General features: G+C 41.8%; 52 protein-coding genes, 1 tRNA gene and 2 pseudogenes (1 of these 55 running past the window's edge). 32 read left to right on the forward strand and 23 right to left on the reverse strand.

Annotation, left to right across the window (positions count from 1 at the left end):
* Nucleotides 1-14: 14 nt before the first annotated feature.
* Complete coding sequence (locus tag RJ01_RS08075; RefSeq protein WP_034170684.1) at nt 15-1,055, reverse strand: IS481 family transposase; 1,041 nt, start codon at nt 1,053-1,055, stop codon at nt 15-17.
* Nucleotides 1,056-1,150: 95 nt separating this feature from the next.
* Between RJ01_RS08075 and RJ01_RS08080 the strand changes: the two are divergent.
* Nucleotides 1,151-3,256, forward strand: a pseudogene (locus tag RJ01_RS08080) (type I restriction endonuclease subunit R); the annotation flags it as partial.
* Between the two features lie 362 nt (nt 3,257-3,618).
* Here RJ01_RS08080 and RJ01_RS08085 read toward each other — a convergent pair.
* A tRNA-Ile gene (locus tag RJ01_RS08085) sits at nt 3,619-3,695 on the reverse strand.
* A gap of 797 nt (nt 3,696-4,492) precedes the next feature.
* On the opposite strand from RJ01_RS08085, the gene RJ01_RS08090 reads away from it, so the two are divergent.
* Both RJ01_RS08090 and RJ01_RS08095 read left to right on the forward strand, forming a co-directional pair.
* Nucleotides 4,493-5,047 (forward strand): 1-acyl-sn-glycerol-3-phosphate acyltransferase, encoded by a 555-nt coding sequence (locus tag RJ01_RS08090; RefSeq protein WP_004784088.1) that lies wholly within the window; start codon nt 4,493-4,495, stop codon nt 5,045-5,047.
* A 243-nt stretch (nt 5,048-5,290) separates the two neighbouring features.
* The gene (locus tag RJ01_RS08095) at nt 5,291-6,040 is read left to right on the forward strand and encodes a YebC/PmpR family DNA-binding transcriptional regulator (protein ID WP_004784089.1); all 750 of its coding nucleotides are present in this window, start codon (nt 5,291-5,293) and stop codon (nt 6,038-6,040) included.
* A 67-nt stretch (nt 6,041-6,107) separates the two neighbouring features.
* Here the strand turns inward: RJ01_RS08095 and RJ01_RS08100 are convergent, their stop codons facing one another.
* Nucleotides 6,108-6,578 (reverse strand): Lrp/AsnC family transcriptional regulator, encoded by a 471-nt coding sequence (locus tag RJ01_RS08100; RefSeq protein WP_034170685.1) that lies wholly within the window; start codon nt 6,576-6,578, stop codon nt 6,108-6,110.
* A gap of 452 nt (nt 6,579-7,030) precedes the next feature.
* Between RJ01_RS08100 and RJ01_RS16110 the strand changes: the two genes are divergently transcribed.
* Both RJ01_RS16110 and RJ01_RS16115 read left to right on the forward strand, forming a co-directional pair.
* On the forward strand, nt 7,031-7,978 hold the full coding sequence (locus RJ01_RS16110) for a hypothetical protein (RefSeq protein ID WP_152606027.1): 948 nt from the start codon (nt 7,031-7,033) through the stop codon (nt 7,976-7,978).
* The gene (locus tag RJ01_RS16115; protein ID WP_227504410.1) at nt 7,975-8,616 is read left to right on the forward strand and encodes a hypothetical protein; all 642 of its coding nucleotides are present in this window, start codon (nt 7,975-7,977) and stop codon (nt 8,614-8,616) included. The genes RJ01_RS16110 and RJ01_RS16115 overlap by 4 nt, the downstream gene beginning before the upstream one ends.
* Nucleotides 8,617-8,672: 56 nt before the next feature.
* On the opposite strand, the gene RJ01_RS08115 is transcribed toward RJ01_RS16115, so the two are convergent.
* Nucleotides 8,673-9,437 carry a glutathione S-transferase family protein gene (locus RJ01_RS08115; RefSeq protein WP_034170687.1) on the reverse strand — a complete coding sequence of 255 codons (765 nt, stop codon included), beginning with the start codon at nt 9,435-9,437 and terminating at the stop codon, nt 8,673-8,675.
* Nucleotides 9,438-9,818: 381 nt separating this feature from the next.
* Between RJ01_RS08115 and RJ01_RS08120 the strand changes: the two genes are divergently transcribed.
* From RJ01_RS08120 to RJ01_RS08155, 8 genes are all read left to right on the forward strand, one after another.
* Nucleotides 9,819-11,021 carry an SfnB family sulfur acquisition oxidoreductase gene (locus tag RJ01_RS08120; RefSeq protein WP_034170688.1) on the forward strand — a complete coding sequence of 401 codons (1,203 nt, stop codon included), beginning with the start codon at nt 9,819-9,821 and terminating at the stop codon, nt 11,019-11,021.
* A gap of 11 nt (nt 11,022-11,032) precedes the next feature.
* Nucleotides 11,033-12,256 (forward strand): SfnB family sulfur acquisition oxidoreductase, encoded by a 1,224-nt coding sequence (locus tag RJ01_RS08125; RefSeq protein ID WP_034170689.1) that lies wholly within the window; start codon nt 11,033-11,035, stop codon nt 12,254-12,256.
* On the forward strand, nt 12,256-13,680 hold the full coding sequence (locus RJ01_RS08130; protein ID WP_034170690.1) for an LLM class flavin-dependent oxidoreductase: 1,425 nt from the start codon (nt 12,256-12,258) through the stop codon (nt 13,678-13,680). Before RJ01_RS08125 ends, RJ01_RS08130 begins: the two co-directional genes overlap by 1 nt.
* Before the next feature lie 19 nt (nt 13,681-13,699).
* Nucleotides 13,700-14,530: a MetQ/NlpA family ABC transporter substrate-binding protein gene (locus RJ01_RS08135; RefSeq protein WP_034170691.1), complete on the forward strand. Its 831-nt coding sequence runs from the start codon at nt 13,700-13,702 to the stop codon at nt 14,528-14,530.
* A gap of 10 nt (nt 14,531-14,540) precedes the next feature.
* Complete coding sequence (locus tag RJ01_RS08140) at nt 14,541-15,611, forward strand: methionine ABC transporter ATP-binding protein (protein WP_034170692.1); 1,071 nt, start codon at nt 14,541-14,543, stop codon at nt 15,609-15,611.
* Complete coding sequence (locus RJ01_RS08145; RefSeq protein WP_034170693.1) at nt 15,592-16,251, forward strand: methionine ABC transporter permease; 660 nt, start codon at nt 15,592-15,594, stop codon at nt 16,249-16,251. Before RJ01_RS08140 ends, RJ01_RS08145 begins: the two co-directional genes overlap by 20 nt.
* A gap of 111 nt (nt 16,252-16,362) precedes the next feature.
* Complete coding sequence (ychF, locus tag RJ01_RS08150; protein WP_034170694.1) at nt 16,363-17,454, forward strand: redox-regulated ATPase YchF; 1,092 nt, start codon at nt 16,363-16,365, stop codon at nt 17,452-17,454.
* A gap of 215 nt (nt 17,455-17,669) precedes the next feature.
* Complete coding sequence (locus RJ01_RS08155; protein ID WP_034170695.1) at nt 17,670-18,284, forward strand: superoxide dismutase; 615 nt, start codon at nt 17,670-17,672, stop codon at nt 18,282-18,284.
* A 529-nt stretch (nt 18,285-18,813) separates the two neighbouring features.
* Here RJ01_RS08155 and RJ01_RS08160 read toward each other — a convergent pair.
* Nucleotides 18,814-19,308, reverse strand: a complete 495-nt coding sequence (locus tag RJ01_RS08160) for a hypothetical protein (protein WP_005236368.1) — start codon at nt 19,306-19,308, stop codon at nt 18,814-18,816.
* A 128-nt stretch (nt 19,309-19,436) separates the two neighbouring features.
* On the opposite strand from RJ01_RS08160, the gene RJ01_RS08165 reads away from it, so the two are divergent.
* The 5 genes from RJ01_RS08165 (at nt 19,437) to dapC (ending at nt 26,460) form a co-directional block, all read left to right on the forward strand.
* The gene (locus RJ01_RS08165; RefSeq protein ID WP_171248461.1) at nt 19,437-20,165 is read left to right on the forward strand and encodes an AzlC family ABC transporter permease; all 729 of its coding nucleotides are present in this window, start codon (nt 19,437-19,439) and stop codon (nt 20,163-20,165) included.
* On the forward strand, nt 20,162-20,509 hold the full coding sequence (ygaH, locus tag RJ01_RS08170) for an L-valine transporter subunit YgaH (protein ID WP_034170697.1): 348 nt from the start codon (nt 20,162-20,164) through the stop codon (nt 20,507-20,509). Before RJ01_RS08165 ends, ygaH begins: the two co-directional genes overlap by 4 nt.
* A gap of 854 nt (nt 20,510-21,363) precedes the next feature.
* Nucleotides 21,364-22,578, forward strand: coding sequence for a formate-dependent phosphoribosylglycinamide formyltransferase (gene purT, locus RJ01_RS08180; RefSeq protein ID WP_171248462.1), 1,215 nt, complete (start codon nt 21,364-21,366; stop codon nt 22,576-22,578).
* A gap of 23 nt (nt 22,579-22,601) precedes the next feature.
* On the forward strand, nt 22,602-25,268 hold the full coding sequence (glnD, locus tag RJ01_RS08185; protein ID WP_005236380.1) for a [protein-PII] uridylyltransferase: 2,667 nt from the start codon (nt 22,602-22,604) through the stop codon (nt 25,266-25,268).
* A gap of 22 nt (nt 25,269-25,290) precedes the next feature.
* Nucleotides 25,291-26,460: a succinyldiaminopimelate transaminase gene (dapC, locus tag RJ01_RS08190; RefSeq protein ID WP_034170699.1), complete on the forward strand. Its 1,170-nt coding sequence runs from the start codon at nt 25,291-25,293 to the stop codon at nt 26,458-26,460.
* A 131-nt stretch (nt 26,461-26,591) separates the two neighbouring features.
* On the opposite strand, the gene RJ01_RS08195 is transcribed toward dapC, so the two are convergent.
* Together RJ01_RS08195 and msrB are read right to left on the reverse strand one after the other, a co-directional pair.
* The gene (locus tag RJ01_RS08195; RefSeq protein WP_004784130.1) at nt 26,592-27,068 is read right to left on the reverse strand and encodes a glutathione peroxidase; all 477 of its coding nucleotides are present in this window, start codon (nt 27,066-27,068) and stop codon (nt 26,592-26,594) included.
* Complete coding sequence (gene msrB / locus RJ01_RS08200; protein WP_004784131.1) at nt 27,065-27,484, reverse strand: peptide-methionine (R)-S-oxide reductase MsrB; 420 nt, start codon at nt 27,482-27,484, stop codon at nt 27,065-27,067. The genes RJ01_RS08195 and msrB overlap by 4 nt, the downstream gene beginning before the upstream one ends.
* 152 nt (nt 27,485-27,636) lie before the next feature.
* Here msrB and RJ01_RS08205 point away from each other — a divergent pair, with 152 nt between their 5' ends.
* On the forward strand, nt 27,637-28,872 hold the full coding sequence (locus RJ01_RS08205) for a pyridoxal phosphate-dependent aminotransferase (protein WP_004784132.1): 1,236 nt from the start codon (nt 27,637-27,639) through the stop codon (nt 28,870-28,872).
* A gap of 208 nt (nt 28,873-29,080) precedes the next feature.
* Nucleotides 29,081-30,292, forward strand: a complete 1,212-nt coding sequence (locus tag RJ01_RS08210; RefSeq protein WP_034170700.1) for a YbfB/YjiJ family MFS transporter — start codon at nt 29,081-29,083, stop codon at nt 30,290-30,292.
* Nucleotides 30,293-30,362: 70 nt separating this feature from the next.
* On the opposite strand, the gene RJ01_RS16535 is transcribed toward RJ01_RS08210, so the two are convergent.
* From RJ01_RS16535 to RJ01_RS16735, 4 genes are all read right to left on the reverse strand, one after another.
* A complete protein-coding gene (locus tag RJ01_RS16535) occupies nt 30,363-31,079 on the reverse strand; it encodes an SGNH hydrolase domain-containing protein (RefSeq protein WP_264673485.1) in 717 nt (238 codons plus the stop codon).
* Between the two features lie 19 nt (nt 31,080-31,098).
* Nucleotides 31,099-32,352 (reverse strand): acyltransferase, encoded by a 1,254-nt coding sequence (locus RJ01_RS16540; RefSeq protein WP_004784135.1) that lies wholly within the window; start codon nt 32,350-32,352, stop codon nt 31,099-31,101.
* An 88-nt stretch (nt 32,353-32,440) separates the two neighbouring features.
* On the reverse strand, nt 32,441-32,992 hold the full coding sequence (locus RJ01_RS08220) for a M23 family metallopeptidase (protein ID WP_034170701.1): 552 nt from the start codon (nt 32,990-32,992) through the stop codon (nt 32,441-32,443).
* A 172-nt stretch (nt 32,993-33,164) separates the two neighbouring features.
* Nucleotides 33,165-33,293: a hypothetical protein gene (locus RJ01_RS16735; RefSeq protein WP_004784138.1), complete on the reverse strand. Its 129-nt coding sequence runs from the start codon at nt 33,291-33,293 to the stop codon at nt 33,165-33,167.
* Nucleotides 33,294-34,103: 810 nt separating this feature from the next.
* Between RJ01_RS16735 and RJ01_RS16375 the strand changes: the two genes are divergently transcribed.
* Complete coding sequence (locus RJ01_RS16375) at nt 34,104-34,268, forward strand: hypothetical protein (RefSeq protein ID WP_162835333.1); 165 nt, start codon at nt 34,104-34,106, stop codon at nt 34,266-34,268.
* A 678-nt stretch (nt 34,269-34,946) separates the two neighbouring features.
* Here the strand turns inward: RJ01_RS16375 and RJ01_RS08225 are convergent.
* Both RJ01_RS08225 and RJ01_RS16850 read right to left on the reverse strand, forming a co-directional pair.
* Nucleotides 34,947-35,132, reverse strand: coding sequence for a hypothetical protein (locus tag RJ01_RS08225; protein WP_034170702.1), 186 nt, complete (start codon nt 35,130-35,132; stop codon nt 34,947-34,949).
* 248 nt (nt 35,133-35,380) lie between these two features.
* A complete protein-coding gene (locus RJ01_RS16850) occupies nt 35,381-35,521 on the reverse strand; it encodes a hypothetical protein (RefSeq protein ID WP_005236401.1) in 141 nt (46 codons plus the stop codon).
* A gap of 479 nt (nt 35,522-36,000) precedes the next feature.
* Here RJ01_RS16850 and RJ01_RS08230 point away from each other — a divergent pair, with 479 nt between their 5' ends.
* The gene (locus RJ01_RS08230; protein ID WP_005236402.1) at nt 36,001-36,783 is read left to right on the forward strand and encodes an rRNA large subunit pseudouridine synthase E; all 783 of its coding nucleotides are present in this window, start codon (nt 36,001-36,003) and stop codon (nt 36,781-36,783) included.
* Nucleotides 36,784-36,791: 8 nt separating this feature from the next.
* On the opposite strand, the pseudogene RJ01_RS15815 reads toward RJ01_RS08230, so the two are convergent.
* Nucleotides 36,792-38,149, reverse strand: a pseudogene (locus RJ01_RS15815) (heavy metal sensor histidine kinase).
* Nucleotides 38,146-38,817 carry a heavy metal response regulator transcription factor gene (locus RJ01_RS08245; RefSeq protein ID WP_034170703.1) on the reverse strand — a complete coding sequence of 224 codons (672 nt, stop codon included), beginning with the start codon at nt 38,815-38,817 and terminating at the stop codon, nt 38,146-38,148. Before RJ01_RS08245 ends, RJ01_RS15815 begins: the two are co-directional and overlap by 4 nt.
* Before the next feature lie 174 nt (nt 38,818-38,991).
* Here RJ01_RS08245 and RJ01_RS08250 point away from each other — a divergent pair, with 174 nt between their 5' ends.
* From RJ01_RS08250 to paaI, 3 genes are all read left to right on the forward strand, one after another.
* Nucleotides 38,992-39,435: a heme-binding protein gene (locus RJ01_RS08250; RefSeq protein WP_227504411.1), complete on the forward strand. Its 444-nt coding sequence runs from the start codon at nt 38,992-38,994 to the stop codon at nt 39,433-39,435.
* Nucleotides 39,436-39,466: 31 nt separating this feature from the next.
* On the forward strand, nt 39,467-39,865 hold the full coding sequence (uraH, locus tag RJ01_RS08255) for a hydroxyisourate hydrolase (protein ID WP_034170705.1): 399 nt from the start codon (nt 39,467-39,469) through the stop codon (nt 39,863-39,865).
* A gap of 169 nt (nt 39,866-40,034) precedes the next feature.
* A complete protein-coding gene (paaI, locus tag RJ01_RS08260; RefSeq protein WP_004784165.1) occupies nt 40,035-40,427 on the forward strand; it encodes a hydroxyphenylacetyl-CoA thioesterase PaaI in 393 nt (130 codons plus the stop codon).
* 66 nt (nt 40,428-40,493) lie between these two features.
* Here the strand turns inward: paaI and RJ01_RS08265 are convergent, their stop codons facing one another.
* A complete protein-coding gene (locus RJ01_RS08265; protein ID WP_034170706.1) occupies nt 40,494-42,197 on the reverse strand; it encodes a M61 family metallopeptidase in 1,704 nt (567 codons plus the stop codon).
* A 175-nt stretch (nt 42,198-42,372) separates the two neighbouring features.
* Between RJ01_RS08265 and RJ01_RS08270 the strand changes: the two genes are divergently transcribed.
* The 3 genes from RJ01_RS08270 (at nt 42,373) to slyD (ending at nt 45,805) form a co-directional block, all read left to right on the forward strand.
* Nucleotides 42,373-43,686 (forward strand): D-alanyl-D-alanine carboxypeptidase PBP6B, encoded by a 1,314-nt coding sequence (locus tag RJ01_RS08270; protein WP_034170707.1) that lies wholly within the window; start codon nt 42,373-42,375, stop codon nt 43,684-43,686.
* A gap of 213 nt (nt 43,687-43,899) precedes the next feature.
* Nucleotides 43,900-45,186, forward strand: a complete 1,287-nt coding sequence (locus tag RJ01_RS08275) for an NAD(P)/FAD-dependent oxidoreductase (RefSeq protein ID WP_034170708.1) — start codon at nt 43,900-43,902, stop codon at nt 45,184-45,186.
* A gap of 136 nt (nt 45,187-45,322) precedes the next feature.
* On the forward strand, nt 45,323-45,805 hold the full coding sequence (slyD, locus tag RJ01_RS08280; RefSeq protein WP_004784172.1) for a peptidylprolyl isomerase: 483 nt from the start codon (nt 45,323-45,325) through the stop codon (nt 45,803-45,805).
* A 140-nt stretch (nt 45,806-45,945) separates the two neighbouring features.
* On the opposite strand, the gene RJ01_RS08285 is transcribed toward slyD, so the two are convergent.
* The 5 genes from RJ01_RS08285 to RJ01_RS08305 form a co-directional block, all read right to left on the reverse strand.
* Entirely contained in the window at nt 45,946-46,719 is a 774-nt protein-coding gene (locus RJ01_RS08285) for a M48 family metallopeptidase (RefSeq protein ID WP_005236423.1), read from the reverse strand.
* Between the two features lie 112 nt (nt 46,720-46,831).
* A complete protein-coding gene (locus RJ01_RS08290; protein ID WP_004784177.1) occupies nt 46,832-47,140 on the reverse strand; it encodes a hypothetical protein in 309 nt (102 codons plus the stop codon).
* A 93-nt stretch (nt 47,141-47,233) separates the two neighbouring features.
* On the reverse strand, nt 47,234-48,019 hold the full coding sequence (locus tag RJ01_RS08295) for a M48 family metallopeptidase (protein WP_034170709.1): 786 nt from the start codon (nt 48,017-48,019) through the stop codon (nt 47,234-47,236).
* Nucleotides 48,020-48,149: 130 nt separating this feature from the next.
* The gene (locus RJ01_RS08300; protein WP_004784184.1) at nt 48,150-49,469 is read right to left on the reverse strand and encodes an adenylosuccinate synthase; all 1,320 of its coding nucleotides are present in this window, start codon (nt 49,467-49,469) and stop codon (nt 48,150-48,152) included.
* A 79-nt stretch (nt 49,470-49,548) separates the two neighbouring features.
* Nucleotides 49,549-50,715 (reverse strand): ATP phosphoribosyltransferase regulatory subunit, encoded by a 1,167-nt coding sequence (locus RJ01_RS08305; RefSeq protein WP_034170710.1) that lies wholly within the window; start codon nt 50,713-50,715, stop codon nt 49,549-49,551.
* A 473-nt stretch (nt 50,716-51,188) separates the two neighbouring features.
* On the opposite strand from RJ01_RS08305, the gene RJ01_RS08310 reads away from it, so the two are divergent.
* Both RJ01_RS08310 and RJ01_RS08315 read left to right on the forward strand, forming a co-directional pair.
* Nucleotides 51,189-51,800: an AzlC family ABC transporter permease gene (locus RJ01_RS08310; RefSeq protein ID WP_034170711.1), complete on the forward strand. Its 612-nt coding sequence runs from the start codon at nt 51,189-51,191 to the stop codon at nt 51,798-51,800.
* Complete coding sequence (locus RJ01_RS08315; protein WP_034170712.1) at nt 51,797-52,096, forward strand: AzlD family protein; 300 nt, start codon at nt 51,797-51,799, stop codon at nt 52,094-52,096. Before RJ01_RS08310 ends, RJ01_RS08315 begins: the two co-directional genes overlap by 4 nt.
* A 36-nt stretch (nt 52,097-52,132) precedes the next feature.
* Here RJ01_RS08315 and RJ01_RS08320 read toward each other — a convergent pair whose 3' ends face one another.
* Both RJ01_RS08320 and RJ01_RS08325 read right to left on the reverse strand, forming a co-directional pair.
* Nucleotides 52,133-52,429 (reverse strand): hypothetical protein, encoded by a 297-nt coding sequence (locus RJ01_RS08320; protein WP_005236433.1) that lies wholly within the window; start codon nt 52,427-52,429, stop codon nt 52,133-52,135.
* Between the two features lie 179 nt (nt 52,430-52,608).
* Complete coding sequence (locus RJ01_RS08325; RefSeq protein WP_034170713.1) at nt 52,609-53,637, reverse strand: type I glyceraldehyde-3-phosphate dehydrogenase; 1,029 nt, start codon at nt 53,635-53,637, stop codon at nt 52,609-52,611.
* 409 nt (nt 53,638-54,046) lie between these two features.
* Between RJ01_RS08325 and alaS the strand changes: the two genes are divergently transcribed.
* Together alaS and RJ01_RS08340 are read left to right on the forward strand one after the other, a co-directional pair.
* Nucleotides 54,047-56,740: an alanine--tRNA ligase gene (alaS, locus tag RJ01_RS08335; protein WP_171248460.1), complete on the forward strand. Its 2,694-nt coding sequence runs from the start codon at nt 54,047-54,049 to the stop codon at nt 56,738-56,740.
* Between the two features lie 64 nt (nt 56,741-56,804).
* Nucleotides 56,805-57,671: the 5' portion of an aspartate kinase gene (locus RJ01_RS08340; RefSeq protein WP_004784201.1), read on the forward strand. It continues 414 nt past the right edge of the window; 867 of the gene's 1,281 nt are visible here — the first part of the coding sequence; it begins with the start codon at nt 56,805-56,807; its stop codon lies beyond the right edge, outside the window.

Here is a 57,671-nt window from a genome sequence, read left to right on the forward strand (position 1 = left end):
TTGTGCCTGTCAGGTTAAATTTGAGCTAAATTCTTCTCAGCCCAAATTCTTTTTCCATCAAGTAAAGTTTCAAATGGAGTACGACCACAGCACATTTTTCCTTGATGAGTCCGTTCAGTATTATAGAATTTTAGCCAATCGTCTAGATCAATCTGCAATTCTTCCAATGAGCTATAAAGCTTCTTTCTGAATGTAATTTGATAGAACTCCTGTAATATCGTCTTATGGAAACGTTCACAGATTCCATTTGTTTGTGGTGAGGCAGCTTTAGTCTTCGTATGATCAATGTCATTGACGGCTAAATACAACTCATAGTCATGTTGTTCCACCTTACCGCAGTACTCAGTACCTCTGTCTGTAAGAATGCGAAGCATTGGTAAATCCTGAGATTGGTAGAAAGGCAATACGCGATCATTCAGCAAATCCGCCGCTGTAATCGGTGTTTTAGTCGTGTATAGCTTGCAATGAATGACCTTGCTATAAGTGTCGATAAAAGTTTGTTGGTAGATCCGTCCGACACCTTTGAGATTCCCGACATAAAAGGTATCTTGCGCACCTAAATAGCCTGGATGAGCTGTTTCAATTTCACCACATGCCACATCATCTTCACGCTTACGTTCAAGAGCAGCAATCTGATGATCATTTAGTTCGATACCATCCTGTGCCACTTTGGCTTCAAGTGCTTTTAAACGCTTCTTAAAGTTCTCCAAATCATGGCGCAGCCAAATAGAGCGAACACCACTCCCTGAAACAAATACACCTTTCTTGCGTAATTCGTTACTGGTACGATGCTGACCATAAGCTGGGTATTGAATTGCGAAATCAATAACTGCCTGTTCTATAGCATCATCTACACGATTTTTTAGATTTGGTACTCGACGGGACTTATTGATTAATGCATCAATATCACCGGACTGCACTAACTCCTGATAGCGATAGAAAGTATCTCTAGATACACCCATCACTTTGCATGCTCTAAAAACATTCTGAAGTTCTTCGGCTAAATTGAGTAAGCCTACTTTGTGTTTAATGATTTGATTGTTAGTATGCAACATAAGAAAGTTACCTTTGTTTGATTAAGATTTCGACACCTTTATCAAAACGGGTAACTTTCTCTTTTTCAAGAAGAATGTACGATCAAGTCTGAACTAATACAGATCAGAATGGTTATATCTGGCACACCACAGGTTCAGGCAAAACTTTGACTTCATTCAAAGCTAGTCAGATTATCATGAAAATACCTGATGTTGAGAAAGTGCTGTTTGTAGTAGACCGCAATGACTTGGATACGCAGACGTCAAGGGAATTCAACGCATTCAAAGCCGAGAGTGTCGACAGTACCGATAGTACGCACACCTTGGTTAAACAACTTGATCAACGCCATGACAAATTGATTGTCACCACCATTCAGAAGCTCAACCGAGCCATCAGTAATGATGGCTATGCAGAATACATCGACTACCTGAAAGACAAAAAAGTGGTATTCATTTTTGATGAATGTCACCGTAGTCAGTTTGGCGATACACACCAAAACATCAAGAAGTTCTTCAGTAATGCACAGATGTTTGGCTTTACGGGCACGCCCATTTTTGAAAAGAACAGCCAAAGCAAAGCAGGCTTAAAACTGACGACAGATTACCTGTTTAATGAATGTTTGCATAAATACGTGATTGTTGACGCCATCCGTGACCGTAATGTCTTGCAGTTCCAAATCGATTACCGAGGCAAGTACACAGCCAAGGGAATGCAACAAAACTTTGACTATGATGACGAAGTCGAAGGCATTGATACCCAAGAGCTCTATGACAATCCTCAACGCTTAGAAATGATTGCCCGCTACATTGTCAATATCCATGATACCAAAACCCGTAATCGTGAATTCACGGCTATGTTCTGTGTCAGTTCAGTCGATGTGTTGACACAATACTATGAACTGTTCGAAAAGGTACAAGCAGCCAAGCAGATTGAAGACGAAGCTCAAGGACGTATTTTCAAGCCTTTGACCATTGCAACCATCTTCTCCTATTCTGCCAACCAGTCCGTACCCAATGAGGATCTGAACGGCCTGATTGACGAGGAAGCAGCAGAAGTTCCAAATCAGGTCAACCAGTCCAACAGAGACAAGCTAGATCGCTACATTGCCAAATATAATCAGCAATTCAATACCAACTACAACTCAGGCGACCAGTTCTACTCCTACTACCGAGATATTGCAGATCGAGTCAAGAAAAGACAGATCGACATTCTACTGGTGGTAAATATGTTCCTGACTGGCTTTGACTCCAAACCTCTGAATACGTTGTATGTCGATAAAAATCTAAAATATCATGGATTGATTCAAGCATTCTCTCGTACCAACCGTGTCTACAATGATAAAAAACCATTTGGCAATATTATCTGTTTCCGCAATCTGAAACGTGCCACAGATGAAGCCCTTGCGCTCTTCTCCAACAAAGAAGCCAAGAAGGTCGTACTGGTTCCAAGCTTTGATGAGATCAAGAAGGATTACGAAGAAGCAATCAGCAAGCTTTTCTCCCTCACGCCTGATTACAAATCAGTGGATGATCTAGTCACAGAAGAACAGCAACTGGAATTTATCAAGGCTTTCCGTGAAGTCATGCGTTACAACGCTCAACTACAGACGTTCGTTGAGTACGATCAGGATCAAACTGGGCTGAACAAACAGCATTTTGCTAACTTTGCATCTAAGTATGCTGATCTATGCAAAGATGTGAGAAAGACCACCAAGAAAGAAAAAGTATCGGTACTGGATGATGTCGACTTTCAGCTTGACCTTCTACACAGTGACCGAATCAATGTCGGCTACATCATCAATCTACTACAACTCGTTATTGATACGGACTCGGATGAAAAGCGCAAGAAGTACCAAGCTCAAATCCACGATCTACTAGGTAGTGATATTACGCTACACAACAAGCAAGACCTGATCCAAAAGTTCATCGAACAAAACATGCCGAAAATGATCAATGGTCAAAGCGTCAAGGAAGTCTTTGCTGAATACTGGGATGCTGAAAAAGAACAGGCTTACCAACATTTGTGTCAGGAAGAGAATCTCAAACCTGAAATCATGAAAAGTGTCCTAGACAAGTATGAGTTCACTCAACGTTTGCCACGCAAAGAAGAATTGAAAGATTTGCCAAACTACAAGGTCAAGCTGTTTGAACGTGAAAACGTATTCACCAATCTGATGACGAAGACTAGGCAGTTGATTGAGAAGTTCTACACAGGCATGTAGTTCCTTGCTGACACCCCCTCAGTAAAGAACTTATTGAGACAATTCCCCAAGGAGAATTCGGAAAAGTCCTAGACCTCTAGGACAAAACAGTAAGATCCCAATTCTTCAAGAATCTTCCCACTCCATCCCATTTCGCTGCTCACAGCATTTTTGATGCAAAACACTACGGATGATCAAATCTGTTGCTCTCATCGAATTGAGCGTCAGTGAAATGGTTTTGGTGGGTGGTTTTCACAATTCTGTATCCTAGAACAACGGACTATCATGCAAAATGGACCACAAGCGGTCTATCAAAATCCGATGGTCTGAAACCCATTAGGCAGTAAAAACCCCATAACTCAAAGAGTTACGGGGTTCGAAACTGGTGGGCCCAGACAGACTTGAACTGTCGACCAACGGATTATGAGTCCGCTGCTCTAACCAACTGAGCTATAGGCCCTATATAGGCTGAATTTGTTATATTTCAACTAGTTCAGGCGCATTGAATACTAGCCAAGATTAGATCAAAAAACAAGTACTTTTCTTGCTGCTTGCACACTTAGCCAGCAATCATTTTTTATCTTTAATAACTGTTCTGTTTAGGATTTAAGACTTCAGTCTAAGTTGAGCTAGCAAAAGCCTCATATGACATCTATATTTTCTATTTAAAATAAAGAGAGCTGTGCTAATTATTCGAATATCAAATTAATAAATTGATCGCTTTTACGTCTCAACACAATCATAACCAATAAAAATACCAACTATTATTTATAGAAATACAATCCCAGAAGATATTCTTTAAAAAGTTATAAAGATTAAAATTCCGATTCCAATTTCTCGTCTTTACGCAAATCCATATAGATTTCGATTAAAGACCATACAATAACCAGTGCTAAAAGAAGCATTGAGAACATGAAAGCTGTAATATACGTCATAGGTTTCAATCTCAAAGAGAAAATGACCAGAAAATAGAAAAGACACAATTTCTTCTTTTCTTCGACAAAAGTCTAATAACTAAAATTTGTGCTGGATAGTCATTTTTTCATCATTTTAAGACTTATTTTATATAAGATGATATATGCTAATGATTATTAAGTATTTATTTATATCTTTCAGGTCTTAAAAACTATTGAATATACTTTTTTGATCTTGGATTTTTCATATTATTAATGAATTTGAAATAAAGCCTATTGACTGTGAATAAGAACAGGAAGAAATTATGCAGTTCATACCGTTAGCTCTTATTTCTTTCTATTTATGCTCAACAAATTTATTGGCGAATCTGCATTTAAACTTGCCGGTTGGCAATATCATGTCGAACCTGATGTGCTCGAAGATAAACAGGTCATTGTTGGATTTGAACATACATCCATGATGGATGCGGTTTTATCTTTGGCGCTCTTTAAGATGTATGACATCAAAATTCATACCCTGATCAAGAAAGAACTGTTCAAAGGCCCAATGAAACCAATTCTGGAAGCCATGGGTGGTATCGCGGTCGACCGTAAGGCGAATAAGGATATTGTCAGCGTAATGGTTGAACATTTTCAAAATAATGAAAAATTCAATCTGGTGATCGCACCTGAAGCCACCCGTGCCAAAAATGGTGAAACGCGTAAACCGATCCGTACCGGTTTCTGGCATATTGCCAAAGCTGCCAATGTGCCAATTGTGCTTATGTATGCCAATTCCAAGACTAAGCAAGGGGGGATTTTTGGCAAAATTTATCCGACTGATCTTGCACATGATCTGGCTTTAATCAAGCAGCTCTATAAAGAGAATGTTGGTCTGGATATTATTATCCCGGAATAAACACTCCATAAAAGGGCTTGAGAATAATATTTCTCCTGCCCTTTTCTTATTTAGGTATTTTCTCAGCAAACATTTTCTTAAGTTTTTATTTACATTTATTGCTTTGCCTTTCTGTTTTACTGCCTATTTTTTTGGCATTATCATTAAATCTCAAATCCAGACTCTTTTTTCAAAAAAAGAGCTTATGGTAGAATCGGCGCAATTCGATAGGCATACAGCCAATCTACAAGGAGCATATTTCGCATGGCGGGTCATTCCAAGTGGGCCAATATTAAGCATCGTAAAGCAAAACAAGATGCCAGTCGTGGTAAGTTGTTTACCAAATACATTCGTGAATTAACAACTGCTGCCAAACTCGGTGGCGCTGATGCGGGTAGTAATCCTCGTCTACGTGCTGTTGTAGAAAAAGCATTATCTGTAAACATGACACGTGATGTGATCAATCGCGCGATTCAGCGTGGTGCCGGTGGTGAAGATAACGACGATCTGAAAGAAGTAACCTATGAAGGTTATGGCGTAGGCGGCGTTGCAGTTATTGTTGAAACTATGACAGATAACCTGAACCGTACGGTTCCTGATGTACGTCACTGCTTCACTAAAACTGATGGTAACCTCGGTACCAACGGTTCAGTATCCTTCCTGTTCACTAAACGTGGCGAGATTACTTTTGAAGATGTGTCTTTAGAAGATCAAATCATGGAAGTAGCGCTTGAAGCGGGTGCTGAAGACATTGAAGTGGATGAGGATGAAATCCTGGTCATCACCACGCCAGAAAGCTTCGGTACAGTACAAGATGCTTTAGCTGCTGCAGGTTTAAAATCTGATAACGCTGAAGTGGTGATGAGCCCATCTACCAAAGCTGAAATCACAGATATCGACCAAGCGAAAAAAATCATGAAAATGATTGATATGCTTGAAGATCTGGATGATGTTCAAAACGTTTATACCAACGTTGAATTCTCTGATGAAGTTTTAGCACAACTCGATGCCTAATCCTCTATGAGATCAAAACGCACCTTCGGGTGCGTTTTTTTATTGACTGAAAATAATAATTAAGAATTTAAACCTTATTTAAAAGACCACTACAGTTAAAGACATTATATTCCTTAATCACGAAGCTGGAATGCAGCGCTACAACATGCTCGATCTTACCAATTCTACTTAATAGAATCTGACTATAATTTTCCATATCAAGTGCCACAACTTCGACAATAAAATCCGCAGACTGTCCTGTCACCAGGAAAGCGTTAATGACTTCCGGAATATTTTCTAATTCTTCTAAAAATTTGGCAAAAGTATCGCTATCATGCTTGCTCAAGGAAACCTGCAACAGCACATGCAGGCTAAAGCCCAATTTTTGATAATTAATTTCGCGCTTCAAGCCACTGATAATATTATGATCGATTAAATGTTTGATCCTGCGGTGCACCGAACTCACAGATAAATTTACTCTTTCAGAGAGTTCATTTAGATTGACATCTTCATGGGTCAAAATTTCAAGAATATGCTTATCAAAACGATCTAATTCCATCTCTAATCTCTTGCCATTTTATTTAAATACATCATCATTTAACTCTTAGTATTGTGATTTTTTTCGTAAATTACCAGTTATTTGAAAAAAAATGCCAGACACATCTCAATGACCAGTTTTAAGCCATGTTTATGGTCGTTCGTCGTATAAAACAAATTTTCGATAAGCGACGCTTTTAAATAAATCATTCTTATTTATCACTAAACTATTTATGAATAAAAACTATAAAGCTGATAACTGAATTTGCAAAGCATGATTAATCCAACTTAGATTTACACTTGTATAGAAATTAAATAAGAATAGAGCGGTTTATCTAAAACACACAACAAACATAACAAGATAAAAATTCGCAAAGAACGGTTATGGCTTTTAGTATTCTTAGTTCAATTAAAACTAAACTCAGTCCCGTGCTCACGACAGAGACGTAAAATACGAGTTTACTCAGCGGTTTATTGGGTGGCAGTCTTTCTGGCATTATTGGTTCTATTACAGGTTCTACCCCTCTCCCCCCCTCCCTGGATTCTCTCTTAAACAGCCTGCTTTCTGGCAATAGTTTAAATTCCAGTTCCCTCACTGATTTAATTAGCCAATTTACAGGCACAAATGCTTCTAAACTTGATATCAATAATTTAATTAGCCAGTTAACGAAAGCCAATGGTGGCAGTTTCGACATAGGTTCAGTCAGCAATCTGCTTAGCAGCTTAATGGGTGGTAATACCTTAACCCTGGATTTAAATGCAGTTATCAAATTGGTCAGCGGATTGATGGGTGGCAGTGCTGGCAATCTGGATGTTAGTAAAATTGCTGAACTGGCTAGCAACTTATTGCAAGGTGGTGATATTGATATTACTCAAATTACCCAACTATTGAGCGGTCTGATCGGTTGTTCAGGTGGATTAGGCGGCATTGATATAGGAGCAATTGCAGGCCTCGTCGATGGCTTGATTCAAGGTGGCGATATTGATATCGCACAAATTGCTGAACTGGTAAGTGGCTTAATTGGTGGTTCTGGCGGACTTGGCGATGTAGATATTAATCAAATTGCCAACCTAGTCGGTGGTCTCATCAGTGGCAATGCCGCTAGTAATCTCGACATCGGTGCAATTGTTGACTTGATCAGCGGATTGATCGGTGGCTCAACAGGTAGTTTAGATACCAGTTCAGTCAATCTGTTAGCCAGTAACCTAATGAGCAATGCAAGCAGTAATCTTGATATCGGTGCTATTACCAATTTGCTCAGTGGTCTAATTAGCAATTCAGGCAATATCGATGTTGGCACCATTGCGCAAACTGTAGCGCAAAGCCTGATGCCACTGCTTGCATCGATTGATACAGGTAATTCATCCATTGATATGAGAATCAACTTACCCAAGTTTTACCAACAGTGGTTGGTAGTGTGACTACATTGATATCTACAATCAGTTCTGCAGATTCAGGTAATGTGCCAGACACCATCGCGGATGTACTAAAAGGCATCAATCCACTATTGAATCTATTAGCGAATAGTGACGTTCTTGATGCTGATCAGGCAGAAATCGTAAATACGCTTTACGATGTCCTGAATGGCGTACAAGTGGTACTGGACTTTGTGAATAACCCATCACTACTCACCTTATCCAGCGACCTCAACAATGTGATTACCGCACTAAAACCTGTGATTGCGCTGATTGATAGCGAAGGTCAATTCTCGGATCTTCTGGATGGTGTTCAGTTTCCTGAAATTGGCGACCTGCTCGGGTCACTCGGTTCTGACGTGCCAAGCTTAGATGGTTTAGGTCTGGATGCATTCACGGATAGTCTTGGCAATTTAGTCGGCAACAACTCATCCCTACAACTGCCTGATCTTAGTGAATTGATTTCCGGTATTAGTAATACTGATACGGGTACGAATATCAGCATTACTGAAATCATCCCAACCATTAAAGAAACCATTACCAATATCTCAAGTGGCAGCTCTCTGCCGAAGTTTGACTTTAGCTCACTGCTCAGTGGCTTCAATAAACCAAGTGATATTGATCAGACCAGCCCTTGGGGTTAATTCTAATCTCATCAAAAAACACGCTTTATGCGCGTTTTTTATATTTCATCTTTATTTTATACACCACGCCAATCAACACGGGCATTACGCTCATTACGATACATCTTTTGAATATATTGCCCTAATGGCAACTCAGCCAGATGACTTTGATATTCCCGGTATTCATCCGACATTGACTCAAAGCTTTCCCGCTCCCACGGTGTTCCAGAAATTGCCAGTAAAGGTGCCAGGATGGAACAGACAGCAATATCGGCCAGAGAGAAACGTGAACCGACCAGATAAGCCCCGTCTTTTTCCACACGGATCTGGTTAAGCTGCTCAACCGAATCCTTGATAAATTTTTTGGACTGTTCCAGTGTTTCTTCAGTTAAGGCATAACCCTTGGTCAAAATGGTTTTTAGCAAGGGCTTGGAGAATTTTTCAAACTGGCGCAGATAGCCTTTTTCCCCAATCAGAATATCCATCGATTCATGGTCATGCGATAAAGCCTGAGCCAGCATCCAGCGACGCACATGGCAGCCTAATTCCTGAGTGATTTCATCAATATCTAGTGCCTGCTGACGCGAGCTTGCTTCTGCAGGTAGCAGACGGTGTTCAGGATATTGCTCATCCAGATATAGGGCGATTTTGGTCGAGTCCGCAATCCATTGTTCCTGATCACGCAGAATCGGTAAACGGTTTTGTGCGGTTTTCAGGCGGGCAAAGGCACGATGGGCACCCGGCATCAGATTTTGCGCAACATATTCCAGCTCTTTGTAATCCAGCATCCAACGTGCCTTTTCACAAAAATGAGAAAGTGGAAACTGGTATAAGATGCGCATAAATTCTCCATACTTGTTTTTAGGTCAAATCGCATTAAAACCATCTAATTTAGTCGGATACTTTAGTCACCCCAGACTGGAAATACAATGAACTTTTTATTCAAAATAAAGATGTTGCTTATTCAACACGACGATGAGTATTTTTATACATTTTTTTGTCTTGATTATTTATAAAGCAGATATGCACCGCTTTAAACTCATCTTTAAAAAACAAGGAAATATTAAAAACCTATTTAATTTTAATCAGTTACTATATTCCAAATTTATAAGAATCTAGCAGTTTTTATCTTAAATAGCTTTTTTCATAAGCTTTGCAAAAGCGATTGCTTAACTACATAAAGCTTTCGCTGTAACGTTTTGGCATCGATTTAGGATGTCATTATGTCTCGTTTAACTTCTGAAAAAGTTCATATCATCGAAAATGATCTCGACGCGATTAATGCTGCTTATCAGGTTGCAGACTTTGCCCTGGAAGGTCGTAATCAGCGTGATCAGCAACGTCTATTACCTTTTGCTGAGATTGACCTGTTCAGCCAGAAAGGTCTGGGCGGCATGCGCATTCCGAAACAGTATGGCGGTGCATTTGTTACCAATAAAACCCTGGCGCATGTATTCCGGATTATTAATAAGGCTGACTCTAGTGTTGGACAGATTCCGCAGAACCAGATTGCATTACTCAACATGATCCACATCATGGGCACAGAAGAACAAAAACAGTTTATTTATAACGAAATTCTAAAAGGTAAGCGTCTGGCGAATGGTGGCCCGGAACGAAATACTAAAGATACTAAAACCTTGGCAACCACACTTACCCTTGAAAACGGTCGCTATTTTGTGGATGGCGAGAAATTCTATTCAACTGGCAGTAGCTTTGCCCATTGGCTGGCGATTAAAGCGATTCATCCAGAAGGCCATGTAGTACTAACCATTGTCGACCGCAATGCTGAAAGTGTGGAAGTGATCGACAATTGGAATGGCTTTGGTCAATGCACGACTTCGAGTGGTACCGTCAAACTTCAGCATGTCGAAGTTGATCGGCTATTGATTTTTGATGAGCGTCTGTTAGGAAATCAACCAAGCTACCGCGGTGCCTATTCCCAATTGATGCAGGTCGCGATTGATGTCGGCATTGCCGAAGCTGCTTTTGCCGATACGCTGACTGCCGTACAAAAAGCACGTCCAATTGTCGATGCTCAAGTCGAAAAAGCCAGCTTAGAACATTATACCCTGCAGGAAGTTGGCAAATCTTCTGTGCTGCTCGATGCCGCGATTTTACTGCTGGATGAAGCCGCTGAATATCTGGATGAACTGGATCAGCTGGAAACTGTGACTGATGAGCAGGCAGCCAAAGCCTCAATTCTAGTGGCTGAAGCCAAGGTTTATGCCAATGATGCAGCTTTGCATATCTCAGAAAAATTACTGGAATTGGGTGGAAGTCGCTCCAGCCTCAGTCAGCACAATCTTGATCAGCATTGGCGTAATGCACGTGTGCATACCCTGCATGACCCGATCCGCTGGAAGCTGCATGCACTCGGGGATTATTACCTGAATCATAAACTCCCTGCCCGCCACGCCTGGATTTAAGGATATTTGCCATGACTTCATTTCAAAACATTATTCCATTTCAATCCGAGCAGCTGGCGCAGGCTCATATCATCAAATCTGATGAAGAAGCATTGGAAATTGCCCGTAATCTGGCTGAACAGTTCAAGATTAATGCGGTACAGCGTGATGCTGAACGTATTCTGCCTTTCGAAGAAATCGAGGCTTATAGCCAGTCCGGACTCTGGGCGATTACTGTACCTAAAGAATATGGTGGTGCAGAAGTGTCTAGCTATACGGTAGCACAAGTCATTGCCCTAATGAGCGGTGTGGATGGATCAATCGGTCAGATTCCGCAAAACCATTTCTATAGTCTCGAAATCCTGCGCAATAACGGCACGGAGGAACAAAAACAGAAACTCTATGCCGAAGTCTTAAAAGGTGCTCGTTTTGGTAATGCCCTAGCTGAATTCAAGACCAAGACTGCTGCACAGCGTCAAACCGCGATTCGCAAAACCGAGCAAGGCTATGTCATTAACGGCGAAAAATTCTATTGCACCGGCAGCCTGTTTGCGCACCGTATTCCGACACTGGTCGTGGATGAAAGCGAGCAGCAATTCCTGGCTTTTGTGCCACGTGACAGCGAAGGTCTCACCTTGATTGATGACTGGAGCGGTTTTGGCCAGCGTACCACGGGCAGTGGTACAGTGAAATTCGATAACGTACACGTGCTTGAAGAAGATGTGGTGCGTTTTGATACAGCCTATTCCCACCCAACCATTTCCGGACCTTTTGCACAATTGCTGCATGCTTCCATTGAAACCGGTATTGCCCGCGCTGCATTTGAGGAAACCTTAAACCGTGTACGTCAGGCACGTCCGTGGATTGATTCTGGTGTAGACAATGCTACAGATGATCCACTGACCAAATTTGAACTCGGTCGTGTCGTAACAGATGTACGTGCTTCCGAAGTCTTGCTCAAACAGGCTGGCCGTTCCGTTGCTGCTGCTAAAGCTGACCCAACTGAAGCTAACGTTGCCAAAGCCTCACTGGATGTAGCCAAAGCCCGTGCACACAGTAGTGAAACTGCTTTAAAAGCATCATCAAAACTAATTGAACTGGCCGGCAGCCGTGGCAGCCAGCGCGAAGATGGTCTGGATCGTTTCTGGCGTAATGCCCGCGTACATACCCTGCACGATGCTTCGCGCTGGAAATATTATTTTATTGCCAATTATTTACTGAATGGTGTTCTGCCTCCACGCCGAGGGACATTGTAATGACAATTACAACGACTAATCCAAAAGCGAAAAAAATCTTACTGAACGCCTTTGATATGAACTGTGTGGGACATATTAATCATGGCTTGTGGACTCATCCGAGGGATGAATCGCATCGCTTTAATGAGCTGAGCTACTGGACTGATTTGGCAAAAACACTGGAAAAAGGCTTGTTTGATGGCCTGTTCATTGCCGACATTACCGGGGTGTATGACGTCTATCAAAATGGCATTGATCTGACTTTAAAAGAATCAATTCAGTTACCCAGCCATGATCCAAGCACACTGGTATCTGCCATGGCAGCTGTCACTAAAAATCTCGGTTTTGGGGTCACGGTGAATCTCAGCTATGAGTCGCCATATCAGTTCGCCCGCCGTTTTGCCAGTCTGGATCACCTGACCCATGGCCGTATCGGCTGGAATATTGTCACCGGTTATCTGGACAGTGCACAACGTCTGATTGGTGAAAATGGCCTGAAAGACCATGATCTGCGCTATGAACAGGCCGAGGAATTTTTACAGCTGTGCTACAAGTTCTGGGAAAGCTCCTGGGAAGATGATGCTGTCTTAAAAGATAAGCAGCAGCGTATCTTTACTGATCCAGCCAAGGTGCATCAGATCAATCACCAAGGCCAGTTTTATCGCAGTCAGGGCGTATTCCAGGTTTCCCCTTCTGTTCAGCGTACGCCGGTACTATTCCAGGCTGGTGCATCACCGCGTGGTATGGCTTTCGCTACCCAGCATGCTGAAGGCATGTTTATTGGTGGTGAACATCCAGACAAGATCAAGAAACAGGTCGATCAGATTCGTCGTCAAGCGGTTGAACAAGGCCGTGATCCTGAAGCAATCAAAATTTTTGTCGACATTACCGTCGTGACCGCTGAAACGGATAAACTGGCACAGCATAAACTGGATGAATACCGTGCTTATGCCAGTCCTGAAGCTGGTCTTGCCCATTACTCAAGTTCTGTCGGAATTGACCTGTCCAAATTTGCCGATGATGAACCGATCCCCTACAAGAAGACCAATAGTATTGCTTCGGTAAATAACAAGTTCAAGGAACAACAACTTACGCCGAATGATCTGAAAGCGCAGCATGTGCTCGGTGGTCGTTATCCACTGATCGTGGGTAGCGGCGCAACGGTGGCAGAAAAGCTAATTCAGCTGATTGATGAAACTGGTATCGATGGCTTCAACCTGACCCGCACGGTGGCACCTGAATCACATCAGGATTTTATCCAATTAGTGATTCCTGAATTACAGCAGCGCGGACGCTATAAAACTGAATATGAACAAGGCAGTTTCAGACACAAGCTATTTCAGCAAGGAGACCGCTTACCTAGTGCGCATCCAGTGCAGCAATTCCGATGTCAAAGCTCCACCTCAACAGCGAACACGAACCTAAAGCAAAAACAATCAGCATAAATTTATTTTGAGGTGCAACATGGCACAAACCGTTAAAACAAAATTCACCATTATTGGGGTGATTATTGCCGCCGTCATTATCGGACTAGTGGTGTGGAACCAGCAAAAGAAATCTGGTTCGGATGAACTGGTGATTGGGATCAGCCCATCTTTTGCTAAACCTTTACAGGTGGCAGCAATTGAGGCCAAACAACAAGGTGTAAATGTCAAACTGGTCGAGTTCTCGGACTGGAATACTCCAAACATTACCCTGAATCATGGCGATATTGATGCCAACTTCTTCCAGCATCAGCCATTTTTGGATAATGCCAAGAAAGAAACTTATTTTAAAATCAAGGCATTTGCCAAAGGCGCAGCCACACATGTGGGCCTGTATTCCAAGAAAATTAACAGTCTGGATAAGCTAAAAGACGGCGCGAAAGTTGTGGTGCCAAACGATCCAGTCAACCAAGGCCGTGCTCTATTGTTATTACAACAGGCTAAACTGGTGACTTTAAAAGATCCGAATAACCATCTTTCCAGCCTGAAAGATATTGCAGTGAATCCGAAAAATCTGCAATTCGTTGAGGTTGAAGGTCCGCAAACTGCACGTGCCATTGATGACGTTGATCTGGCTTTCGGTTACCCGCACTATCTACGTCTGGCTAAAACAGCTGATCCAGAACAGGCATTGCTATTTGACTCTAACAAGGACAACCGTTACGCGATCCTGTTTGCCGTACATGAAGACTATCAGGACAAAAATGACAAGCTGAAAAAATTTGTTGAAATCTATCAGAACTCACCTCGCGTGAAGGAAGCACTAGATGCTGACTTTGGTGCGAAGCTCTGGTTCCCGGGCTGGAAATAAGGTGAATACTATGGTGAGTTTTGGTTCTCAGGTGGCGTTTTCCGTCCCACATATCAAAATCCGTGACCTGAATAAATACTATGAGGTACAAGGTAAATCGGTACATGCCTTGAAAAACATCAATCTGGATATTCCTGAAGGCAAGATCTTCGAGATTATCGGGAAAAGTGGTGCGGGGAAATCCTCGCTGCTACGTACCCTAAATGGTCTGGAACAGATCAGCGAAGGTCATATCCATATCCATCAGCAGGATTTAGCTGGCTTAACCCATGCTGAACTGATCCAACTGCGTCAGCGTATTGGCATGATTTTTCAGCACTTCAACCTGATGTCTGCCAAAACCGTCTGGGAAAATGTAGCTCTGCCTTTAAAAGTTGCAAATTATAAAAAATCAGACATTGATGCGCGTGTAAACGAAGTACTGCAACTGGTAGGCTTAAGCGAAAAAGCGCAGAACTACCCTTCTCAGTTATCCGGCGGACAAAAGCAGCGTGTCGGCATTGCCCGTGCGCTGGTGCATCATCCGGAAATTCTACTCTGTGATGAAGCCACTTCTGCACTAGACCCAGAAAGCACTTCAGTGGTGCTGTCTTTACTGAAAGAAATCAACCAGAAACTTGGCATCACTATTGTACTAATCACCCATGAGATGCAGGTCATTCGTGAAATCTGCGATCAAGTCGTCGTAATTGAAAAAGGTGAAATTGTTGAATCCGGTGAAGTCTGGTCTGTATTCTCCAATCCACAGCAACAAATCACCCAGGAACTGCTGAATCTGGAACAATTGGAACTGCCATTTGCGATCAGTCCTGAAGTGACAGCTGATACTACGCATAGCATTATTAAACTGCGATATGCCTCTAGTGTTCAGCATTCACCAGATTTGAAAGTGATTTTCGAACAGTTCGAGCATCCGGTGCATCTCTATCAAAGTCATATCGACAGCATCCAGAATCATCTGGTCGGTAGCCTGATTGTCGCGGTTGCTGATCTGAATCTGGATACCGATTTACTTCAGCAAAAATTAAAACAACACATTGCACAGATTGAGGTGATTGGCTATGCACGACCAACTCATTGATTTATTACTAACAGGAACCACCGATACCCTCATCATGGTTGGTGTATCCGCAATCGTTGCCTTTTTGATTGGTTTACCGATGGCGGTAGTGTTAGTCAGTACGTCTGAACATGGTATTTACCCATCTAAACCCATTAATCAGGCTTTGGGCTGGGTTGTGAATATTAGCCGTTCGGTGCCTTTCCTGATTTTGATGGTGGCGCTGATTCCTATTACCCGCTGGATTGTGGGGACCAGCTATGGTGTCTGGGCAGCCGTTGTACCTTTAACCTTAGCGGCGACTCCTTTCTTTGCCCGGATTGCTGAAGTAAGCCTACGTGAAGTCGATAAGGGGCTGATAGAAGCGGCTCAAGCAATTGGCTGTAACCGTAAGCAGATTATCTGGCATGTGCTATTGCCTGAAGCTTTACCGGGGATTGTGGCTGGTTTTACCGTCACTTTGGTAACCATGATTAACTCCTCGGCGATTGCCGGTGCGATCGGTGCAGGTGGGTTGGGTGATATCGCCTATCGTTATGGCTATCAGCGTTTTGATATGCAGATCATGCTAGCCGTGATTGTGGTGCTGGTAATTCTGGTCATGCTAGTTCAGGCCACTGGTGACACCCTATCGAATCAGCTCAATAAACGTAAAATTTAAAAACATCTATTTCATAAGTTTTCAACAAAGCATCCAGCCATGACCTGACTTTGTCATGGCTTTCATGTAAAATCACTGGCAATTTTTATATAACGCTTTGTGAGTTATTTCATGGGTTTTAATTGTGGTATTGTAGGCCTGCCTAACGTTGGTAAATCTACGCTTTTCAATGCATTAACTAAAGCTGCAATTGCTGCGGAAAACTTCCCATTCTGTACGATTGAACCAAACACCGGTATCGTGCCTGTGCCTGATCCACGCCTGGACAAACTTGCTGAAATCGTAAAACCACAACGCGTGGTACCAACTACCATGGAATTCGTGGACATCGCGGGTCTGGTTGCTGGTGCATCTAAAGGCGAAGGTCTGGGTAATCAGTTCCTGGCGAATATCCGTGAAACGGATGCAATTGCTCATGTTGTCCGTTGTTTCGAAGATGAAAACGTGATTCACGTCAACGGTAAAATTGATCCGCTTGATGATATCGCAACGATTAACACTGAACTTGCTCTAGCTGATCTTGAAACTGTGACTAAAGCAGTGACTCGTTTGGCGAAGTCTGCCAAAGGTGGCGATAAAGAAGCTGTAGCCACTAAAGCCGTTCTAGAAAAAATCCTACCTCTTCTAGATGAAGGCAAACCTGCCCGTGCAGCAAATCTGGATGATGACGAACGTAAACTGGTTCGTGGCTTTGGTCTATTAACACTTAAACCAACGATGTACATCGCTAACGTGGCAGAAGACGGTTTTGAAAACAACCCGCACCTCGATGCGGTACGTGAACTGGCAGCTGCTGAAAATGCAATCGTGGTTCCACTTTGCAACCAGATCGAAGCTGAAATTTCATTGCTTGAAGATGAAGACCGTGCCGAATTCCTGGAAGCAATGGATATGGAAGAGCCAGGTCTGAACGTGGTAATCCGCGCAGGCTATTCACTGCTAGGCTTGCAAACTTACTTTACTGCCGGTGTACAGGAAGTTCGTGCCTGGACGGTTAAAGTCGGTGCTACTGCCCCTCAAGCAGCGGGTGTCATTCATACTGACTTCGAAAAAGGCTTCATTCGCGCAGAATGTATTGCTTATAATGACTTCGTACAGTACAACGGCGAAGCTGGCGCTAAAGAAGCTGGTAAATGGCGTCTAGAAGGTAAAACTTATATCGTTCAGGACGGTGACGTTCTACACTTCCGTTTCAACGTATAAGTTTAAAACCAAAGAAAAGCCCCAAATCTGGGGCTTTTTTTGTTACCAAATTTGATTTCTTGCCATTTTCATACGCATCTTTACACCTTATTTATAAAAATCTCACCTCATAACATTAATGATAACAATTCTCATTGTATTTAATGCAACTCAAGCGTATTTTAAAATTTAGTCGAAAATTCCACTCACTTAATCACGCTTAAGGACAATTAAAAATGAGCTATACCCTTCCCGAACTCCCTTATGCTTATGATGCATTGGAACCGCATATTGATGCTAAAACCATGGAAATCCATCATACCAAACATCATCAAACTTATATCAACAACATCAATGCTGGTATTGAAGGCACAGAATGGGAAGATCTTTCTGTGGAAGAACTGGTAAGCAAAGCCAATCAGGTACCTGAAGATTTGAAAAATAATGTGATTAATAATGGTGGCGGTCATGCCAACCATTCCCTGTTCTGGACAGTAATGAGCCCAGATGGCGGTGGCAATCCTGAAGGTGAAATTGCACAAGCGATCAACAAGGAGCTTGGTGGCTTTGAAGCCTTTAAAGAAGCTTTTACCAAAGCAGCCCTGACCCGTTTTGGTAGTGGATGGGCCTGGCTCAGCGTAGCACCTGATCAAACCATTATCATAGAAAGTAGCGCCAATCAGGACTCACCACTCATGCATGGCAATACTCCGATTCTAGGTCTGGATGTCTGGGAACATGCGTACTATTTGAAATACCAGAACCGTCGTCCTGAATATATTGCCGCTTTCTTTAATGTGGTGAACTGGAAGGAAGTGAATCGCCGTTATCTGGAAGCACTTTCAATATAAATGAATACAGTAGGACGAAATCTCATGTCTTGGTACTCTTTTACGCTTGATCTGCGGCCTCAGTATTCTTTTGGGCGGAGCAGTGTTGTATCTAGAACGTCTGTTCATGTTGCTTTAAGACATGATCGTCTAACTGTATGGGAAGCCTTATTCTGAGGCTTCTTTTATTTTTTGCTGTTTGAATTTTCTATAGGGAGATGGATTTAAAATTTAAGAACGCAATTCACAAACATTGACGCTATCAAAGCCATTGGTACATGATGCCACTTCACACGCATAAGAAGCTTATACTGCACTTACTAAAACAGTACTTATACTTATCGCTAAAAACAATTTATTTAACATTTAAAATGACTCCGAAAATTAACTTTTATCTCTAAATCGCTTGATTATGAGTCAACTATAGGACTTTTTTAATGACTCAGGGCAATATTTCTTGATTTTAATTATTGTTTATTTATATAAATAGAATCGTTTTTTATAACAAAAAAGCGGAACCGAAGTTCCGCCTGAAGATTATAAAACCCGATTAAGACTGTTCAGCTACTGCATTACCTTTCTGCTTTGGATCAGTATTTCCCAGTTCAGGATGAGCAATTGCTCCCTGACATTGCTGTTTATCACGCTCATAGTCGGCCTGTCTCTGTGCCACGCTACTGCTATTTTCAACGGTGCTACGTGCCCAGATTTCCAGACTGGTTAAAGCCTTACGACATAAGGCATATTTTCCTTCCGTCACTGAGTCAGTCATTTTCACATTAATGCGCCAGTCGGTACTCAATTTACGGGCCGGTTGACGCACCTGAGCATCAATCTGCTCCATTTCCTTGTTATAGACCAGCGGATCGACTTCATTCATGAATTGCCATGCAGCATTAGCATAAGTTGTTGCATCATTGGAGAGTTTAGGTGCCGCTTTAATTTCGGCCTTTGGCGCTTGACTGTCATTTCCACAAGCTTGAAGAAATAAGGTGCTGCCGATTAAAACACCGACCAGCATTGCACGTGTCTTGAACATCAACATATCAGAATCGCCAGTTAAACATTTCGGCACTATGCTAGTAAATTCGCGTACAATACACAATCTTGATTTAATCCCTGTTTTAACTCTCTCCCTCAAGGTGTTTTGTGTCTGACCACAATCCAGTAGCGATGCAACCTGCCGGTTTCTGGCAAGGTGCTAAAGATAGCCAGGCCATTATATTTACTTACCTTCCGGTCTCCTTTGCTTTTGGCGTTTCTGCCACCCAGTTCGGCTTTACTGCCTGGGAAGCCTTATTTCTGTCCTGCTCCATGTATGCCGGTGCCAGTCAATTTTTAGTTGTAGCTCTACTTGGTAGCGGTACTTCGATCTGGATGACTGCATTGACCGTAATTGCTTTGGACATTCGCCATCTCTTATACGGCCCAGCTTTACAAAACCTGATTCAGGACCGACTCAACTTAAAGAAAACCGCAGTCTGGGCTTGGGGTCTTACTGATGAAGTCTTTGCTTCAGGTATGATCAAGCTGTCACAACGGCGTCAGGAATGGTCAGAGTCGTGGATGCTCGGTCTGAGTCTGTTTAGCTGGTTATCTTGGGCGACAGGTTCATTTCTAGGCGGCCTATTTGCTGATCAGGTTAGTCATCTGCCACAATTCTTGCAGGCGGCTTTAGATTTCCTTCTACCTGCCCTGTTCTTAAGTTTCTTATTGGCAGCCTTTGAAAAGAAACATGCCTTTGTCGTGACCATCACGATTATTGTCTCAGCAGTTGCCTGTTATTTTATCGATCTGTCCGCTGCGATCTTTATTGGCATTAGTTCCGGCATTTTGGCCGGCCTGTTCAAGCACTATGTACTGAAAAAACCAGATCCTGAATATGCAGGAGATCAATCATGAACCTTGAAATTATTTTGGTCGGGATTATTGTCGGAATTGCCAATTTTGCCTCACGTTTTGGTCCTTTCTATGTGATTCAAAAATTTCAGCAGGGTTCGCAAAAACGTGGTACGCTTTGGCTGAAAATCGCTTTGGGTTCGATTGGAATTGCTGCTATCAGTTCCATGCTGGTTGTGGCGACCTTACCACCCTTACTGGAAACGCCAGATAAAAGTTTTGCCATGCTGATCGGTTTTATTGTACTCGCTGGACTATATTTTAAGTTTAAGAAAATCGTCATGGCGACCTTAACTGCTGCTTTAACCTATGGCCTGATTTATACCTATATCCCCATGCCTTTTTAAGCCTTTTAGAAAATTAGAAATCTTATTCAAGACTTATGCTAAATTAAATGCATAAGTCTTTTTGATATAAGAAGAAAAATAAGGAAAATATTGGCATGTTCGAGCCAAAGCAAATGATTGAAGGGAAAATATTTATTCATCATCGACGTGATGAAATGTTGGCTATTTTAACCAGTATGAATTACCCGGCTGCTATTTTGAATGTTTTATCAATGCACAGAATTTTACTGGTCATTTTGTAGAAGTGGTTGCTGAACCCGCAGATCATGTCCGTGTCATTTATATTCAGAAGCATGGCAAAAATAAAATCATTGCCCTCTACAATCAGACTCAACAGGTGATCCATCTGCACCCTAAACAAATCATTTTTAGCCAATGGAGCCTGTTACATAAAGGCATTCCAAATCTCATTTCTGTATTTTGCTTTAGTGTAATTTTACTGTTTTTATTCTTTGCACTTGTCGCAATATAAAATCATCAATTCCATTTTTTCACTGTATTCCTCGATGCACTGCAATTTTCAGGATTTGGTTTATTGCTATGCATATTTGGTTTTATCTGTCCTTTTGTCATTCCCTTTTACGCCTTTAAGAGTATACAAAGTCTGAAACTTCTCCATCAACTTCAGCTCAATGACAAGCAAATTCTGCATATGAAAAAACTCAATCCGCAAAATCGTATTTATGATTTAAACCCTGTGAAAAATAAAGTAAAGCGAACTGCCTGATTTCAGATGCAATTCTCTATAAACTTTTATAAATAAAACTGCTGGCCAATATCACAATTTTGTATGAAACTCGGCTTATCTCGGCATTGAGTTCTGTTATGCTAAAAGTCCATAAAATCAAGCATGGATAATACACATGAACGTGACTATTGGTACTCCTCTTCAATCTTCAGCTTTTAAAGTTCTATTGCTAGGTTCAGGAGAACTAGGTAAGGAAGTGGTGATTTCCTTGCAACGTTTAGGTGTAGAAGTTCATGCTGCAGATCGTTATGCAGATGCTCCTGCCATGCAGGTGGCACATTTTTCTTATGCCTTAAATATGGCAGATGCAGCGGAACTCAAACAGCTCATTCAAAAAATTCAGCCGCATCTTATTGTTCCTGAAATTGAAGCGATTGCAACAGAAGTATTGGTTGAAATTGAAGAACAGAATATTGCCACTGTGATTCCGTCTGCCAAAGCAGTGAACTTGACCATGAACCGTGAAGGCATTCGTCGTCTGGCAGCTGAAGAACTAGGCTTACCGACCTCTGCTTATCGCTTTGCCGATTCTCTGGAATCTTTCCGCGCAGCCTGTGATGACATTGGCTATCCAAACTTTGTGAAACCGGTGATGTCTTCTTCAGGTAAAGGCCAATCTCGCGTGAAAAGCTTTGAAGAAGTTGATGCTGCCTGGGAATATGCGCAAACAGGTGGTCGGGTTAATCAGGGCAAAGTGATTGTGGAATCACAAATTGATTTTGATTTTGAAATTACCCTGCTTACTGTACGGGCTAAGAATCCTCAAACTGGCGAAATCGAAACCTTTTACTGTGATCCAATCGGACATCGTCAGGACTCAGGCGACTATGTAGAAAGCTGGCAACCTCAGCCAATGAGCCCGGCTGCTCTGGAAGAATCAAAACGTATCGCCAATAAAGTCACCACAGCACTGGGCGGTTGCGGCATTTTTGGTGTAGAACTCTTTGTCAAAGGCGACAAAGTATGGTTTAGTGAGGTTTCACCTCGCCCGCATGACACTGGTCTGGTCACTTTGGCTTCCCAGTTCCAGAGTGAATTTGAACTGCATGGCCGTGCTATTTTAGGCTTACCAGTCAATACAGCTCGCCATAGTGTGGCTGCCAGTGCCGTGATTTACGCAGGTGTCGATGATCGCAACCTTTCATTTTCTGGCCTGAATCTTGCTTTAGCCCATGCCGATACCGATTTACGCCTGTTTGGTAAACCTGAAGGTTTTAAACGCCGCCGTATGGGTGTCGCGACTGCGCGTGCAGAAAGCATTGAACAGGCTCGCGAGCTGGCTCAACAGGTTGCTGACCAAGTTAATGTGAATCAAAATTAAGTAAATACAACGGACCACTGTTCATGATCAATACCTCTCCACTGCTGAATTACATTAAAAGTCACAATGACATCAAAGCGATCAACCAATGGCGTAGCGATGTAGAAAATCAGCTTCAGGAATGTTTTGAAAATGGACAGTCTATCCGTGACATCATTCAGGCCCGTTCCAACCTGATTGATGAGGCTCTGCAATTTCTGTGGAATCATGCTGAACTTGATCAAACCGATTTGGCACTTTTCGCAGTCGGCGGTTATGGCCGCCGCGAAATGCTGCCTTATTCAGATGTCGATATCATGATCCTTTCTGAAGATGATTTCACTCCAGAGCAGGAAAAGCTGATCTCCAGCTTTATTTCCTCTCTTTGGGATGTAGGCAACTTCAAACCGGGCATCAGTGTTCGTACCATCAATGAATGTGTCAATCAGGCCAGCAGCGACCTTACTGTAGCGACGTCCTTGATCGAGGCACGTCTGATTATTGGCAATGAAAATTTGACCAAGTGGCCACGCCGAATCGTTTCACAAACCTGGACCGATAAAACCTTTTTTGATGCGAAAATGGATGAGCAGCACAAACGCTATGCTCAGCATAATAATACTGAAAGCAATCTGGAACCGGATATTAAAAATGCACCGGGCGGTATCCGCGATATCAACCAGATTGGCTGGATTGCCAAACGTCATTTCCGCGTTAACCGTATTTATGATCTGGTGCATCTGGGCTTTATTTCAGAGTTTGAACTTGCTGTACTCGAAGAAGCCGAAAGCTTCCTCTGGGAAATTCGTCATCATTTACACCGCCTGACCAAGCGCGATGAAAACCGCCTGCTATTCGATTATCAACGCGATATTGCGGCGATGTTTGGCTATACTCGTGAAGAAGGTCAGTCACCGAACTATCCAATCGAACAGTTCATGAAGCGCTATTATCGTAGCGCTCAGCAGGTTTCAACTCTGAATGAAATGCTGCTGGCCTATTTTAATGAATCGGTCATTACTCCGCGTTTACCTCAATATGAACGCCAGATTGAAGAAATTAATGAAAATTTCAAACTGGTCGATGGCAAGTTAGCAGTTCAACATCACAAGATTTTCTCGGAAAAGCCAAGCGCCATTCTGGAAATTTTCTATTTGCTGGCTAATCGTCCTGAAATTGAAGGCATACGTGCCCGTACTTTACGTCTGCTTACTCTGGCAGCTAAACGTATTGATCAGGATTTCCGTGATAATCCGGTACACCAAGCCCTGTTTATGGCCATCATTCGTTCACCGCATCGCCTGTACGAAACGCTAGTTGCGATGAAACGTTATGGTGTTCTGGGCAAATATATTCCGGCTTTCGGACAGATTACCGGCCTGATGCAATATGACCTGTTCCATATCTATACCGTGGATGCACATACCCTGCTCTTGATCCGCAATCTGAACCGCTTCAAAGAACCCGAATTTGCCAAAGAATTCCCAGTGGTCAGCTCCGTGTTCCAGCGCCTAGCACGTCGTGACATTGTTTATCTAGCGGCTATTTTCCATGACATTGCCAAAGGTCGTGGTGGCGATCATAGTGAGCTTGGTGCAGCCGATGCGATTCAGTTCTGCCGTACCCATGGCTTTACCGAACGTGAATGCAATCTGGTTGCTTGGCTGATTGAAAACCATTTGTCCATGTCGGTGACTTCACAGAAAAAAGACATTTCCGATCCGGATGTAGTCAAAGAATTTGCTGAAAAAATGGGCGATATGGAGCATCTGGATTATCTGTACACGCTGACAGTGGCAGATATCAACGCGACCAATCCAAAACTCTGGAATACATGGCGTTCATCTTTGATGCGTCAGCTTTATACACATGCGCGTGATGTGATCCGTTCAGGTCTCGGCCGTCCGGTTGATTATCAAATGCTGATTGAAGATACCAAATTCGAAGCCAGTGAACGTCTGGTAGAACATTTCTCACTCTATGACGTTGAAAAAGTCTGGCAGGAACTGGGTGACGACTACTTCCTGAAAGAATCTGCCGATGAAATCGCTTGGCATACCCGTGCCATTCTGGAACATGGCGATAATCCTGCACCATTGGTATTAATGCGTGCGCATCGTAAGTATGCACAGGATGCCGTGCAGATCTTCATCTATACTCAAGACAAGCCAAATCTGTTCGCTACCACGGTTGCTGTTCTGGATCGCATGAATCTGGACGTTCAGGATGCCCGGATTATTACCGCGACCAAAGCCTTTAGTCTGGATACCTATGTCGTACTTGACCGTTTTGGCACGCTGCTGACTGACCCAGAACGTGAAGCGACTGTGATTGAAGCCTTACAGGATGCCTTAAGTCATTCTGATGAATATCCAGGTCTGATGCAGCGCCGCATTCCGCGTCAGTTACGTCATTTTGATATTGAAAATACTGTCGATATCACTCTCAATGAGGCTTTAAATCAGAATATGGTGGAAATTGCGACACTTGACCATCCTGGTTTACTTGCGAAAATTGGCGGTTTATTTATGATGCAGGGTCTGGATATTCACTCTGCTAAAATTGCCACGCTTGGCGAACGTGCTGAAGATATTTTCTTTGTCACCAAAAAAGATGGCAGCCCAATGACCCAAACAGAGTCCGACAATTTTGCAGCGGCATTAAAAGCTGCTCTAGATGAGGCCTCACATCAGGTCAATGCTCAACACTAACACACTGCTCGGTAACACATTCATGAACTCTAGCTTGTCTTTATTGAACCCATATCCGTTTGAAAAGTTAAATAAACTTTTCGCGGATATCCAGCCTGCGAATATGCCATTGATTCCCCTTTCAATTGGTGAACCAAAGCATCCAGCACCCGAGTTCGTGAAACAGGCGATTATCGATAATTTCCAGCATCTATCGACTTATCCGAACAGCAAAGGCTTACCTGAATTACGAGAAAGCATTGCCAACTGGCTGACTCGTCGTTTTAAACTGAATAGCATCAGTGCAGACAGCAATGTATTACCGGTCTCTGGTACCCGTGAAGCAATCTTTTCTTTTGTTCAGGCGCTGATTAATCGTGAAGATGCGCCTTATGTGGTGATGCCAAACCCTTTCTACCAGATTTATGAAGGTGCTACCCTGCTTGCAGGTGCAAAACCTTATTTCATTAACTGTACTGAGGAAAATGATTACTTAGGCGACTTTGATGCAGTTCCGGCTGAAGTCTGGGAAAAAACTGCCCTGTTATTTGTGTGTACACCGGGCAACCCAACAGGTGCTGTTCTTTCTAAAGAGCAGTTTAAAAAGCTGATTGCACTGTCAGACAAATATGATTTTGTCATTGCTTCTGATGAATGCTATTCAGAACTCTGGTTTGATGAAGCACCGACAGGTTTACTGGAAGTGTGTGCCGAGATTGGCCGAGATGACTATAAAAACTGTGTCGTTTTCCATTCTCTATCTAAACGCTCCAACCTGCCAGGCATGCGTTCAGGCTTTGTTGCAGGTGATGCCACTTTACTCAAACCTTATCTGCAATACCGTACTTATCACGGTGCAGCGATGCCGGTGCAACACCAGTTAGCATCAATTACCGCTTGGAATGATGAAGCCCATGTGGAAGAAAACCGGGTACAGTATCGTGCCAAGTTCGATCTGTTCCAGAAAGAATTGGGGCACTTGCTTCCGCTGAAAAAACCGGATGCGGGTTTCTACTATTGGCTCAAAGTGGACAATGATGAAGCTTTTGCCAAAATGTTGATGGAAAAAGCGCATATCAAAGTATTACCAGGCCGTTACCTGTCTCGTGAAACTACACAAGGCAACCCGGGTGAAAATCATGTGCGTCTGGCATTGGTGGCTGATCTGGCACAATGTGAGCAGGTAATTCAGCGTTTAAAAGCGATTCTTTAATCTTCTAAGACCTAAACACAAATAAAAAAAACCCACTTTCCAGAAGTGGGTTTTTTTATGGATATTGACTACAAATTATTTTTTATTTAACTTATTTTCTATTCATTAGAAATTAGACATTTCAAATAAACTTATAAAACCTTTTCAATTTCTGTTTCGAGATCTTCAGGTTTTGTGGTAGGTGCAAAACGGTTTAATACCTTGCCATCACGACCAATCAGGAATTTGGTAAAATTCCACTTAATACCATTTCCTAGAATTCCTTTAGAATTATTGGTCAAGTAACGGAAGATCGCATGCGCTTCTGGACCTTTAACATCTACCTTGGAAAACATTGGGAAAGAAACCCCATAATTTTTCTGGCAAAATTCACCGATCTGTTCATTTGAACCTGGATCCTGTCCACCAAACTGGTTGCATGGAAAACCTAAAACTTCCAGTCCCTGCTCTTTATATTTCTGGTAAAGCTTTTCCAGACCTGCAAATTGTGGAGTGAAACCACATTTGCTCGCGGTATTTACGATTAAAAGTACTTTTCCTTCATAATCTGCAAGTCGTTTGTTTTTCCCATCTAACAACTCAGCTTCAAACTGATAAATGCTGGTCATGGATAAGTTTCCTCGTCAGTTTTTTCTTGTGTTTGTAATTCTAAAGAGGCTGAGTTTACACAATAACGTAAGCCAGTCGGTTCCGGACCATCCGGGAAAACGTGTCCCAAATGTGCATCACAATGATGACAAACAATTTCTGTTCTCACCATACCATGTGAAGTATCAGGTAATTCTTCTACAACTGAGCTGCTCACAGGACGATAGAAGCTTGGCCAACCGCAACCGCTGTCATATTTAGTGGTTGAAGAAAATAGTGGTGTACCACAGCAACGGCAGACATAAGTCCCTTCCTGTTTTGTATTCCAGTACTTACCTGTGAATGCCGGTTCAGTTCCTTTTTCACGCGTAATGCGAAACTCTTCTGGTGATAACTCTCTTTGCCATTCCCGGTCTGTTTTATTGAGTTTTCCCATCACTAACTCCTTTAAATCTTTGACATTCAATGTCATGCTTCAGTACTTCCATATTTACGCTAGAGATGAAAAAATTTCTAGCGAAATTTCAGCATAGATTGTGATATTTGCGTAATCTATAGGTTTAACTTAAAAATTAATTGGATGGAATTATGTCCGGTATTGGTAACACCCCCCCTCGCGAGATCAAGAAATCGTCTAAGCTTGAGCATGTTTGCTACGACATTCGCGGACCAGTGTTACGAGCGGCCAACGAGATGGAAGAAGCCGGACATAAAATTATCAAACTGAATATCGGAAATCCCGCCCCATTCGGCTTTGAAGCCCCGCAAGAAATCATTAATGATGTTGCACTGAACCTGCCAAATGCGATTGGCTATACAGATTCCAAAGGAATTTTCCCGGCACGTAAAGCGATCTGTCAGTATTACCAGCAAAAAGGCATTCTGGATATGCACGTGAACGACGTGTATGTCGGCAATGGCGTATCTGAGCTGATCGTGATGGCGATGCAAGGCCTGCTGGATGACGGCGATGAAATGCTGATTCCAATGCCGGATTATCCATTATGGACTGCGGCAGTGAACCTGTCTGGCGGTACTGCGATTCACTATAAATGTGATGAAGAAGATCACTGGTATCCAGATATTGCGGATATGGAAAGCAAAATCACGCCAAATACCCGCGGAATCGTGATTATCAACCCGAATAACCCGACTGGTTCGGTTTATCCGCGTCATGTATTACAGCAAATCGTGGATCTGGCGAAGAAATATGATCTGATCCTGTTTGCAGACGAAATCTATGACAAGATCGTTTACGATGGTATTGAACATGTTTCAGTAGCTTCGCTTGCAGGCAAGCAATTATGTGTATCGTTCAACGGTTTATCTAAGGCCTATCGTATTGCTGGCTATCGCTCAGGCTGGATGGCGATTACTGGTGATAAATCACGTGCAATGGACTACATTGAAGGCCTGGATATGCTGGCTTCAATGCGTCTTTGCGCGAATCATCAAGCACAATATGCAATTCAGACTGCACTCGGTGGCTATCAGTCTATTAATGACTTGATCCGCCCAGGTGGCCGTCTATATGAACAGCGTAATATTGCCTGGGAAATGCTAAACGAGATTCCGGGGGTATCTTGTGTGAAACCGGAAGGTGCGATGTACTGTTTCCCTCGTCTTGATCCAGAAATCTATCCGGTTGAGGATGACGAAAAACTGATGCTTGATCTGTTACGTGCCGAGAAAGTTCTATTGGTTCAAGGTACTGGTTTCAACTGGCCAACACCGGATCATTTCCGTGTGGTATTCCTGCCAGCAGAAAATGAACTGCGTGAAGCGATTACCCGTTTAGGCCGTTTCCTGGCAAAAATGCGTTAATTTATAAAAGTTAACTCAAAAAACCGCATTTATGAATGCGGTTTTTTATTGTTTAAAAATTTCCGCGACAAGCTTTATAGATATTTAAAAAGAGGTATGCTGTTAATCTAGAGTTTCTTTTCTCAATAAAATCTATTCAGCCTTTTCTCCTTTAGCTTGATGATTCATGCTATTTTTTGAACAAATATAAAACTTCAAGAGTATATGGATGTCCTCAAATACGGTCAAGCTTAGTCTTTTTCTCTGCCTGAGCATGTGCTTAGGCATCGGCATTCTGCGTTTTTCCTATACTGCCCTGTTACCTGGTACACGTGAAGCCTTTGTCTGGAGCGCGAGTTTTGCCAGCCTTTTGGGTAGTGCCAATCTACTGGGTTATTTAATGGGTGCTTTTGCAGCGATGCGCTTGCCTCAAGATCGAAGCATGAGTACCTATATCCAGCTTGCTGCAATAGCTGGAATGGTTAGCTTATTCTGTTGCGCTTTTTCAGGGTTTTCTGAAATCTGGTATATCAGCTGGCGCGTGATCTCCGGTATCAGTGGTGGTCTGCTCATGATTTTGTCACCAAGTGTCGTGGCTCAGTGCTGCGATTTAAAAGACCGTTTTAAGATCAATTTTATTGGTTTTAGCGGAATTGGATTGGGGGTTTTACTAGCTACACTGTTTTTACCTTATCTTGACCAGATTTCCATACGTACGGCCTGGCTGATCTTATGTGGGTTTGCCCTGATGATTTGTATCTGCTTAAGCCTACTGATACAACAATTTAAACCCTATCTAGCTAAACAATCTGTTTCTCATGCTGCTCAAGTACCTTTAAATACAGTCTTTTATAGTTTACTGGCGGTTTATGCCTGTAGTGCATTTGCCTATATTCCGCATTCCCTGTTCTGGATTGACTATCTCAGCCATGAACTAGGATTAAGCTTATTCTGGATTAACTTTAACTGGATTCTATATGGTTTGGGCAGTGCCTTAGGTGCTTTTTCTGCCTATATTCTGGCAAGAAAATTTGGCAATTTTACCGCCTTAAAGATTCTTTATAGTGTGTATATTCTAGCGATTTTCATCGCGACTTTAAATGCTAACCCGTTCCTCACTTTCAGTTCTTCTTTTTTTACCGGAATGTTGAATCCCGCTGTGGTTTTCCTCACCTCTTATACCATTTTGCAACTGTATGGACTGGCCTATAAAAAGCTCTGGAGTATTGCGACTCTATGTTTTGCCTCTGTTCAGCTGATTGGTGGATTAAGTTTTAGCGCCCTGCAATATCTTGGATTGAACTATCATCAACAGTTTATGCTGGCTGCTTTAGTTTTATTAGGGGGAACATTACAACTGTTCTGGAATACACGTTCTTCCAAATATAAGATGGATGAGCAACCGCAACCGGTTTCTGTTCAAGAAGAAAGAATTAAATAAAGATTAAAATCAGTCAATGACCCAAATCCCAAGGAATAGGACCACGTCATTAAACGTGGTTTTATTCCATTTAATCTTTTTTCAAATCTTTAAGCGGATTACCAAACTGTTTTAGATATTCAACGCCCAATTGCCGTGAACCCTGATCATTAAGATGATTATCATCTTTAAAACGATACAAAGGCACATCATTCAACATCGTTTTACATGCCTGCTGATCACAGATGACTTTGGTTGGATCAATAATTTTTAATTGTGGATATTTCAGTTTTGCTTCTGCCAGAATCTGATTGAATTGCTTTAAATGTGCTTCATAACTTTTTCGAGAAACTGTACATGAAGCGTCTCGATGAAGAATCTCTTTACGAATATTACAATCAGATGGAATCCCTTCCCAGTCTAGATGTGGTACATCATTAATTAGCACCACCTGATCACTAGATTGATGGGCAATTTCTAAGGCTTTCATCAAGCCTGCTCTAAATATCTCTTCCTCAGTATGATGGACACTATCTTTAAGTTTTACATCATCGTCAAAATACTGCGCATAAGAACCCGCCAGAATAATCATTGGATAATGGGTTTCTTTAAGATGTGCAGTAATAGCATCATTACGTTTTTGGAATTTGGTCAATTCTTTCCATTGATTCAACTTTAATTCAAATCGCTGTACATCTGGCAGATAAAAGGTTGAGCTTTGCGTAACGTCATAACCGCGTAAATCAGCATCCTTTGCCCATTCATCCAGCATTGCTGTGTAGGCATTGGCATGCGAATCGCCAATCAACAGGAAATCAATATCTTCTTTAGATTGTCCTAAGACACAATCCTGAGCATTGGGTAAAACATATTGGATCCGCAGTATCCATGCAGTTACTACGAATCACATGTGCATACGTGTGTAATGCTTCCTGTTTGTCATGCACCGATTTTGGAAAACGCTCCGGGAAACCTTCATGTGTTTTGATGGTTTGGGCGATCGCAATAAAACTGACTGCAGGTAACATAAATCCAAGAATAATCACTTTATAATTTGCAGCCATCACAAAGCGTTTCAGTGGTGTTTCAGTCAGTTTATAAGTCAGAAATGCACATATAAGTGATAGAAAAACAATAATAATCTGATTTTCCAGATTCAAGGGCAGCATATAAATGCCAAAGAACACGATGATTGGCCAGTGCCATAGATACAGAGGATATGAAATCTTGCCAATCCAGGTACTAAGACGATTACTCAGTAATAAATTACTTGAAGATATAGATTGTCCCAGATAAATAATGAGTGCCGTTGCAAGACACGGGATCAATGCCATCAGTCCTGGGAATGGGGTTTGCTGATCAAAATAAATTGCAGTTGCAAATAGAACACTTACTCCAGCCCAGACCAATCCCTGTAATAGTTTTTTTGGCAGATTCAGTTTTGGCAAGCAGCTAATCAATGCGCCAATCAATAACTCAAACGCTCGTACCGGCATGCTATAGTAAACTTTGGCTGGATTATGAGTCAGTTGCTGCTGGGCGTATATAACTAAAGCGACAATAAATACACTAATAACAAGCCAAAGATATTTACGTGAGGTTCTACTCAAGAATAGCCATAGCAAGAGCGGCCAGAAAATATAAAACTGCTCTTCTACGCCCAATGACCATAAATGCAACAAAGGCACATTTTCTACATTCGGACTGAAATAATCTCCCACCTCATTTCGCATATACAGATTGGCAATGAGCACAGTGGCATACATGACGCTTTTAAAATATTCCGTCAGCTCACCCGGCAACATCACCTGCCAAGCAATCAGGCTGACAATTGCCAGTACAGTAAAATATGCAGGTGCCAGACGGATCACCCGTTTCTTATAAAACCGTGCAATTGAAAATTGCTGCAACTCAATATCGCGCTTCAAAATGGTCGTAATGAGATAACCGGAAATGACAAAGAAAATATCAACACCAATATAGCCGCCAGAAAATAGTGACCAGCCGAGGTGATTGAAAATGACCAATGATACTGCAATCGCTCTCAGGCCATCGATATCTGGTCGATAAGCAAAACTCATAAAAACAGGAAAAACGGGAGATACGCTATTTTATGCTTTTCATTCTTTAGATGGCGATCTTTTACATTTTTTTTACATTCACCTGCGCTTATTCCAATTCTTCTACCTTTAAATAAGGATAAGGATTGGTCGCACCTTCCCCACTGAGATAAATCCCATAATGCAAATGTGGTGGTGTATTTTTCGCATTACCGGTATTGCCGACATAGGCAATGATTTCACCTGCTTCTACCCAGTCTCCTTCCTGAATATGTTCAGCATAATCATCTAGATGAGCATAATAATGTTGGCTTAAATTCGGGCCAGTAATCCAGATAACTTTACCGCCCAAATTATTGGTTCCAATCTTACGGACGATCCCTTGGGTCGCACTGACTACCGGTGTTCCCCGTTTAGCAAAAATATCAGTCCCCTCATGTTTGCGACCTTCACTCCGTGCTCCACCCCAAGTATCCTGAATCTGGCGAGGTTTTACTCCTTGTACAGGAATTTCTACTGGTCTAATCAGCTCAGCTTTTTTTAATTGCCAATAGAGGTAGGGACTTTTCCAGCCCGCTGGTTCACCTGATGGCGGTGGCTGACAGGCAGTAAGTAATATGCTTAAGGAAAATATTAAAAGCAGGATTCTGGGAATTTTCACAATAGCTCGCTTAGCTGTTTAATGAGGAGTTCGTTTTATCTTAAGGAATACACAGAAATTTAAAGTCAAAATCCTGTTATTTTTAGTGATGTTTTTTCCCAATTGTTTTTCGAAAACAGTCTTAAAAATAGCAAAACCCTCAGCTGAGGGTTTTGTTGAATCAGTTTAAATCTTATTTACGCTTTTTCGCACGGGATGGTTTAGAGGGTTGTTGCTGTTGCTGTTGTTGCTCTTCATTCTGAGCACTGTCCTTTTTATCCTTTTGCTGAACCTGCTTATGTTTTGCTCTTGACTTAGCCATAGCATAAACTCCTTTGGAGAACTGTCTCTATCACTGGAAGTTGCATTAATCACTCTAACCTTTATATAAAATAAGCCAATCGCGGAGCTGTATCCAAATACGTCAATGTAAAAGCATCTTTAGTTAAGTCATTCAATTCTGATTAGATCTTTATTCGAGGAATTTACATCGCTTACATAGCGTTGCATGTTGATACCTGTTTTAACCCTAAATATAAATATGGTTTTCTGAATAAAACCCTTCAAATATTTAACAATAAATGCGGGTCTAACGTGATGATTCAAATTTAGCATTGATATATCAACATTCACAAAGTTTCCAGTTCAGAATCGAACCAACGCAGTAATAGTATATTTAGTATGAGAGGCTATAAAATGTGGGCCACAGTTTTCGCAGTAAAGGAATAACTGGATGATCAGGTAGATTGAATATTAGATCTGTATTCAGAGTCATCTTGCCACTATTTTCAGGTTTAACAATTTATTAATAGACCTCTTGCGAAAGTATCGTTTTACCTAATTTTTGAATTGGCTAAAACCTTATAAAATGTAGCTTTGGGCTGTTTAAATTTTGACTAACGCAAGAAGTCTAATTTATATCTTTCTAATTATAAATTTAATATTTTCAATTTCTAAAACATTTCTTTAATTAATTCTACAAAATAATTCATAAGATAATTGTTCTTACATAAGGTGAAAGGGTTTTCACGCTAAGCCCGAATATCTTACATAAGCAGACACCGCTCATACATGTGCAGAGAGTTTTATCCCCTACACTGAAATCAAGTTTTAGAAAATTAGAGGATTTTGTATGAAACAGTTTTCGAAAATTCTAATACTCATTACGATGGGCTTTTATGGTACTTCTACTATTGCAGCAGATGCTATTCCTTTGGAAGCTAAAGCTGCCGCAGAAGCACAAAAAGCTGCGCTAGAATATTCTGAAAATCAGAAGAGTGATTCAGACTCAGACTGAAAACAAAATAAAGCCCACAAAGGGCTTTATTTACATACGGGAATCATTAGAAAAAAGTTATTTTAATAACTCAATGATTGTCCTACTCCATAAACCATTAAGGTAATAAGGAATACGACCAATGCGGAGACAGCTAATTCTGCTTTAGTCATGTGTTTTACCCTCATGGAGAGCTGTATATTATTTATACACTACATAAGCATAAAACCAAATAACAAAATATTACATAATCTTGAATATTTAAACTAAAGTAAAACGCAATATAAGAGAGTAAAACTATAAATTAAACCTTAATTATCAATAAATATATTATTAATTTTCAATTACTTAACTGTTTTTATTTAAAAAATTAATAGATTATTTCTTTGAAATCATAAAATAATCTTTGTTTATAAAAAAATTTTCTATGTAATATATTGCCATTCCAAAATTTAAGCTTTTGAACTTAATGTCTTTTTAAGTTATTTCATAGGTTCTAATTTTACTATTCCATAATTTATTTTCCCTATTTTATATAAAATTAAAACTAAGCAACTGATATGTATTTTTAATTAATCAACAACTGCTATTTTATTTTCAATAAAATTCTCTTTTATCGTAAAGATATTTTTTATTATTTTTAAAACCTCAATATAAATTTAAAGATCCTAAATAGAAGGATCTTTAAATTTTAAATTACTACATAGATTTGAGTACTTCTAACTCGAAATCAAGCTCCATCATCTTTTCCAGATTTGGTACAATCGCATTCACCCAAGTTCCGCTATTCCAGACTTTCAGAATTCCATTTTCTTCCTTATAGAATGCGCAGTCCTGAGCTGATATATGATAAATAACCTGGGTTCCTTCTGGTATATTTCTCATACAAACCTCCACACATTTGGTTTATTTTTAATTTAGCAGAAGATTTGAATTTTTCGTTTACATTGCTTTATAGAGTTGTATTAATTGACTATTTAATAGATTAATCATGTAACTTTCATTTTGATATAAATTTTCTTATGCACCTTATTTAAAAATATTCAAACGATAAAAAATAAAAAACCCCAACAATATATGTTGGGATTTTCTATTTATAATCAAATTAAACTAGCGGTAAATATAAGTAATGCTCAGGCTATAAAATCTCGTAAAATGTGTTGATTTATCACTTCATCAAAACTTAGATTTGAAAGATTTTGCTTGTTATGTTTGATGGTTTTATAACAATAACTTGCTGCAATACCCATACTAATTAAAGTCAACAATTTCATTGTTCACCTCAAAATTAAAAATATTAGAAACTGTGAAATTAAAATATCAGCTTGCTTTGTAGTGGTCTAAGCCAATTTGGAAAGCTTTTTGTATGGTATGTAAATTCATCAAAGCCATTTCAGGTCTATAAAAATCATTATCAATTTTTTGCTTTGCCTTGAATTGTCTTATTTTCCCTTAACTAAATCGACAAGTGCAGTCGAAAATGTAGATTATCGAGGATTAACATTCTTAAACGGAAGATCATATTTGAATACAAAAAGCACATCATTTTAAAGCGGCATGGTCGCAATCAAACGCAATCAAATTTGATGCAAAACATAAATTCGAGGAAGATAAATCAGAATCTGCTATGATAGCTTCCACTTAGTGGACTCTTTTATGTCTTCCCTTATCTCCTATTTATAAGTAAAGGAGTATTACAATGGGCAACATGACTGCCACATCAGAATTATTTTATATATTTTAGTAGGTTAAAGTGAAAATTGTCATTCTTAACAAGCCTTATGACGTCCTCTCCCAATTTCGTCCAGATGAAAAACATCAGACTATGGCGGATTTTGTAGACGATCCGGATCTGCGTATTGCTGGTCGTCTGGATATGGATTCTGAAGGTTTGATGTTCCTGACCGATCATGGCGGTTTAAACCAATATATTACCAATCCAGCCAGCAAAAAATTCAAAACTTATCTGGTTCAGGTCGATGGCGATATAACTGAAGAAGCCTTGGAACAGCTTCGTAAGGGCGTTGAACTGAATGACGGTATTACGCTACCAGCCAAAGCAATTAAAGTCACTGAACCGGAATGGTTATGGGAACGTAATCCCCCGGTACGTTTCCGTGCTTCTGTTCCAACTTCATGGGTCGAAATTTCAATCTGTGAAGGTCGCAACCGTCAGGTTCGTCGTATGACTGCAGCAGTCGGCTTTCCTACCTTACGTTTGATTCGCACCAAAATCGGTTCGATTGATCTGGTTCAATTAGGTTTACAGCCAGGTGAAACTAAAGAAATTGAACCCCTACTTTATCCAGACTTTAAAGATGTGCCTGCTCAAGAACCTTACCGCTCGCGCTCTTATGTGAAAAAGCCGGGTGGTACCGGTGGTAAACCGATTAACAAGAAAGTAACGAAAGACGGCACAAAGAAAAAAACCGGTACACCGCGTATCTGGCAAATGGAAGAAGGTGAAAAACCACGTCGCAAGACTAATGGTACTACCCGTCCAAATACTAAGAGTCGTGGCCGTCGTACCCGTTAAGCCACTGCTCAGGTCGGGAAGATCAAACTAAAGACCACACCTTGAGGATGGTTATTCACCTGAACTTCCCCCTGATGCAACTGCATAATCGACTGCACAATCGCCAAGCCCAAACCACCCGTTTGGGCTTTTTGATGCCGGCTGCTATCAATCTGGTAAAAACGTTCAAACAGATGGGCTAAATGCTGCTCGGGGATCTGTACACCTGCTGTCAGCACATCAATCCGACAGCTATTTTCTGTAGTCATCGCCGTGATTCTGATCTCTCCATTTTCCTTTCCATACTGCACTGCGTTGCTGAGTAAATTGGCAAGCGCACGTTGCAGATATTCTGGATGCGCAGCTATATTCAGTTGAGCCGGAATATCCGTATAAATAGATATATTTTTTCTTCTGCCAGAAACTCAGAATATGCCAGCAAATCTTCTATGATCTGGCTCAGTTCTAGTGTCTGTTTTTCTATCTGATAATGACCATGTTCTACCCGGGCGATAAACAGCATGTTTTCAATCATCTGGGGCAGACGTTCATATTCTTCCAGATGAGAATACAGCAGATTTTCTAATTCATCGCGACTACGTGACTTCGACAAGGCAATCTGGGTTTGCCTCATCAAGTTATTCAGGGGCGTTCGTAATTCATGAGAAATATCTTCAGAAAATCGGGCCAGCTGTTCATAGCCTTGCTGTATACGGTCCAGCATGGCATTCATGGCCTCGGTTAATTGCTGCACCTCAATATTTTGGGATTGCAACTCGATACGCTGATCCAGCTGCTGCACACTGATCTGCTGAGTCGCGTAAATTAACTGACGCATGGATCGCAATAGATAGTGTCCGATTAGCCAGGCTAATAAGGTGGATAAAATAATACCGAGCAGAGTGTAGATCACTAATTTTATCAGGTAATGTTTTAAAAGCTGTTGCCCTGCTACTAGCTGCTTGCCGGCAATCAGTTGATAAGACTGTCCATTAAAGTCCATTTGCTTAAATGCTAAACGGGTCGTGGGTTGTTCAAGCTTATTATTTTGATAATTCAGCCTAGTGTCATAATCCAATAGAGGAATAGTAATATTTAAAGGATTAATATCAATTAATGTATTCTGCGCGTTTTTAAGGATCAGTAAGTTATCTTCCTGTCCAAGCATATTCTCATAAAGCTCTGGATGTTCGATCAGCACCTGAAAGCTTTGCTGATCAGCCAGAAATATTTCAATTCTGGAAATCCGCAAGGCCAAGGCTTCATCCTGCTGTTATTGCACCATCTGCTGAATATTGTGATAGGACAACCCGCCGATGCTTAAAAAAACGATACAGGAAATGAGGCCAAAGGCGATGCCGAGTCGTGTACCCAAATGCATTTTCATGCTTGCGCATCCAGCTTATAGCCCATACCACTTACCGTATGAATAAGTTTTGGACTGAAATGGTTATCAATTTTAGAACGTAATCGGCGTACAGCAACATCAACGACATTGGTATCGGTATTAAAATTAATATTCCAGACCAGTGAAGCAATTTGTGTCCGGGTTAACACTTCGGACTGGTGTTCCATCAGCAACTGCAAAAGTACAAACTCTTTTTGGGTAAGCTCAATTTTTTGCCGGTCTCGAAATACTTCCCGGGTTAAACGATTCAGCTCTAAATTGGCCACCTGATACATTTCATGTTCAACTTTTGGTACACGGCGCAGCAGGCTTTTAATTCGGGCCAAAAGTTCGATATAAGAGAAGGGCTTGGTTAAGTAGTCATCTGCACCCAGTTCCAACCCTTTGACCCGGTCAAGCACATGATCTTTGGCAGTCAGCATGAGTACGGGAACTTTAGAGAAAGTACGCAAGGTTTTGAGGACTTGCCAGCCGTCCAGGTCGGGAAGCATCACATCCAGCAATACCAGATTAATCTGTTGCTGTTCCAGCACTGATAAGGCATGCAGGCCATTACACGCCTGTGTAGTCTGGTAGCCGGATTCATTTAAGCCTGTGGCCAAGAAGCCGGCAATTTTGGCTTCATCTTCTACAATTAAAATATGCATGGGCTGAGTTTAATCAATTTCATACAGCGCAAAGATTACAAAGTGGTAATCTGATTGTCATCCATGGGCCTCAATTATTTGATTATGATCTTCTCAATTTCTATATGACTGAACATTATCATGAGAAGCAGATTGAATCAGAGAAAAATATTTTTATATCTAGCGAGCTTAGCGATGGTCAGCTTAAGCCATGCTGAATTAAAAACGGCCTATATTATGGACTTGAACACAGCAAACCAACTTGCTGAGAATGTCATGCAAACTTGTCAGAAAGCCAGCAAACCCGCTGCAGTCACGGTACTGGATCAAGGCGGCAATGTTCTGGCCAGTCAACGGCATGAATTTGTCGGAATTCACAATTTAACTGCATCACAGCGTAAAGCCTTTACTGCATACTCGACTAAGACAAGTACATTGGATTTTATGCGTCATGCACAAAAGAACCCGAATGCACAGAATTTAAATACCTTGGATGAATTGTTATTACTGGGCGGCGGGGTACCTGTGGTTTATAAAAACCAGCTCATTGGCGCTGTTGGTGTTGCAGGCTCTGGTGGCTCTGAACAGGATCATCAGTGTGCCGTACAAGGCATTCAACATACTTTAAAACAACTTTAATTTTATCCATCTATTGAATAGGAACAGACCCATGAAAAAAATTATTTTTGGTGCTCTTCTAACGGCGACAGCAAGCTTTTCTTTTGCACAGAATCCTTTAAGTGTGCATGTGCTGAATCAGGAAACTGGTCTGCCTTCCGCCAATGTCGCGGTGATTTTGGAAGCTCAGCAAGGTGACAAGTGGATAAAACTGAATGAGTTAAAAACAGATGCCAATGGCCGTATTAAAGAGCTTTATCCTAAAGATACTGCTTTACAGAAAGGCATCTATAAAGTGACCTTCAAAACCGGTGACTGGTTTAAGACCAATAATCAACGCACCTTCTTCCCTGAAGTGCCTGTGGTATTTACGATTGACGGTACTCTAGAGCACTATCATATTCCCTTATTACTGAGCTCTTATGGTTATTCAACCTATCGTGGCAACTAATCCTTATTATCTATAAGCGTCATTTTCATGGCGCTTTATTTTGATGTGTAAAACAGCTGCATTTTATCATTCATCTGGCTTTCGCTTGTTATTTATCTCCTGAAATGCTATTTATGATTCACATAATTATTATTTTTAAAATAAAGTGTATCTAAAAAGGAGTTTTGCAATGGATCAGCAAGTGAATCAAATGTTTAACCAGGACCGATTAATTCAGTATCTCGGTGCACATCTAATTTCCTATAACCACAATCATGCGAAGATTGAACTTAAAGTGACTGAACAACATTTACAGGGACATCAAACCTGTAACGGCGCTGTGATTTTTGCATTAGCTGATGCTGCATTTGCCATTGCCTGCAATACCGGCGAACACCCAGCAGTCGGCCAACATTGCGGGATTCATTATTTAAAACCAGCTTTGTTAGGTGATACCCTTATCGCCATAGCTGAACATAAGGCCAGTAGCGGTCGTAGTGGTATTTACGATATTCAGATCCTGAATCAGAAAGATCAAATCGTGGCTGAATTCCGTGGAACTTCACGACTGATCATTAAATAAATCATCTAAAAAACCCAATAAAAAACCGCTGTCTTAACAGCGGTTTTTTTAATAGCAACATTCTGATTAAGCTTTCAACCATTTCTCGGCTTTAGCTTGATCTTCAACTTTTAACTCAACCTCAGTCAGTTCAGAACCACCATTTTGAACTTCAAAAGTCATCAGCTCATCACGACGGAATGCATGGACAGTATACGTACCTTCCTGTTTCGCATATTTCTCGACAAGTTTCATCGTTGCTTTAAGGCCATCAATCGCTACAATTACATCATTCGCTGAAAGGCCCGCTTTCACCCCTGCTCCATCACGACGTGCAGACTGAACCAGCACACCTTCAGGCTTATCTGCAAGTTTCAGACCGAATGGCAATGACTTATCATTTTTCAGGGTATAGCTCACGCCAAATTCAGGTAGTAGCTGATCCAATGGCAATTCATCAGTAGTATTGATCAGATGATTGATCTGTTCTAACCAGTTATCACCTGTCAATTCCTGACATAACTCAAAGATAGTCCGTTCATTGACCTGAATGCCATTTTGCGTATTTTCATAAAGCTTACGCATCAAAGCGTCCAGACTTGAGCCACGCAGACGGAGACCTAGATCAAGACACAATGCGACTAAACAGCCTTTATTGTAGTAGCTTGTACCGGCATTGTTTGAGTTTTCATCCTGACGATAGAATTTCACCCAGGCATCAAAGCTAGACTCAGATACTGACTGGATAAAACGTCCCGGGTTTTGCAAATAGCAATCAATCTGCGCTTTCAGCAATGCAATATAAGATTCCTGATTGATCACACCACTACGTAGCAGAATCAGGTCGTCATAATAAGACGTAAACCCTTCAAAGATCCAAAGCAAAGAGGTATAGCCTTCTTTGTTCAGGTCATAATTCACGAAGTTTTCTGGACGAATAAATTTAACTAACCATGAATGGAAATACTCATGACTACATAGACCAAGGAAACGCTGATAATCTTTCGATGGCTCTTCAGGCTCATCTGCTTTAGGGAAGTCATCACGCGGTGTAATCAGACTGGTTGAGTTCGGATGCTCCAGACCACCATAGCTGTTACCGGTTGCCATAGTCATAAAGGTATAATCATTGAATGGTGCAGAACCGAACATGGAAATTTCTGTCGCACAGATTTTCTCAATATCCTGCTTCATACGCTGTTCATTCATCGCATGTTTGCCTGACACCACAAACTCATGCGGAATGCCATTGGCTTCAAAACTGAAACGGGTCTGCTCTGCCAGTTCAAACGGTGCATCAATCAGTTCAGCATAGTTTTTTGCTTTTAAGGTATAGCGACCTTTGACCAGACTTTTGGCCTGCATACCCGTCGCAAGCTGGAAATGTTTCAGCTCATCCGGCAGGAATACTTCAACTTCAATTTCTTTATCTTCCTGACCTTCCAACCCCAAACATGCACAAGCCGGGTTCACATAGAGACGGTTTTGATCCACATATGCACCACGAACAGACAGGTCATACGCGTAGACATCGTATTCCACAGTAATCAGTTCATGATCCGTATTGAATAAACGCCATTTATTCTTTTCAAACTTCTGGATTTGTAGCTGGCGTCCATCCTCATCATAAGCCTTGACCGCCTCAATATGCTTTGAGAACTCGCGAATCAAGTAACTGCCCGGAATCCAGGTCGGTAAAGAAAGGACTTGCGTTGGGTCTGCTAAAAAGCGAAGAGTTACGTGAATAAGGTGCTGACGATAATCGTCAAATTCGATTTGATAATGCAACATAATGGGCGATATAAAATACAAATAAATGAGTTATAGCTTAGCTTAGCATTTTTTAGGCCAGTATTGCTTAGCTGTCGCATTTGTCTACATTTCTGACTAGCTATCTTTAAAAAAAAGGCATAGCATGCGTGAAAATTAAATCGTTCATCGACCGGTTGGTTATTAAGGAACATCTTTGAAATACATCATCTCACTGCTTGCAGTTCTCAGCCTGTTTGTGCCTGCAATTTCATATGCTGCCCTTCTGAATATTTTGCCTGAAAGCGTTGAAGCAGAAGCCTGGACCATTCTTGACTCACAATCAGGTCAGGTCATTGCCGAACACAATGCCGATGTTCAACGTGCACCTGCTTCCCTCACCAAAATGATGGTCGCTTATATTGCACTCAAGGAAATCCAGGCTGGTAAATTGGATAAAAGTGAAGTATTAACTGCAACGCCGATTGTGAAAACAGTGATGTGGGATGAGTCACAAATGTACCTGAAAGAAGGTGAGCAGATTTCGATTGATCAGCTTCTAGCGGGCCTGATTATCATGTCGGCGAATGATGCTGCTGTGACATTGGCAGAAAAAATTTCAGGTGATATTCCAAGCTTTGTCGAGCGAATGAATCGGGAAGCAAAAGCTTTGGGCATGGTACATACCCATTTCCAGAATCCGGCCGGCATTACCATGCCTGAGCATTATTCTACTGCAGCCGATTTGGCGCGTTTGTCGGCAGCTGTGGTTAATCAGACTCCGGACTATCTATATTATTCCAAGCAGCCAAGTTTTAGCTATAACAACCATTTTCACCGTGCCACTAACCGCGTGTTGCAGGTGGACTCAAGTGTCGATGGTTTAAAAACGGGCTTTACTCGCGCAGCCGGTTATAACCTGGCGCTTACCGCCAATCGTCCGACTTATGATATGGAACTGCCCCACCGTCGTTTGATCGTGGTAGTTCTAGGTACCAAAAGTGCTGCCAAACGTGCTGAAGTATCCCACAAGCTAATGAATCTGGCATATACCTATACCCGCAATGAAGTCGCCATTAAAGACAAACAGCTACTAGCTGAATTACCGGTGATCAAATCGACTTTGAAAATGTTTAAGGTTGAGACTAAACAGCCGCAGATTATTACCACCTCTTTATATGATCAGAATTATGCCATTGACCTGAACCAGTTCGATCAAAACCATCAACGAGTGATGTTGAATACAGGTGATGGTGTAATGCAAAGCATTGAACCGCTACATGAAACCCAGACCCATATTAATGTAGAAATGAATGCTTCTGAACTGATTGCACCTATGGCCAAAGTGATGCCATTGGCGACAATTCATGTCTATCAGAATAATCAGCTTATTCGTACCATCCAGATTGAAGATATGGTCGAACTTGAAGAAGCAGGTTTCTTCCAGAAATTCCTGAGCTGGTTATCTAGCTTCTTTGGCATCTTTGCAGAAAGTGCACCAAGTGCCAAACTCTATCCAATCCAGAAATAAGCGCTGAATACAGTTAGAAGGCTTCTCATTTGCCTTCTAACTCTCTCCTTAGAATTTCTTCTTTCTCTCGTCAATTTTACCTCTTCTGACATAATTGCTACGTTTTGTAATTTGTATAACAATTCTAATCAAGACGGCCTGCTGCCCATGCCATAGTATATTTGGTCTAAATTTCTCTTATTTTTATTAGAAAAATAAATAGGTTAATAATATATGACAGCACATCGAATCGTAATTGTAGGTGGTGGCGCAGGTGGATTGGAACTGGCTACTCAATTGGGCGAAACCTTAGGCAAGAGTGGCAAAGCACATATCACCCTAGTAGATCAGAAACTGACGCATATCTGGAAACCCTTATTGCATGAAATTGCTGCAGGTACGCTTAATCCGCATGCAGAAGAAACCAATTATTTTAGTCATGCTGCAGCTCATCATTATCACTTTGTGCTGGGAACATTTATTGATCTGGATCGTGAGGCTAAAGAAATTATTCTGGAAACAGATTATTTTTCTAAAAAAGCTCAGCCTAAACAGAAGAAACACATCAGCTATGACACGCTAGTGTTAGCACTAGGTTCCACTTCCAATGATTTCAATACTGAAGGTGTTGCCCAATACTGTCATTTTCTCGACAGCCGCCAGCAGGCCGATGTCTTCCAGCAGGATCTGCTACATCTTTATCTCAATGCTCAAAATCAAACCTCTTCCCGTGAGCTTAAAATTGCCATTATTGGAGCCGGTGCAACTGGTGTAGAACTGGCTGCCGAGCTGGTGATCGCCAAACAAAACTTTTTTAAATATGGTCTGAACAAGATTGATCCAAATAAAGTCAAAATCACTTTGATTGAAGCCGCTGATCGGATCTTACCTGCACTGTCTGAGAAAATGGCTGAACACACCATGGAGCAACTCGATCGTCTAGGTATTGAGGTATTAACCAGTCATAGGGTCGCTAAAGTCGATGAAGACCAGATTTACTTTGCTGATGGTTCAAGCCTCGAAGCTGAAATTAAGGTTTGGGCTGCTGGAATTAAAGCTCCTGAAGTTCTGGCAAAACTTAAGGAGCTGGAAAAAGACAATATTAATCGCCTAAAAGTTTATGCAACTCTGCAAACTCTGTCAGACCCGGATATTTTCGTTTTTGGTGATTGTGCTCACTGTCAGCCTGAAGCAGATCAACCAGTTTTAGGCCCCCGTGCACAGGTCGCCAGCCAGCAGGCCGCTTTTCTGGTCAAAGCCTTAAAAGCACGCATTAATGGCGAAAGCTATTTACCGATGTTCAAGTTTTCTGACAAAGGCTCATTAGTGTCTTTAAGTCAAAACAGTGCTGTCGGTGAATTATTGGGTCAGGTCAATATTCAAGGCTTTGTCGCGAAATCCATGTATGTATCCCTGTACCGGATTCATCAGGCCACCATTCATGGCTATACCCATGCTGGCCTGTTAACTGCCAAAGACTTTGTTACACGAAAAATTGCACCCAAGCTGAAATTGCATTGAAATTGTAAATATTGTCCTCATATATGAAAAAATCGTCATTAAACATGTCAAATTGCATTTTTTTGCTATTTTTAGTCTACAAAAATACAATTTCACTTTATGATGTACCCTTAAAAAATTGAATGGATCAATTAATATGACTGCTATTGCAAATAACCTCGTGGTTTCTTTCCACTACACATTGACTAACGCAGAGGGCGAAACTCTCGACAAATCTCAAGGTGAACCACTTGCCTATTTGCACGGTGCAGGTAACATCATCCCTGGTTTAGAAAAAGCTTTAGAAGGCAAAACTGTTGGTGAAAAATTCACTGTAAATGTTCCTGCTGCTGAAGGTTATGGCGAATATAACCCAGAGCTAGTGCAAGAAGTGCCTAAACAAATGTTCCAAGGCGTAGACAACATCCAGGCAGGCATGCAGTTCCAAGCACAAACTGATGACGGCGTTCAAATCGTAACTGTTAAAGCAGTTGAAGGTGACAACGTAGTTGTTGATGCTAACTTCCCGCTTGCTGGTCAAGATTTAACCTTCGAAGTTGAAATCGTGTCTATCCGTGAACCTTCTCAAGAAGAACTTGATCACGGTCACGTACACGGTGCAGGTGGTCACCACCACTAAGACTTCCCGGCCTTTAGCACAAAAAGGCAAAGTGAAAACTTTGCCTTTTTTAGTGCCTTAAGATTTTAAATATAAAAAAAGCAGGACTACTGCCCTGCTTTTCATCATTAAAATCACGGATCACTCAAATTACGCAATCATTAACGTTTATTATAGATCTGCATTGCTGCTGGCAGATTTTGACGCATTGCTGCGATACGCTGACTGTTCGATGGATGAGTAGACAGGAAAGTCGCGCCATTGCTACCACCTTCAAGCTTGTTCATTTTTTCCCAAAGAGTAATCGCTGCATTCGGGTTATAGCCAGCACGCGCCATGAGAGTTAAACCGCCCTGATCAGCACGGCTTTCTAGGTTACGTGAGTAAGGTAAGCCGATGCCGATCTGGCTACCCAATTGTGCCACTGCAGCACCACCTTGTCCTACGCCCGCTGCATTTAAACCAATACCCAATGCCAGATCAGTCAGGGCTTGTGCACCAAGTTTCTGTTTCGCATGCTCTTCTAGGGCATGGACCATTTCATGACCCATAATGGCTGCAATCTCAGCATCGGTCAGATTCAGCTTGTTCACGATACCGGTATAGAATACCACTTTACCACCAGGTGCCACAAAAGCGTTGACCTGATCAGATTTCAATACAGCCAACTGCCATTGGAATGCAGTGCCTGTCTGGTTCAGCTGGTTGGCATAAGGTTTTAAACGGTTAAAAACAGCATTAATACGACTATATGTCGCTGAACTGGTATCCAGCTGGCCTTTCGCTTTAGCGTCTGCCACCATGGCATTGTAGCTTTGGCTGGCTGAAGCATTTAAAGTCGCTGTATCTGCGCCCGCAATATCGGCAATAGTTGTACAACCAGACAAAGTAATGGCTGCGGCTGCACCCATACCTAACAAGAATTTATTTTTCATTATAGTGACTCCACCATAAGCAAAAGGTTAATTTACATTGTAAAAAATTATAAGTTAAAGGCCGGAGCAACTAAATGTACAATTACTTCATCTTGTTATATTTTATGTAATTTTAACCCCAATACTGTATCGCAAGCCAATAAATCAGACAGACAATATTTAAACCTAAATATAAATGACACAAAGGTTTAATTTTTTCTTCTAAAATTTCACTTTTACGCTTAAAAAATAGAAAAGCATTTTGCAGCAAGATGACCGGTACCAATACACAGGCAATGATCACGCTCAAGCCAATGAATGCCCCATAAATAATGTCAGGATCCTGAGTTTGAGCACGGATGATCAGCATCGCAATGGTCGGTGCGCCACCCATCGCGAATAACAAGGAATAGAACATCGTTCCCGATATATTTTTATGCATCCTGCATACTCATATTTTATTTTGTTTTATTCTAACAAGCGCCATGCCACTGCACAGCACTTGCCGTTAAGACTTTAGTCCTGAATTTCGAAATTATTTCTTAGTCTTGTATACCGTCATCGCTTCAGGCATCAGCTGTTGTAAGGCTGCAATTCGGTCATCATTCGTTGGATGTGTAGAAGTAAATTTATTCAGGACACTATTACCACGGCTGTCTTGTGCATTCATTTTTTGCCACAAAGTAATCGCTGCATTCGGGTTATAGCCTGCTCGTGCCATTAGCATGAGACCACCTTTATCGGCACGGCTTTCCAGATTACGAGAGAATGGCAAGCCTACACCAAATTGAGCACCCATATCCAGCAGTAGCCCACCATAACCACCAGCGGACTGCCCGACGTACTTGCTACCGATACTTACTGCCAGATCAGTAAGTGCTTGCGCTCCTACCTTATTCTTAGAATATTCCTCAAGCGCATGCACCATTTCATGCCCCATGATGGCAGCAACTTCATCGTCTGTGAGTTTTAGTGTATCAACAATACCCGTATAGAACACCACCTTGCCACCTGGTGCGACATAGGCATTAATTTCGTTGGATTTGATTACCGCCACTTGCCAGTCAAACTTCTGACCAGTCTGATTCAGTTGATCTGCATACGGCTTCATTTTCAGAAAAACCCGATTTACTTTTTTATAGGTGGCAGATGTCGTATCCAGAATCTGTTTCTGCTTGGCCTCTGTCAGCATCTGATTATAGCTTTGTGCTGCACTCAGATTTAATGTGGCTGAATCAGCCCCCATCAGATCTGCAACCGTAGTACACCCCGTTAATGTGGTCGCGATGACCATCCCCGCCAATAATTTTTTATATTTCATGACCTTCTCAAATATATAAGGTCAAAACATCATAAAGAATCCAAACAGGTTTTCAATCATTCTTATAAGTTCGTTCAAATAAAAAAACCCTGTGAAATCACAGGGTTTTTATCATTTTTAGCTTAAGCGATTAAGCATCAAACGGATGGCGAAGAATAATGGTTTCTTCACGGTCTGGGCCAGTTGAAATGATGTCGATTGGACATTCAATCAATTGTTCAAGACGTTTCACATAGTTAATCGCCGCTTGTGGCAATTGATCTAGTGATTTCGCACCGAAAGTAGATTCTTTCCAGCCTGGCATAGTTTCGTAGATTGGTTTTAAAGTTTCAAATGCAAGCGCATCAGAAGAACCAACACAGCCAGAATCAGCAGCTTCGTAACCTACACAGATTTTCACTTCTTCTAAACCGTCAAGAACGTCAAGTTTAGTCAAGCAAATACCAGACAGTGAGTTCACTTCTACTGAACGACGCAGGATTTCAGCATCGAACCAGCCACAACGACGTTGACGGCCAGTAGACGCACCAAATTCTGAACCTACAGTACCCAGATGTTTACCAATTGCATCACCTGTATCTGTTGCAGCGTCATAAACCAACTCAGTTGGGAATGGACCTGAACCTACACGAGTGGTGTATGCTTTAGTAATACCAAGAACATAGTCAAGGTGTAATGGACCAAGACCTGAACCTGAACTTACGCCACCAGCAGTTGTGTTTGAAGAAGTCACGTACGGGTATGTACCGTGGTCAACGTCAAGCAATGAACCTTGCGCACCTTCGAACATGATTTTCTTGCCAGCTTTACGGTAAGCGTGAAGTTCACCAGTCACGTCCATAACCATAGGCTCGATCACTTTGCGCCATTCGTCGCAAAGCGCAAGTACGTCTTCAACTTTAACTGCTTCAACACCGAAGAATTGAGTCAATTGGAAGTTGTGGTATTCAAGCAATTCTTCAAGCTGAGCTTTCAGATGTTCGCCACCACGTACCAGGTCAGCAACACGGATTGCACGACGTGCCACTTTATCTTCATAAGCAGGCCCGATCCCACGACCAGTTGTACCAATTTTCGCATTACCACGTTTTTTCTCACGAGCTTGGTCAAGTGCGATGTGGTGCGGAAGAATCAATGGACAGTTTGGAGAAATGCGTAGACGTTCACGTACTGGCACGCCTTCTTTTTCAAGAATATCCATCTCTTTGATGAGCGCTTCAGGTGAAAGAACCACACCATTACCAATTAAGCATAATACGTTTTCACGTAAAATACCTGATGGAATGAGGTGTAATACAGTTTTCTTACCACCAACCACGAGAGTATGACCTGCGTTATGTCCGCCTTGATAACGAACTACTGCAGCCGCTTGATCTGTGAGCAGGTCGACGATCTTACCCTTACCTTCGTCGCCCCATTGGGTACCAAGTACCACAACATTCTTGCCCATAATAGCCTCATTACATCATGCTGTTAAAGTTGAAAGTCCCACTCAGCGACATGAACACTGAGTAAAACAATTAAAGCGATTAAATCGTTTTGATAGTCCACTCACCGTCCACATTCACCAGCTGGTGAGTTGCATACGGTACCGAGTTTAAATCATCATTACCTAATAACTGAATTACACTTAAGCCTTGTGCACGGGTTGCCTGAATCGCATTTAACAGCGCAGCATCTATACCCTTAGGTGCTACCACAACTTTAGCTGTAGCAAACTTGCCTGCACTTAAAGCATATAAGTCACAAGAGAAACCGGTTGCCGGACGTGCACGACCAAAATGCTCACCAATACCATCATAACGGCCACCTTGTGCTAATGCAGCAGCACGGTTCGGTGCATAAACGGCATACATCAGGCCAGTGTGATAATGGTATGAACGTAATTCAACGACATCAATCCCAATATGCAGATTCGGCCAGCGTGCCTGAACTTCATTTTTGGTAGTTTGCAGTGCATCAAATGCCTGTTTGAAGGCTGGATTTTCTAATACTTCAGCACTTAAATTCGTTTTTAAGGCATCCAGGTCACTTGCAAAACGGCCAAGCGTATAGAAGTCTGATCCAAACTTAAGATTTTGAGTAAATTCAGCCAGTTCTGGCAATGCTTTACGTTGATAAAGATCAGACAATTGGCGTTCGGTTGCTTTACTTAAACCAGCTTGTGCAATCAGACTACGGAACAGCCTCACATGACCTAAGTCAAGGTGGATACCATCGGCCAAACCTGCTTCCTGAATCAGGCTGATCATCAAGTCAACCATTTCCACGTCAGCATCAATGCTGTCTGAACCAAATAATTCTGCACCCAATTGCAATGGTGCACGTGTGGTATTAAATCCTTGAGGTTTCGTATGTAAAACCGTACCCGCATAACAATAACGAGCCACACCTTCCACTGGATGTACATGCGCATCGATACGAGCCACTTGTGGTGTCATATCGGCACGCACACCAAGCAAACGGCCAGACAGCTGGTCGATCACTTTAAAAGTGGCTAAGTCTAAATCCTGATTCGATTCTGAGAGAGAAGATAGAGATTCAATGTATTCAATAAATGGCGTGTACACCAGCTGATAACCTCGAGATGCGAGGAAATCCAGTGATTGACGGCGCAGGCTTTCGATGACTTGCGCTTGTTCTGGTAATACATCAGCTACACCATCAGGTAATAACCATGTCTCTGAAATGGGCATGTTGTAAACCTAAATTCTTGTCAGCGCGGAATAAACCGCATAAAAAAATCGGGAGCACACCCGATTTCTCCTAGTCTAGCACGATCGTTTAGGCTGTGCATCGCAATTTTGATAATTTTCTCTGACTGAACAAAGGACTTAGATAGATAAACCAAATCATCTCCCTCTTATCAAGAGAAAATAGGCTGAATAAAATTTAATAACCAACATATCAACTTGATTTTCTAATATATTTCCCCAACCAAAACAATGATGAAAAACTTATTCTTGATTCAATCCTCATCTATCCAAGGGTAAAAATTTATAAAATATCAGTACTAGATGCTTAAAAATAATCCTATACAAAAACCCAATGTGGAGACTTAAATGACCAAGAAAACAGCATCATTCTGGTAGAGTTTAAAGGGACTGCAAAGACTCCGGTATTTCTTATAAACTTTCTTTCTCCTTCTAGAATAAAACCCGATCATCTCATGCCTCCCTTTCAGCCACGTATAACGCCTTCTGATGCCACTCCTCTGAGTGAGTTTCAGCGTGGTGTGAAAGACTGCATACCTTTATTATTGGGTGTAATTCCTCTGGCACTGGTCTTGGGTGCAACAGCAGCACAAAAAGATTTTAGCCTGCTTGAGGTTCCCTTGCTGACCGGGCTGAACTTTGCTGGCGGTTCCGAATTTGCAGTTTTAGAAGCCTGGACTGATCCACCTCATCTGCTTACCTTGATCTTTATTACTTTTCTCATTAACAGCCGCTATATTCTGCTCGGTGCCAGTCTGGTGCCTTATTATGCCGGGCTATGTATTGTTCTTTATCTGGCTTGGGTCGGCTTTACCACTTTAGGTGCTTTGGCTGGGCCGGTGTTAGGAGATATTCACTATTTTGGTTTTGATATGGCTTTCCCAGCCATTATGCTGATTTTACTGAAAGGTATGTGGAAAGGCTTTACTGAAGCCAGACCTTGGCTAATCAGTTTAATTTTTGCTGCTCTGACTTATAGCTATCTGCCAGGCAACTGGTATGTGCTGATTGGTGCGCTTGCTGGCATTGCCGCTGCCTTCTGGCTAATTCAGGAGGATGAAGCATGATCCAGATGAGCACTTTTATCGCAATCTTATTAGTTGCGCTAACGACTTACTGCACGCGGATACTTGGCTATGTCCTACTCAAAAATAAAACTTTGAGCAAACGTCAGCGTAAAATTCTGGAAGTGATTCCAGGCTGTGTACTGATTTCGATGATCACCCCATATTTTTTACGAGATGATCCGGCTGATCTGATAGCCATAATGGTGACACTATTCGTTGCATCACGCTTTGGCATGCTGCCGACCATTTTGATTAGCATGGCCTCGGCAGCTATTTTAAGAACCTTACTGGTTTAAATCCTTTATATAAGGCTAAGCCAGTATGAAAAGGTCTTATGACTTTGGTTCTACTACTTTAGCGAGCAGATTTACCAGTTCTGCATTTTGCAGCTCAACTTTTTGCAGTTTAGCCGTAGTCTGATCCAGTACTTCCTGCTGAACATGCATTTTTTTCGCCAGATCCTGCATAATTTCCAAGGTCTTTTTTAAATTTTCTTCCAGATGCGCCACTTTTTCCTCAACTGGCACGCCTTCCACACTTTGTGAACTCTCATTATTATTAAATTGCAGCCAGATCAAAAAAATCACAGCCAAGGTCAGTAATATAATAAATCCCCAGATCAACATCATGTGCTTGCTCTTATTCCATTTAATTATCTTTATCTTAACGAAAAAATATCCAGATCACAGAAATATTCGGCATAAATCCAGAGCTTTTCGATCAATTACGTTCAAGTTTTTATTCATTTTCTTCTAATTTTTTAATCTTGCATAAAAAAGCACCCCATTTGGGATGCTTTCAAAATAGCTTAATCTGTATAAAAGGATTCACAGAGATCCAGCAAACGGTTGGCATAACCCCATTCATTATCATACCAGGCAAATACTTTGGCCTGATGCCCCACTACCAAGGTTTGGGTCAGATCCACAATCAATGAGTAAGGCGAATGATTAAAGTCTGAAGATACTAGAGGCTCATCTGTCACAGACATGATTTCAGCAAAATCCTGACGTGCAGCGTTCATTAATACTTCATTCAACTGATGATCAGTAATGGGTGACTGGGAGATAAAGGTTAAATCAATGGCCGCTACATTAATGGTTGGCACACGAATCGAATAACCATCAATCCGGTTTTCCATCTTCGGCATTACGCGTTTTAAAGCACCCAAAGCCGAAGATGTGGTTGGAATAATATTTTGCCCAGAAGCTCGGGCACGTCTTAAATCACGATGGGCATGATCCAGTACTGACTGATCCGCTGTCACTGCGTGAATTTCAGTCATCAGTGCAGTCTCAATACCAAAGGCATCATCAATGATTTTGACTAGAGGTACCAATGCTTGCGTAGTACAAGAAACACTGGAAATAATCTGGTCACTTTCTTTGACATCACGATGGTTGACGCCATAGACAATTGCGGCATCCACTGTATCAAACGGTGCAGCACCAATAATGACCCGTTTTGCCCCGGCAGTAATATGCTGAGTCGCAGCCTCACGCGAACGGAACAGGCCGGTACATTCCAATACCACATCAATATTCAGTTCATGCCATGGCATTTCCACCGGATTCGCTTGTCTTAACACCTGAACTTTCTGATAGGCATCGCGATAAGTGACATGCAGGTAGGCATACTCATCTTCATAAGTCAGATCAACCTGCCCCGGGAAACGACCATGAGTAGAATCATATTTAAATAGATGCAATAAGGTTTCAACGTCGGCAACGTCATTAATGGCAACGATGTCAAAATTAAAATCTTTCGGATTTTCAAACCATGCACGCAACACATTGCGTCCGATTCGTCCAAAACCATTAATTGCGATACGTTGCATCGACATTTCCTACTGCGGCATAAAACTTTGTGCGCCTATATTAATGGAATTATCCAGCTGACTGATAACTATTCAGCTAAATCCACTAAAAATTACACAGAATGTCCAATATTTCATCGAAAAATTCATACTTTACTTGAAGCAATCCAGTCTTTCTATCAGCGAGAATTAAGATAAATTGCTGTAATGACAATAGCTTTTGATTTTGCAGGGCATTTTTCTGATTTTTCCAATATTCATTCCTTATAGTTTTATGATCTATAAATATGAAAATCATTGGTTGAACAGGCATTTTCCGTTATAATTTGGCGTTTTTAAATATTTAAGCCCCGCATTGCAGCAGAGAACCAACCTTCTTGTCAGACTGTGATGTTTTTAGCCAAATCGGAAATTATGGAGTGACTTGGTTGTGAGTACTCGTTTTATGACATCAGCTGAAATTCGCGAAGCTTTTTTAAGCTACTTTGAATCGCAAGGGCATACACGTGTCGCGTCGAGTTCTCTGGTTCCTGCCAACGACCCAACATTATTGTTTACCAATGCTGGTATGAACCAGTTTAAAGACTGCTTCTTAGGTCTGGAAAAGCGCGATTATGTACGTGCGACATCTTCACAAAAATGCGTACGCGCAGGTGGTAAACACAACGACTTAGATAACGTTGGCTACACAGCGCGTCACCACACATTTTTTGAAATGCTGGGTAACTTCTCGTTTGGTGATTACTTCAAACGTGATGCAATTAAATTTGCCTGGGAATTCCTGACCGGCGACAAATGGCTGGCTCTGCCTAAAGACAAATTGTACGTAACTGTGTATCACACTGATGACGAAGCTTTTGACATCTGGAATAAAGAAGTTGGTCTAGATGCCAGCCGCATTATCCGCATTGGTGATAATAAAGGCGAAAAATACGCTTCTGATAACTTCTGGGCAATGGGTGACACTGGTCCTTGTGGTCCATGTTCTGAAATCTTCTATGACCACGGTGATCATATCTGGGGTGGCCTGCCAGGTACGCCTGAAGAAGATGGCGACCGTTTCATTGAAATCTGGAACAACGTATTCATGCAGTTCAACCGCACTGCGGATGGCGTCCTGCACCCTCTTCCTGCACCTTCTGTTGATACCGGTATGGGCCTTGAGCGTATTTCTGCGGTTCTGCAACACGTCAATTCTAACTATGAAATCGACCTGTTCCAAAACCTATTAAAAGCTGCTGCTGAAATCATCGGTCTAGATACTTCAGACATTGAAGCGAAAGCACAAGCTGAAAACAAACCGGTTGAATACCCTGCTTCACTTAAAGTGGTTGCTGACCATGCACGTTCATGCTGCTTCCTGATTGCAGATGGCGTGAACCCTTCAAATGAAGGTCGTGGTTATGTACTGCGCCGTATTATCCGTCGTGCAGTTCGTCACGGTAACAAACTGGGTGCGACTGGTTCATTCTTCCACAAAATGCTGCAACCTTTGATTGATGTAATGGGTGCTGCTTATCCTGAACTTGAAGCAAACAAGGCACGTATCGAAGCTGCTTTGCTGAAAGAAGAAGAACAATTCGCCAAAACACTTGAGCAAGGCCTAAAATTGCTTGAAGGCGAACTGGCAAACCTGAAAGGTTCTGTGATTCCAGGTGAAATCGTATTCAAACTTTATGACACTTATGGCTTCCCAACTGACCTTACAGCAGATATCGCACGTGAACGTGATTTAACCATTGACGAAGCTGGCTTTGAAAAAGAAATGGCGGCTCAACGTCAACGTGCACGTGATGCAGGTAAATTCGCAATCGACTATAACAGCGTTGTTAAAGTTGAAGGCGAAACTCAGTTTGAAGGTTATGACGCAACAGCAGGCGAAGGTCGAATCATCGCGATCTACAAAGATGGCGAACAGGTTGACGAAGTGGTTGAAGGCGACGAAGCACTGATTGTTCTGAACCAAACTCCTTTCTATGCAGAAAGCGGTGGTCAGATCGGTGATACAGGGCTCTTCAAAAACGATACAGGTATCTTTGAAGTTCAAGATACCAAAAAATCTGGTGGTGCATTCGTTCACCAAGGTATCGTGACTATGGGTAACCTTAAAGTTACTCAAAACGTTGAAGCAACGGTTAAAGCCGAGATTCGTGCTGCAACTGCTCGTAACCACTCTGCAACTCACTTGCTCCACGCTGCCCTACGTCAAATCCTGGGTTCACACGTACAACAAAAAGGTTCATTGGTTGCGTCTGACGTTCTGCGTTTCGACTTTGTTAACGATCAGCCTGTAACTTTTGAACAGTTGCAAGAAATTGAACGTCTTGTCAATGCTGAAGTGATTGCCAATACGCCTGTTACGACTGAACTGCTCGACATCGAATCTGCGAAAGCCAAAGGTGCGATGATGCTGTTCGGTGAGAAATACGGTGAAGAAGTTCGCGTATTGTCTATGGGTTCAGTGATTGACGAGAAAAACTTCTCGATCGAGCTGTGTGGCGGTATTCATGTGAAACGTACAGGTGACATTGGTCTGTTCAAAATCACTTCTGAAGGTGGTGTAGCAGCAGGTGTACGTCGTATTGAAGCCGTAACTGGTACTAAAGCGGTTGAAGTCGTACAGAAAGTCGATCGTGATGTTCAATACATCAATGGTTTGTTAAAAGCACAGAACCATAAAACAGTCGAAAAAGTTGAAGCTGTGGTGGACACTGCACATCAATTGCAAAAACAGATCGAACAGCTGAATCAAAAATTGGCAAGCTTACAAGCCGGTGAACTTTTAAGTCAGGTTCAAGAGCTTGCAGGCCGTAAAACATTAATCACTACTGTTCAGAATATGGATGCAAAAGCATTACGTAACCTGCACGACGGTGTGAAATCAAAATTAGAAAATGCAGTCATTGTTCTTGCAGGTGTAGAGGGTGACAAGGTTAGCTTGATTGCATCTGTGGCGAAAGACTTTACTGCTTCTATTAAAGCGGGTGACATCATCAAACACTTGGCAACTGAGCTAGGTGGTAAAGGTGGTGGTAAACCTGACTTGGCACAAGGTGGCGCGCCACTTAACGAGAAGTTTGCTCCAGTGATGGCTGATTTAGCAGCTTGGCTTGAAGCAAAATAAAAACTTCATTTTGTGTAACTGACCCTGATCGGAAAATCAGGGTCATGGTTTATATGGAACAACTATGGCATTAATCGTTCAAAAATATGGCGGTACCTCAATGGGTACTCCCGAGCGCATTCTCAATGTTGCTCGTCGTGTGAAGCGCTGGCATGACCATGGCCACAAGGTGGTTGTAGTCGTATCTGCTATGAGTGGTGAAACCAACCGCTTGCTTGCTCTCGCGAAAGCCATTACCGAAACCCCTGACCCACGTGAACTTGACCAAATGGTTTCTACGGGTGAACAGGTAACGATTTCCATGTTAGCTATGGCGCTGAATTCAATTGGCGTTGAAGCTAAATCTTTAACTGGTCGCCAGGTTGGTATTAAAACTGACAGCGCATTCACCAAAGCACGTATCGAATCTATTGATACTGATGTATTGACTGAAAACCTAGATGCAGGCCGCGTGATTGTGGTTGCAGGTTTCCAGGGCTTTGATGCTGATGGCAATACCACAACTTTAGGTCGTGGTGGTTCTGATACTTCAGGTGTTGCCCTTGCTGCAGCGCTAAAAGCGGATGAATGTCAGATTTACACAGATGTTGATGGCGTATATACGACTGACCCTCGTGTTGCTCCTAAAGCGAAAAAAGTAGACCGTATCTCTTTCGAAGAAATGCTGGAAATGGCATCTTTAGGTTCTAAAGTTCTTCAAATTCGCTCTGTAGAATTTGCAGGTAAGTACCAAGTGCCTTTACGCGTACTCTCAAGCTTCGATAATGACACTGATGGCGCATTTGACGAAGACTTCAAAAACAACGTCGGAACTCTTATTACTACTGAACTGGAAGACAACATGGAACAGCCAATTATCTCTGGTATCGCGTTCAACCGCGACGAAGCTAAACTGACTATTCTGGGTGTTCCAGATGAGCCAGGTATTGCA

Source organism: Acinetobacter sp. YZS-X1-1, from assembly GCF_000804305.1.
Taxonomy (GTDB): domain Bacteria; phylum Pseudomonadota; class Gammaproteobacteria; order Pseudomonadales; family Moraxellaceae; genus Acinetobacter; species Acinetobacter variabilis.

What these genes read in the sequence shown, in the direction of transcription:
- RJ01_RS08075 (WP_034170684.1), bottom strand. Translation starts at nt 1,055, where the DNA reads ATGTTGCATACTAACAATCAAATCATTAAACACAAAGTAGGCTTACTC.
- RJ01_RS08090 (WP_004784088.1), top strand. Translation starts at nt 4,493, where the DNA reads ATGCTCAACAAATTTATTGGCGAATCTGCATTTAAACTTGCCGGTTGG.
- RJ01_RS08095 (WP_004784089.1), top strand. Translation starts at nt 5,291, where the DNA reads ATGGCGGGTCATTCCAAGTGGGCCAATATTAAGCATCGTAAAGCAAAA.
- RJ01_RS08100 (WP_034170685.1), bottom strand. Translation starts at nt 6,578, where the DNA reads ATGGAATTAGATCGTTTTGATAAGCATATTCTTGAAATTTTGACCCAT.
- RJ01_RS08115 (WP_034170687.1), bottom strand. Translation starts at nt 9,437, where the DNA reads ATGCGCATCTTATACCAGTTTCCACTTTCTCATTTTTGTGAAAAGGCA.
- RJ01_RS08120 (WP_034170688.1), top strand. Translation starts at nt 9,819, where the DNA reads ATGTCTCGTTTAACTTCTGAAAAAGTTCATATCATCGAAAATGATCTC.
- RJ01_RS08125 (WP_034170689.1), top strand. Translation starts at nt 11,033, where the DNA reads ATGACTTCATTTCAAAACATTATTCCATTTCAATCCGAGCAGCTGGCG.
- RJ01_RS08130 (WP_034170690.1), top strand. Translation starts at nt 12,256, where the DNA reads ATGACAATTACAACGACTAATCCAAAAGCGAAAAAAATCTTACTGAAC.
- RJ01_RS08135 (WP_034170691.1), top strand. Translation starts at nt 13,700, where the DNA reads ATGGCACAAACCGTTAAAACAAAATTCACCATTATTGGGGTGATTATT.
- RJ01_RS08140 (WP_034170692.1), top strand. Translation starts at nt 14,541, where the DNA reads ATGGTGAGTTTTGGTTCTCAGGTGGCGTTTTCCGTCCCACATATCAAA.
- RJ01_RS08145 (WP_034170693.1), top strand. Translation starts at nt 15,592, where the DNA reads ATGCACGACCAACTCATTGATTTATTACTAACAGGAACCACCGATACC.
- ychF (WP_034170694.1), top strand. Translation starts at nt 16,363, where the DNA reads ATGGGTTTTAATTGTGGTATTGTAGGCCTGCCTAACGTTGGTAAATCT.
- RJ01_RS08155 (WP_034170695.1), top strand. Translation starts at nt 17,670, where the DNA reads ATGAGCTATACCCTTCCCGAACTCCCTTATGCTTATGATGCATTGGAA.
- RJ01_RS08160 (WP_005236368.1), bottom strand. Translation starts at nt 19,308, where the DNA reads ATGTTGATGTTCAAGACACGTGCAATGCTGGTCGGTGTTTTAATCGGC.
- RJ01_RS08165 (WP_171248461.1), top strand. Translation starts at nt 19,437, where the DNA reads ATGCAACCTGCCGGTTTCTGGCAAGGTGCTAAAGATAGCCAGGCCATT.
- ygaH (WP_034170697.1), top strand. Translation starts at nt 20,162, where the DNA reads ATGAACCTTGAAATTATTTTGGTCGGGATTATTGTCGGAATTGCCAAT.
- glnD (WP_005236380.1), top strand. Translation starts at nt 22,602, where the DNA reads ATGATCAATACCTCTCCACTGCTGAATTACATTAAAAGTCACAATGAC.
- dapC (WP_034170699.1), top strand. Translation starts at nt 25,291, where the DNA reads ATGAACTCTAGCTTGTCTTTATTGAACCCATATCCGTTTGAAAAGTTA.
- RJ01_RS08195 (WP_004784130.1), bottom strand. Translation starts at nt 27,068, where the DNA reads ATGACCAGCATTTATCAGTTTGAAGCTGAGTTGTTAGATGGGAAAAAC.
- msrB (WP_004784131.1), bottom strand. Translation starts at nt 27,484, where the DNA reads ATGGGAAAACTCAATAAAACAGACCGGGAATGGCAAAGAGAGTTATCA.
- RJ01_RS08205 (WP_004784132.1), top strand. Translation starts at nt 27,637, where the DNA reads ATGTCCGGTATTGGTAACACCCCCCCTCGCGAGATCAAGAAATCGTCT.
- RJ01_RS08210 (WP_034170700.1), top strand. Translation starts at nt 29,081, where the DNA reads ATGTCCTCAAATACGGTCAAGCTTAGTCTTTTTCTCTGCCTGAGCATG.
- RJ01_RS16540 (WP_004784135.1), bottom strand. Translation starts at nt 32,352, where the DNA reads ATGAGTTTTGCTTATCGACCAGATATCGATGGCCTGAGAGCGATTGCA.
- RJ01_RS16735 (WP_004784138.1), bottom strand. Translation starts at nt 33,293, where the DNA reads ATGGCTAAGTCAAGAGCAAAACATAAGCAGGTTCAGCAAAAGGATAAA.
- RJ01_RS16375 (WP_162835333.1), top strand. Translation starts at nt 34,104, where the DNA reads ATGAAACAGTTTTCGAAAATTCTAATACTCATTACGATGGGCTTTTAT.
- RJ01_RS08225 (WP_034170702.1), bottom strand. Translation starts at nt 35,132, where the DNA reads ATGAGAAATATACCAGAAGGAACCCAGGTTATTTATCATATATCAGCT.
- RJ01_RS16850 (WP_005236401.1), bottom strand. Translation starts at nt 35,521, where the DNA reads ATGAAATTGTTGACTTTAATTAGTATGGGTATTGCAGCAAGTTATTGT.
- RJ01_RS08245 (WP_034170703.1), bottom strand. Translation starts at nt 38,817, where the DNA reads ATGCATATTTTAATTGTAGAAGATGAAGCCAAAATTGCCGGCTTCTTG.
- RJ01_RS08250 (WP_227504411.1), top strand. Translation starts at nt 38,992, where the DNA reads ATGGTCAGCTTAAGCCATGCTGAATTAAAAACGGCCTATATTATGGAC.
- uraH (WP_034170705.1), top strand. Translation starts at nt 39,467, where the DNA reads ATGAAAAAAATTATTTTTGGTGCTCTTCTAACGGCGACAGCAAGCTTT.
- paaI (WP_004784165.1), top strand. Translation starts at nt 40,035, where the DNA reads ATGGATCAGCAAGTGAATCAAATGTTTAACCAGGACCGATTAATTCAG.
- RJ01_RS08265 (WP_034170706.1), bottom strand. Translation starts at nt 42,197, where the DNA reads ATGTTGCATTATCAAATCGAATTTGACGATTATCGTCAGCACCTTATT.
- RJ01_RS08275 (WP_034170708.1), top strand. Translation starts at nt 43,900, where the DNA reads ATGACAGCACATCGAATCGTAATTGTAGGTGGTGGCGCAGGTGGATTG.
- slyD (WP_004784172.1), top strand. Translation starts at nt 45,323, where the DNA reads ATGACTGCTATTGCAAATAACCTCGTGGTTTCTTTCCACTACACATTG.
- RJ01_RS08285 (WP_005236423.1), bottom strand. Translation starts at nt 46,719, where the DNA reads ATGAAAAATAAATTCTTGTTAGGTATGGGTGCAGCCGCAGCCATTACT.
- RJ01_RS08290 (WP_004784177.1), bottom strand. Translation starts at nt 47,140, where the DNA reads ATGCATAAAAATATATCGGGAACGATGTTCTATTCCTTGTTATTCGCG.
- RJ01_RS08295 (WP_034170709.1), bottom strand. Translation starts at nt 48,019, where the DNA reads ATGAAATATAAAAAATTATTGGCGGGGATGGTCATCGCGACCACATTA.
- RJ01_RS08300 (WP_004784184.1), bottom strand. Translation starts at nt 49,469, where the DNA reads ATGGGCAAGAATGTTGTGGTACTTGGTACCCAATGGGGCGACGAAGGT.
- RJ01_RS08305 (WP_034170710.1), bottom strand. Translation starts at nt 50,715, where the DNA reads ATGCCCATTTCAGAGACATGGTTATTACCTGATGGTGTAGCTGATGTA.
- RJ01_RS08310 (WP_034170711.1), top strand. Translation starts at nt 51,189, where the DNA reads ATGCCTCCCTTTCAGCCACGTATAACGCCTTCTGATGCCACTCCTCTG.
- RJ01_RS08315 (WP_034170712.1), top strand. Translation starts at nt 51,797, where the DNA reads ATGATCCAGATGAGCACTTTTATCGCAATCTTATTAGTTGCGCTAACG.
- RJ01_RS08320 (WP_005236433.1), bottom strand. Translation starts at nt 52,429, where the DNA reads ATGATGTTGATCTGGGGATTTATTATATTACTGACCTTGGCTGTGATT.
- RJ01_RS08325 (WP_034170713.1), bottom strand. Translation starts at nt 53,637, where the DNA reads ATGCAACGTATCGCAATTAATGGTTTTGGACGAATCGGACGCAATGTG.